This is a genomic window from Kutzneria sp. NPDC051319 (assembly GCF_040682195.1).
Lineage (GTDB): Bacteria > Actinomycetota > Actinomycetes > Mycobacteriales > Pseudonocardiaceae > Kutzneria.
In genome coordinates this window covers 1-54,337 of record NZ_JBFBAM010000009.1, presented here as the reverse complement: position 1 = coordinate 54,337, position 54,337 = coordinate 1, and the positions used below count along the sequence as shown (strand labels likewise).

General features: G+C 69.9%; 64 protein-coding genes and 2 tRNA genes (1 of these 66 cut by a window edge). 19 read left to right on the top strand and 47 right to left on the bottom strand.

Features of this window, described 5'->3' with window-relative positions; genetic code table 11:
- A protein-coding gene (gene tig / locus AB0M73_RS11310) for a trigger factor (protein WP_043718048.1) crosses the window boundary here: on the bottom strand, window positions 1–931 show its 5' portion. The gene continues 440 nt to the left of window position 1, outside the view; only the first 931 of its 1,371 coding nucleotides appear in the window; it begins with the start codon at window positions 929–931; the stop codon falls past the left edge of the window.
- Between the two features lie 367 nt (window positions 932–1,298).
- Window positions 1,299–1,372: transfer RNA gene (locus AB0M73_RS11305), tRNA-Pro, on the bottom strand.
- Between the two features lie 84 nt (window positions 1,373–1,456).
- Here AB0M73_RS11305 and AB0M73_RS11300 point away from each other — a divergent pair.
- Window positions 1,457–1,527, top strand: a tRNA-Gly gene (locus AB0M73_RS11300).
- A 120-nt stretch (window positions 1,528–1,647) separates the two neighbouring features.
- Here AB0M73_RS11300 and AB0M73_RS11295 read toward each other — a convergent pair.
- From AB0M73_RS11295 to AB0M73_RS11155, 29 genes are all read right to left on the bottom strand, one after another.
- Window positions 1,648–2,784 (bottom strand): tyrosine-type recombinase/integrase, encoded by a 1,137-nt coding sequence (locus AB0M73_RS11295; protein ID WP_363889880.1) that lies wholly within the window; start codon window positions 2,782–2,784, stop codon window positions 1,648–1,650.
- A gap of 95 nt (window positions 2,785–2,879) precedes the next feature.
- On the bottom strand, window positions 2,880–3,170 hold the full coding sequence (locus AB0M73_RS11290; RefSeq protein ID WP_363889879.1) for an excisionase family DNA-binding protein: 291 nt from the start codon (window positions 3,168–3,170) through the stop codon (window positions 2,880–2,882).
- A 228-nt stretch (window positions 3,171–3,398) separates the two neighbouring features.
- On the bottom strand, window positions 3,399–5,018 hold the full coding sequence (locus tag AB0M73_RS11285) for a hypothetical protein (RefSeq protein WP_363889876.1): 1,620 nt from the start codon (window positions 5,016–5,018) through the stop codon (window positions 3,399–3,401).
- Window positions 5,015–6,082, bottom strand: a complete 1,068-nt coding sequence (locus AB0M73_RS11280; protein WP_363889874.1) for a bifunctional DNA primase/polymerase — start codon at window positions 6,080–6,082, stop codon at window positions 5,015–5,017. The genes AB0M73_RS11285 and AB0M73_RS11280 overlap by 4 nt, the downstream gene beginning before the upstream one ends.
- Window positions 6,083–6,182: 100 nt before the next feature.
- Complete coding sequence (locus tag AB0M73_RS11275; protein WP_363889871.1) at window positions 6,183–6,926, bottom strand: hypothetical protein; 744 nt, start codon at window positions 6,924–6,926, stop codon at window positions 6,183–6,185.
- Window positions 6,927–7,235: 309 nt separating this feature from the next.
- Window positions 7,236–7,760: a hypothetical protein gene (locus AB0M73_RS11270; RefSeq protein ID WP_363889868.1), complete on the bottom strand. Its 525-nt coding sequence runs from the start codon at window positions 7,758–7,760 to the stop codon at window positions 7,236–7,238.
- A gap of 35 nt (window positions 7,761–7,795) precedes the next feature.
- Complete coding sequence (locus tag AB0M73_RS11265) at window positions 7,796–8,734, bottom strand: hypothetical protein (protein ID WP_363889866.1); 939 nt, start codon at window positions 8,732–8,734, stop codon at window positions 7,796–7,798.
- Window positions 8,735–8,772: 38 nt separating this feature from the next.
- On the bottom strand, window positions 8,773–8,994 hold the full coding sequence (locus AB0M73_RS11260; protein ID WP_363889864.1) for a hypothetical protein: 222 nt from the start codon (window positions 8,992–8,994) through the stop codon (window positions 8,773–8,775).
- Between the two features lie 97 nt (window positions 8,995–9,091).
- Window positions 9,092–9,280: a hypothetical protein gene (locus AB0M73_RS11255; protein WP_363889861.1), complete on the bottom strand. Its 189-nt coding sequence runs from the start codon at window positions 9,278–9,280 to the stop codon at window positions 9,092–9,094.
- Between the two features lie 35 nt (window positions 9,281–9,315).
- Complete coding sequence (locus AB0M73_RS11250; RefSeq protein WP_363889860.1) at window positions 9,316–9,468, bottom strand: hypothetical protein; 153 nt, start codon at window positions 9,466–9,468, stop codon at window positions 9,316–9,318.
- Between the two features lie 32 nt (window positions 9,469–9,500).
- Window positions 9,501–9,656: a hypothetical protein gene (locus AB0M73_RS11245; RefSeq protein WP_363889858.1), complete on the bottom strand. Its 156-nt coding sequence runs from the start codon at window positions 9,654–9,656 to the stop codon at window positions 9,501–9,503.
- 2 nt (window positions 9,657–9,658) lie between these two features.
- Window positions 9,659–9,805, bottom strand: coding sequence for a hypothetical protein (locus tag AB0M73_RS11240; RefSeq protein ID WP_363889856.1), 147 nt, complete (start codon window positions 9,803–9,805; stop codon window positions 9,659–9,661).
- 34 nt (window positions 9,806–9,839) lie between these two features.
- The gene (locus AB0M73_RS11235) at window positions 9,840–10,013 is read right to left on the bottom strand and encodes a hypothetical protein (protein ID WP_363889853.1); all 174 of its coding nucleotides are present in this window, start codon (window positions 10,011–10,013) and stop codon (window positions 9,840–9,842) included.
- Window positions 10,014–10,157: 144 nt separating this feature from the next.
- On the bottom strand, window positions 10,158–10,394 hold the full coding sequence (locus AB0M73_RS11230; RefSeq protein ID WP_363889851.1) for a hypothetical protein: 237 nt from the start codon (window positions 10,392–10,394) through the stop codon (window positions 10,158–10,160).
- 229 nt (window positions 10,395–10,623) lie between these two features.
- Window positions 10,624–12,912: a hypothetical protein gene (locus AB0M73_RS11225; protein ID WP_363889849.1), complete on the bottom strand. Its 2,289-nt coding sequence runs from the start codon at window positions 12,910–12,912 to the stop codon at window positions 10,624–10,626.
- 117 nt (window positions 12,913–13,029) lie between these two features.
- Entirely contained in the window at window positions 13,030–14,268 is a 1,239-nt protein-coding gene (locus AB0M73_RS11220; RefSeq protein WP_363889847.1) for a hypothetical protein, read from the bottom strand.
- 25 nt (window positions 14,269–14,293) lie between these two features.
- A complete protein-coding gene (locus AB0M73_RS11215) occupies window positions 14,294–14,797 on the bottom strand; it encodes a hypothetical protein (RefSeq protein ID WP_363889844.1) in 504 nt (167 codons plus the stop codon).
- Window positions 14,794–15,045, bottom strand: coding sequence for a hypothetical protein (locus AB0M73_RS11210; RefSeq protein ID WP_363889842.1), 252 nt, complete (start codon window positions 15,043–15,045; stop codon window positions 14,794–14,796). Before AB0M73_RS11210 ends, AB0M73_RS11215 begins: the two co-directional genes overlap by 4 nt.
- An 11-nt stretch (window positions 15,046–15,056) precedes the next feature.
- A complete protein-coding gene (locus AB0M73_RS11205) occupies window positions 15,057–15,218 on the bottom strand; it encodes a hypothetical protein (RefSeq protein WP_363889841.1) in 162 nt (53 codons plus the stop codon).
- Between the two features lie 4 nt (window positions 15,219–15,222).
- Window positions 15,223–15,417 carry a hypothetical protein gene (locus AB0M73_RS11200; protein ID WP_363889840.1) on the bottom strand — a complete coding sequence of 65 codons (195 nt, stop codon included), beginning with the start codon at window positions 15,415–15,417 and terminating at the stop codon, window positions 15,223–15,225.
- A complete protein-coding gene (locus AB0M73_RS11195) occupies window positions 15,414–15,662 on the bottom strand; it encodes a hypothetical protein (RefSeq protein ID WP_363889837.1) in 249 nt (82 codons plus the stop codon). Before AB0M73_RS11195 ends, AB0M73_RS11200 begins: the two co-directional genes overlap by 4 nt.
- Window positions 15,659–15,952 (bottom strand): hypothetical protein, encoded by a 294-nt coding sequence (locus AB0M73_RS11190; protein ID WP_363889835.1) that lies wholly within the window; start codon window positions 15,950–15,952, stop codon window positions 15,659–15,661. The genes AB0M73_RS11195 and AB0M73_RS11190 overlap by 4 nt, the downstream gene beginning before the upstream one ends.
- Complete coding sequence (locus tag AB0M73_RS11185) at window positions 15,949–16,209, bottom strand: hypothetical protein (protein ID WP_363889832.1); 261 nt, start codon at window positions 16,207–16,209, stop codon at window positions 15,949–15,951. Before AB0M73_RS11185 ends, AB0M73_RS11190 begins: the two co-directional genes overlap by 4 nt.
- 88 nt (window positions 16,210–16,297) lie before the next feature.
- Window positions 16,298–16,462 (bottom strand): hypothetical protein, encoded by a 165-nt coding sequence (locus tag AB0M73_RS11180; RefSeq protein ID WP_363889830.1) that lies wholly within the window; start codon window positions 16,460–16,462, stop codon window positions 16,298–16,300.
- A gap of 93 nt (window positions 16,463–16,555) precedes the next feature.
- Window positions 16,556–16,744 carry a hypothetical protein gene (locus tag AB0M73_RS11175; protein ID WP_363889828.1) on the bottom strand — a complete coding sequence of 63 codons (189 nt, stop codon included), beginning with the start codon at window positions 16,742–16,744 and terminating at the stop codon, window positions 16,556–16,558.
- Window positions 16,732–17,181, bottom strand: coding sequence for an RRQRL motif-containing zinc-binding protein (locus AB0M73_RS11170; protein ID WP_363889825.1), 450 nt, complete (start codon window positions 17,179–17,181; stop codon window positions 16,732–16,734). Before AB0M73_RS11170 ends, AB0M73_RS11175 begins: the two co-directional genes overlap by 13 nt.
- Complete coding sequence (locus tag AB0M73_RS11165) at window positions 17,181–18,041, bottom strand: DUF4097 family beta strand repeat-containing protein (protein ID WP_363889823.1); 861 nt, start codon at window positions 18,039–18,041, stop codon at window positions 17,181–17,183. The genes AB0M73_RS11170 and AB0M73_RS11165 overlap by 1 nt, the downstream gene beginning before the upstream one ends.
- Before the next feature lie 35 nt (window positions 18,042–18,076).
- Entirely contained in the window at window positions 18,077–18,535 is a 459-nt protein-coding gene (locus AB0M73_RS11160; protein ID WP_363889821.1) for a DUF3307 domain-containing protein, read from the bottom strand.
- A complete protein-coding gene (locus AB0M73_RS11155; protein WP_363889819.1) occupies window positions 18,535–18,777 on the bottom strand; it encodes a hypothetical protein in 243 nt (80 codons plus the stop codon). Before AB0M73_RS11155 ends, AB0M73_RS11160 begins: the two co-directional genes overlap by 1 nt.
- Before the next feature lie 11 nt (window positions 18,778–18,788).
- On the opposite strand from AB0M73_RS11155, the gene AB0M73_RS11150 reads away from it, so the two are divergent.
- Entirely contained in the window at window positions 18,789–18,977 is a 189-nt protein-coding gene (locus AB0M73_RS11150; RefSeq protein ID WP_363889816.1) for a hypothetical protein, read from the top strand.
- A gap of 656 nt (window positions 18,978–19,633) precedes the next feature.
- Complete coding sequence (locus AB0M73_RS11145; RefSeq protein ID WP_363889813.1) at window positions 19,634–20,029, top strand: winged helix-turn-helix domain-containing protein; 396 nt, start codon at window positions 19,634–19,636, stop codon at window positions 20,027–20,029.
- Here AB0M73_RS11145 and AB0M73_RS11140 read toward each other — a convergent pair.
- Complete coding sequence (locus AB0M73_RS11140; protein ID WP_363889810.1) at window positions 19,998–20,195, bottom strand: hypothetical protein; 198 nt, start codon at window positions 20,193–20,195, stop codon at window positions 19,998–20,000. The genes AB0M73_RS11145 and AB0M73_RS11140 overlap by 32 nt on opposite strands.
- Before the next feature lie 206 nt (window positions 20,196–20,401).
- On the opposite strand from AB0M73_RS11140, the gene AB0M73_RS11135 reads away from it, so the two are divergent.
- Both AB0M73_RS11135 and AB0M73_RS11130 read left to right on the top strand, forming a co-directional pair.
- On the top strand, window positions 20,402–21,562 hold the full coding sequence (locus AB0M73_RS11135) for a helix-turn-helix transcriptional regulator (RefSeq protein WP_363889807.1): 1,161 nt from the start codon (window positions 20,402–20,404) through the stop codon (window positions 21,560–21,562).
- A gap of 26 nt (window positions 21,563–21,588) precedes the next feature.
- On the top strand, window positions 21,589–22,299 hold the full coding sequence (locus AB0M73_RS11130; protein WP_363889804.1) for a creatininase family protein: 711 nt from the start codon (window positions 21,589–21,591) through the stop codon (window positions 22,297–22,299).
- Between the two features lie 55 nt (window positions 22,300–22,354).
- Here the strand turns inward: AB0M73_RS11130 and AB0M73_RS11125 are convergent, their stop codons facing one another.
- Complete coding sequence (locus AB0M73_RS11125) at window positions 22,355–22,681, bottom strand: hypothetical protein (protein WP_363889801.1); 327 nt, start codon at window positions 22,679–22,681, stop codon at window positions 22,355–22,357.
- A gap of 791 nt (window positions 22,682–23,472) precedes the next feature.
- On the opposite strand from AB0M73_RS11125, the gene AB0M73_RS11120 reads away from it, so the two are divergent.
- Window positions 23,473–23,844, top strand: a complete 372-nt coding sequence (locus tag AB0M73_RS11120; protein WP_363889798.1) for a hypothetical protein — start codon at window positions 23,473–23,475, stop codon at window positions 23,842–23,844.
- 25 nt (window positions 23,845–23,869) lie between these two features.
- Here AB0M73_RS11120 and AB0M73_RS11115 read toward each other — a convergent pair whose 3' ends face one another.
- Both AB0M73_RS11115 and trpS read right to left on the bottom strand, forming a co-directional pair.
- Window positions 23,870–24,577, bottom strand: a complete 708-nt coding sequence (locus AB0M73_RS11115) for a hypothetical protein (protein WP_363889796.1) — start codon at window positions 24,575–24,577, stop codon at window positions 23,870–23,872.
- A gap of 68 nt (window positions 24,578–24,645) precedes the next feature.
- Window positions 24,646–25,656, bottom strand: a complete 1,011-nt coding sequence (trpS, locus tag AB0M73_RS11110) for a tryptophan--tRNA ligase (RefSeq protein WP_363889794.1) — start codon at window positions 25,654–25,656, stop codon at window positions 24,646–24,648.
- A 189-nt stretch (window positions 25,657–25,845) separates the two neighbouring features.
- Here trpS and AB0M73_RS11105 point away from each other — a divergent pair, with 189 nt between their 5' ends.
- On the top strand, window positions 25,846–27,399 hold the full coding sequence (locus AB0M73_RS11105; RefSeq protein WP_363889791.1) for a PQQ-binding-like beta-propeller repeat protein: 1,554 nt from the start codon (window positions 25,846–25,848) through the stop codon (window positions 27,397–27,399).
- A gap of 453 nt (window positions 27,400–27,852) precedes the next feature.
- Here AB0M73_RS11105 and AB0M73_RS11100 read toward each other — a convergent pair whose 3' ends face one another.
- Genes AB0M73_RS11100 through AB0M73_RS11090 form a run of 3 tightly spaced genes read right to left on the bottom strand, consistent with a single transcriptional unit; the run spans window position 27,853 to window position 30,830 of the window.
- On the bottom strand, window positions 27,853–28,326 hold the full coding sequence (locus AB0M73_RS11100; protein ID WP_363889789.1) for a vitamin K epoxide reductase family protein: 474 nt from the start codon (window positions 28,324–28,326) through the stop codon (window positions 27,853–27,855).
- 18 nt (window positions 28,327–28,344) lie between these two features.
- Window positions 28,345–29,469, bottom strand: coding sequence for an amidohydrolase (locus tag AB0M73_RS11095; protein WP_363889787.1), 1,125 nt, complete (start codon window positions 29,467–29,469; stop codon window positions 28,345–28,347).
- Window positions 29,470–29,471: 2 nt separating this feature from the next.
- Window positions 29,472–30,830 (bottom strand): glutamine synthetase family protein, encoded by a 1,359-nt coding sequence (locus AB0M73_RS11090; protein WP_363889786.1) that lies wholly within the window; start codon window positions 30,828–30,830, stop codon window positions 29,472–29,474.
- A 101-nt stretch (window positions 30,831–30,931) separates the two neighbouring features.
- Here AB0M73_RS11090 and AB0M73_RS11085 point away from each other — a divergent pair, with 101 nt between their 5' ends.
- The gene (locus AB0M73_RS11085) at window positions 30,932–31,924 is read left to right on the top strand and encodes a hypothetical protein (protein WP_363889785.1); all 993 of its coding nucleotides are present in this window, start codon (window positions 30,932–30,934) and stop codon (window positions 31,922–31,924) included.
- 33 nt (window positions 31,925–31,957) lie between these two features.
- Here AB0M73_RS11085 and AB0M73_RS11080 read toward each other — a convergent pair whose 3' ends face one another.
- A complete protein-coding gene (locus tag AB0M73_RS11080; protein WP_363889783.1) occupies window positions 31,958–33,706 on the bottom strand; it encodes a proline--tRNA ligase in 1,749 nt (582 codons plus the stop codon).
- A gap of 120 nt (window positions 33,707–33,826) precedes the next feature.
- On the opposite strand from AB0M73_RS11080, the gene AB0M73_RS11075 reads away from it, so the two are divergent.
- Window positions 33,827–34,180, top strand: coding sequence for a VOC family protein (locus tag AB0M73_RS11075; protein ID WP_363889781.1), 354 nt, complete (start codon window positions 33,827–33,829; stop codon window positions 34,178–34,180).
- Between the two features lie 3 nt (window positions 34,181–34,183).
- Here AB0M73_RS11075 and AB0M73_RS11070 read toward each other — a convergent pair whose 3' ends face one another.
- The 5 genes from AB0M73_RS11070 to AB0M73_RS11050 form a co-directional block, all read right to left on the bottom strand.
- The gene (locus tag AB0M73_RS11070; protein ID WP_063753532.1) at window positions 34,184–35,134 is read right to left on the bottom strand and encodes a phosphotransferase; all 951 of its coding nucleotides are present in this window, start codon (window positions 35,132–35,134) and stop codon (window positions 34,184–34,186) included.
- Between the two features lie 66 nt (window positions 35,135–35,200).
- The gene (locus tag AB0M73_RS11065) at window positions 35,201–35,740 is read right to left on the bottom strand and encodes a flavoprotein (protein WP_363890275.1); all 540 of its coding nucleotides are present in this window, start codon (window positions 35,738–35,740) and stop codon (window positions 35,201–35,203) included.
- A gap of 34 nt (window positions 35,741–35,774) precedes the next feature.
- The gene (locus tag AB0M73_RS11060) at window positions 35,775–36,941 is read right to left on the bottom strand and encodes a S53 family peptidase (protein ID WP_363889777.1); all 1,167 of its coding nucleotides are present in this window, start codon (window positions 36,939–36,941) and stop codon (window positions 35,775–35,777) included.
- Window positions 36,942–36,956: 15 nt separating this feature from the next.
- A complete protein-coding gene (locus AB0M73_RS11055; RefSeq protein ID WP_363889775.1) occupies window positions 36,957–39,086 on the bottom strand; it encodes a hypothetical protein in 2,130 nt (709 codons plus the stop codon).
- A 281-nt stretch (window positions 39,087–39,367) separates the two neighbouring features.
- Window positions 39,368–39,826 (bottom strand): MarR family transcriptional regulator, encoded by a 459-nt coding sequence (locus AB0M73_RS11050; protein ID WP_363889772.1) that lies wholly within the window; start codon window positions 39,824–39,826, stop codon window positions 39,368–39,370.
- 161 nt (window positions 39,827–39,987) lie between these two features.
- Here AB0M73_RS11050 and AB0M73_RS11045 point away from each other — a divergent pair, with 161 nt between their 5' ends.
- On the top strand, window positions 39,988–43,122 hold the full coding sequence (locus AB0M73_RS11045) for an efflux RND transporter permease subunit (RefSeq protein ID WP_363889770.1): 3,135 nt from the start codon (window positions 39,988–39,990) through the stop codon (window positions 43,120–43,122).
- Window positions 43,123–43,179: 57 nt separating this feature from the next.
- Here the strand turns inward: AB0M73_RS11045 and AB0M73_RS11040 are convergent, their stop codons facing one another.
- Complete coding sequence (locus tag AB0M73_RS11040; protein ID WP_363889769.1) at window positions 43,180–43,551, bottom strand: nuclear transport factor 2 family protein; 372 nt, start codon at window positions 43,549–43,551, stop codon at window positions 43,180–43,182.
- A gap of 128 nt (window positions 43,552–43,679) precedes the next feature.
- On the opposite strand from AB0M73_RS11040, the gene AB0M73_RS11035 reads away from it, so the two are divergent.
- On the top strand, window positions 43,680–44,903 hold the full coding sequence (locus AB0M73_RS11035; RefSeq protein WP_363889767.1) for a GNAT family N-acetyltransferase: 1,224 nt from the start codon (window positions 43,680–43,682) through the stop codon (window positions 44,901–44,903).
- 358 nt (window positions 44,904–45,261) lie between these two features.
- Window positions 45,262–46,068, top strand: a complete 807-nt coding sequence (locus AB0M73_RS11030) for a hypothetical protein (protein ID WP_363890273.1) — start codon at window positions 45,262–45,264, stop codon at window positions 46,066–46,068.
- A gap of 201 nt (window positions 46,069–46,269) precedes the next feature.
- Here the strand turns inward: AB0M73_RS11030 and AB0M73_RS11025 are convergent, their stop codons facing one another.
- Together AB0M73_RS11025 and AB0M73_RS11020 are read right to left on the bottom strand one after the other, a co-directional pair.
- Window positions 46,270–47,076, bottom strand: a complete 807-nt coding sequence (locus AB0M73_RS11025; protein ID WP_363889765.1) for a zinc finger domain-containing protein — start codon at window positions 47,074–47,076, stop codon at window positions 46,270–46,272.
- Window positions 47,076–47,549: a ribose-5-phosphate isomerase gene (locus AB0M73_RS11020; protein ID WP_363890272.1), complete on the bottom strand. Its 474-nt coding sequence runs from the start codon at window positions 47,547–47,549 to the stop codon at window positions 47,076–47,078. Before AB0M73_RS11020 ends, AB0M73_RS11025 begins: the two co-directional genes overlap by 1 nt.
- A 78-nt stretch (window positions 47,550–47,627) precedes the next feature.
- Here AB0M73_RS11020 and AB0M73_RS11015 point away from each other — a divergent pair, with 78 nt between their 5' ends.
- From AB0M73_RS11015 to AB0M73_RS10985, 7 genes are all read left to right on the top strand, one after another.
- Complete coding sequence (locus AB0M73_RS11015; protein WP_363889763.1) at window positions 47,628–48,377, top strand: 2-phosphosulfolactate phosphatase; 750 nt, start codon at window positions 47,628–47,630, stop codon at window positions 48,375–48,377.
- Window positions 48,374–49,198 (top strand): MBL fold metallo-hydrolase, encoded by an 825-nt coding sequence (locus AB0M73_RS11010; protein ID WP_363889761.1) that lies wholly within the window; start codon window positions 48,374–48,376, stop codon window positions 49,196–49,198. Before AB0M73_RS11015 ends, AB0M73_RS11010 begins: the two co-directional genes overlap by 4 nt.
- Window positions 49,199–49,371: 173 nt before the next feature.
- Complete coding sequence (locus AB0M73_RS11005) at window positions 49,372–50,703, top strand: FAD-dependent oxidoreductase (protein WP_363889759.1); 1,332 nt, start codon at window positions 49,372–49,374, stop codon at window positions 50,701–50,703.
- A gap of 247 nt (window positions 50,704–50,950) precedes the next feature.
- Window positions 50,951–51,571 (top strand): ferric reductase-like transmembrane domain-containing protein, encoded by a 621-nt coding sequence (locus AB0M73_RS11000; RefSeq protein WP_232240834.1) that lies wholly within the window; start codon window positions 50,951–50,953, stop codon window positions 51,569–51,571.
- 79 nt (window positions 51,572–51,650) lie between these two features.
- Entirely contained in the window at window positions 51,651–51,881 is a 231-nt protein-coding gene (locus tag AB0M73_RS10995; protein WP_043718080.1) for a ferredoxin, read from the top strand.
- Window positions 51,878–53,233, top strand: coding sequence for an FAD/NAD(P)-binding oxidoreductase (locus tag AB0M73_RS10990; RefSeq protein ID WP_157494587.1), 1,356 nt, complete (start codon window positions 51,878–51,880; stop codon window positions 53,231–53,233). The genes AB0M73_RS10995 and AB0M73_RS10990 overlap by 4 nt, the downstream gene beginning before the upstream one ends.
- A 109-nt stretch (window positions 53,234–53,342) precedes the next feature.
- On the top strand, window positions 53,343–53,984 hold the full coding sequence (locus AB0M73_RS10985; protein ID WP_363889756.1) for a helix-turn-helix domain-containing protein: 642 nt from the start codon (window positions 53,343–53,345) through the stop codon (window positions 53,982–53,984).
- The last annotated feature ends 353 nt before the right edge of the window (window positions 53,985–54,337 follow it).

Sequence of the window (54,337 nt, the reverse complement as noted above, 5' to 3'; positions counted from 1 at the left end):
TGCGGGTCTCGACCTCGGCGGCGACGACGGCCTCGGGCAGCGGCACCTCGGTGACCTCGAGGAGGGCCTCGAGGACCTTGTCGCGGGCCTGCACGCCCTGCTGCATCTTGTTGACGCGGCCGAGGCGCTCGCGCAGGTCGGCCTTGAGCTCGTCGAGGGTGTCGAACTCGCTGGCCAGCTGGGCGAACTCGTCGTCGGCCTCGGGCAGCTCGCGCTTCTTGATGTTGTCGACCTTGACGCTGACCTCGGCGTCGCGGCCTTCGTACTCGCCGGCGACGAGCTGGGTGGTGAAGGTCTTGGTCTCGCCGGCCTCGGCGCCGATGAGGGCGTCGTCGATGCCTTCGACGAGCTGGCCGGAGCCGATCTCGTAGGACAGGCCGGTGGTGCGGGCCTCTTCGACCTCGTTGCCGTCGACGGAGGCGGACAGGTCGACGGTGACGAAGTCGCCGTTCTCGGCCGGGCGGTCGACGCCGGTCAGGGTGCCGAAGCGGGCGCGCAGCTCGTCGAGCTGCTTGTCCACGTCGTCGTCGGCGATCTCGATGTCGTCGACGCTGACGGCGAGCTCGCCGAAGGCCGGGATGGTGATGTCGGGGCGGATGTCGACCTCGGCGGTGAACGCCAGGTGGTCGCCGTCCTCGATCTTGGTGACCTCGATGTCGGGGCGGCCCAGCGCCCGGACCTCGCCGGCGTTCACGGCTTCCATGTACTTGGCCGGGATCGCCTCGTTGACCACCTCGTCCAGCACCGGGGCGCGCCCGATGCGCGACTCCAGCACGCGCGGCGGCACCTTGCCCTGGCGGAAGCCCGGAATGCGGACCTGGCCGGCGAGCTTGCGGTAGGCCCGGTCGAAGTTGGGCTTCAACTCGTCGAACGGCACCTCGACGTTGATCCGGACCCTGGTCGGGCTCAGCTGTTCGACGGTGCTCTTCAACGTGGTCTCCTCGTACGAGCAAATGCGTGCACAGTGCTCCCGACCGCACAGCGCCCCGGGATTGGATACCTAAGTCTAGGTCGACCAGGAAGAGCGAAGCTCCCGACCCCCACGCCAGCGACCAAGCACCGCGATCACCACGCACCCACCACACACAAGGCCGCACCACCACGGCACACGCACGCAACGACCACGCCCACGTACGCACCCACGAAGACAGCGTGTAGGCCGCAGGCCACACGCTGGGGGTCCAGGGGGCGGAGCCCCTTGGCTCGGGGCCTGGGGCGGGAGCCCCAGAAGACATCGCCGGCGATAACGGCGAACGGGACCGCCAAAGGCGGCCCCGTGAGCACACTTCACCCAATCGTCGGGGTGGCGGGATTTGAACCCACGGCCCCTCGCTCCCAAAGCGAGTGCGCTACCAAACTGCGCCACACCCCGTTCGCGCCGTGTTGTCGATGGCGCGTGCATGAGAGTAGCGCGACCCGCTAAGCTCCCGCATGCACCCGGTCGGTTGGGTGCGGTGCGGGTGTAGCTCAATGGCAGAGCTCCAGCCTTCCAAGCTGGCCATGCGGGTTCGATTCCCGTCACCCGCTCAAAACTACTCGGGCCCAGGTCACACGGGCATTCCCGCGTGCCTGGGCCCACCTTCGGCCGATGGCGAACCTGGGCTACGTGCCAGTTCCGTGCCAGATTGCACCGCCTGCCGCCCGGTTTTAGGCTGTCGCCTCCCCCTCGGCCTCCGCGATCCCCTTCCGGATCAGTGTGTCGAGCGCCACAGCGATCTCCACGTCCCGCTCGCTCGCAGCGTGCTGGTAGATCAGCGCTGCGCGGGTGCTGGACTGCCCCAGCCTCGACATGAGCTCACGGAGCGTGGCACCGGTCCGGGCCGTGAGCGTCGCACCGGCGTGCCGGAGATCGTGCAGGTGCAGCTCCGGGTTGACGCCAGCCGCAGCACGAGCCGGCTTCCACACCTTGGAGTTGAAGTTCTGGCGCCGCGGCGTGGCCCCCTTGGGCCCCCGAAAGAGGCGACCGTGGGGCTCCGGGTCAACGAAACCGCCCTTCCCATCCATTGCGAGGTGTGCTCGGATATCCGGCAAGATCAGCGACGGCAGGGCAACGGTGCGATTGCCCGCCTCTGACTTCGGCCCCTTCAGCACCTGCTCGCCGGTACCAAGTTGCGCCACTGCCCGTCTGACCAACAACACCGGCACGCCGTCGTCGATCAGGTCGTCCGGATCAACACCTGCCGCAACTTCCGCCGCCGTCGGTCGGCGGGGTGGAGGCAGCAGCAAGTCGGTCTTCCGCAGGGCTATCAGCTCGCCGAACCGCAGCTGGCCGAACGCGGCCAGCAACACGAGCAACCGGTAGCGGCGTGCAATCGCATGGGCAATCGCGAAAACCTCTACCACCGTGACCGTCGGTCGCTCGGGTGCGTGTTCCTGCCCAGCGCCCTTGATCCGACATGGGTTGCGTCGAATCAGCTCGTCGTCATCCACGGCGGTGTTCAGCACGGCACGCAGGAACCGATAGACCTTGGCTACGGTCGTCGCCCCGACCCGGTCCTTCAGCATGTCCATACGCCACCTTCGCACCATGGCGGGCGTCAGCTCGGACAACATCAGATCACCGATACGAGGCTTGATGTGGTTGCGAACGAACCCCTGGTATAGCTCGATCGTGCGGAGCTCAAGACCGCGCTCTGCGATCCACTGAAGACAGTAAGTGGTGATGGCGATCTTCCCGGCGTCCGGGTCGGTCCACTCGTCGCGACGTAGGTCCGTCTCAATGTCGCCCAGGAAGTCTTCGGCATCTCCCTTGGTATCGAACGTCTCCGGTGCCGGACGCAGCATGCCGTCAGGGTCGGGATACCTGGCCTGCCAACGCCCCGACGCGAGCTGACGAACGCTACCGAACCGCCGCTTTCGCCCACGGCTGTTACCGCCCATCAGGCAGCCCTCCCCCGCCTGTGCTCCGCGCGAACCGCGACCGTGCAGGATTCGATGTACCCAGCAAGGACACTTTCCGCGATCCGAACGTGCCGGCCGAACTTCGCGAACGCGATACGTCGCTCCTCAATCAGTCGCCGAACAAATCGCACCGTCGTCCCAAGCCGTTCGGCGGCCTGTTCGACGTTGAGGTACCGCTCTGGTGTCGCCCGTGGAGAGTCACGTACAACGCGGCGTTCAGGTGCAATGGTCGCGTCCGCAGACAACCTGTGATTGAGCTTTCGGGCCATCTCAAGGACTCCCCTCGTGCGCAGCGACGCCCGACGGCGCCGCGTGGTGGTCGTTCTCCCTCGCGTGCGCTGCCGGCGGGGGCAACGCGGGACAAACCCGCAAACCCGCAACCAGCCCGCTACAAGCCTGTGACCAGGCAAAACAGGGTGCGGGTTTCGGTGCGGGCAAACCCGCAGAAACCCGCACCCAAACCCGCAATCCGCCGCAAACCCGCAACCGCGGCCCCGTCAGTCCTCCCGGCGCTCGACCCAGAACACGCGGGCGTTGGCGTGGCTGTCCATCCCGGACCGCAGCACGTGCGTGCCGTGCCACCGGCCAACATGGCCGGTCAGCGTGCGGCCGAGGCTCTTCGCCGACGGCGGCCGGCCGAGGTCGTCGGTGAGGAACGCGCCTTCGAACGGGTCCACCGGCTGGCCGCCGACCAGGTCGATCTCGGCCTGCATTCGCAGGGCCCGCGCGGACAACGGCGTTGAGCCGTTGATCTCGTGCCAGCGGGCCAGGAACGCGACCCATTCCGCGTTCTCGTCGTCGGCTTCGCGGACCTCGGCGAGGTTGTCCAGGAAGCCGTCGATCCCGTGGTGCGCCAGCACACCGCCGGTGGCCTGCGCCCATGAGGTGAACTGCCTCATCGTGTGACCCGACCTCGGTGCGCCGGCCCCGATCCAGTCCATGACCAGGATCAGCAGGTGCCGCAGCACCGTCGTGCGGTTCTCCGGGACCTTGAGCCAGCTGTCCAGATGCGGGATGCCGAAGCCGGACTGGTCGCGCTGGTCGGGGTGCGGGTCGTTCGGGTCCAGCCTGACCAACACGGTGCGGGTGGCCATGTCTCCGCCCAACCGGATGTTGTTCCCGGTCGCCAACCACAACCGGTCGTTGGTCGCGCTGAAACCGGCGCCGCTGGATCCGAGCATGCGGGCGGACCATTCCGGCGAGGTGAGCAACTGCGCCAGCACGGCGGAGGCGACGATGCCGCCTTCGGCGATGTTGTCCCACAGCATGATCGGCGCGGGCGCGTGCAGGGCGCTGGTGATGGACTTTTCCAGCTCGGCGTCGTCGCCTTTGCGCCACACCAGTGTTTTCGATCCGTACAGGTAGCCGAGGATCTCCGCCAGCAGCGTCTTGCCGCTGGATTGGGTGGTGGCGGAGATCAGGCCGAACGGCGTCAAGCACCGCAGATAGGGCCGCAGGATCGGCGCGAGCAGCAGCCCTACGTGGTTGGCCTTGTCGGCGGTGTCGACGAACGGGAAGTCCCGCAGCAGCTGACCGAGTACGAACGCGCGGGCCTCGGTGACCTGCTCGGCGGTCGGTTCGGCCGGAATGGGTGGGACGCTGATTTTCGGCGCGTAGTACAGGCCGGTGGCGGGGTCGTAGCCGGTGGTCTGCAACAGGGTTCCGTCCGGTCGCAGCACCGGGGATCCGACGATTCCCAGCAGTGGCCGCACGCCGGGCCAGTAGCGGTGCGACAGGACCGCGGCCAGGGTCGTTTTCGTGGGTGAGTCCTCCGTCTTCTCGTCCTTGCGGACGCGGTAGCAGTAGGTGTGGTGTGCGAGCAGGAACGCCAGCGACGACGCCGTGAGCGGGTCGGCGGCGGTGGGCAACGGCTGGTCGGCGCTGCCGGCGCCCGGGGTGGTGTGTCCGGAGACGCGGGAGAGGTGGACCAGCTGGCCGCCGGTGACGAACACGTCGGGCAGCACCCCGCCGGTGGCGATGGCGGTGGTCAGCGCGCGGATCGCCTCGGCGTCGCTGCCCAGGTAGATCGCCGGCTTGTCCGCAGGCAGGCCGGCGTCGTCGCTGGTGTGCTGCTGGTCGACGTGGTCGGGGGCGGGTGGTTCGACGGTGCTGGTCACGCGGCGCTCCGGAGGTGCGGGAGACGGGGATGGCGGAAGCCGGACGCGATGGCGTAGCGGATCTCCCCGGCGGGCAGGGCGCAGGCGTGCGCGGCGGCCGACAGACCGTTTTCCACTTGGGCCCGGTCGATCCACCCAGCCTCGGTCATGCCGGCCAGACGGCTGGCACTGCGGAACAGCTTGCGGTTGCGGCCGTCACCGGCCGCCATGTCGGCGAGTTCGTCGCAGGCCGACCGCAGCGCGCCGGCGGCGTAGCGGCCTTCCCGGCCGCTGCCGGGCACGGGCCGGATCAGCGGCCTGGGCCCGGGCGCCGGCCGGACGAGGTCGGCCTGGCGGTCGTGACCGGTGCCGGCCAGCACCTCACACAGCCAGGCAGGCATCGGCGCGGCGTCCAGCGCGGTGGAGATCCGCTCGTACCGGCCGGCGGTGGTGACGCTGCCGGGGATGACCACGTAGCCGCCGTAGGCCTTGACGTCGACCTGCCAACCCAGGCAGAGCTTCGGCAGGGTGCCGTCGTCGCGGGGCTTGCCGCGGCTGCCTTTCCACCGGCCGGGCACCGCGCGGTAGAGCTGGTGCAGGCCGTCGCCGGCGGTGTGGGTGGTCAGGGTGTGGTCGGTGTCCAGGCCGGTGCCGTGCAGCGCGGCCAGCGTGGCGTAGACATCGATCCCGTCGGCGGGCGGCGGGGTCGCCTCGGGCCAGTCCAGGACGGTCAGCGGTTGGGTGGGCGGGGTGCCGCCGTGGTTGTCCATGTCGACGGCGATCAGGCCGGAGCGGTCGAGGTTGAGCGCCCACACGCCCGATTGCCAGCGTCGGCCCCAGCGGGTGATGACGTCGGGGTCGTTGGTGGCGGCCCACACGCCGTGGCACAGCGCCCCGTCGCCACGCGCCAGGCAGGCGCAGTCGGCGGCGGTATGGCCGTCGCCGTTCTTGCCGCAGGGGCGGCAGCCTCCGAGCGGGGTCTTGGTGCCGGGGTTGAGGGGCAGCACGTGCCACCCGTGGTGGGTCGCCATCCACAGCGCCACCGTCGCGGCGGCGCCCGGCACGGCGGGCGTGGGTGTGGGCATGGTCGATCGACCCCCAATCCGAGGAATCCTCGATAGGTGGCGGGTGAGGCGGTGGGGCGGGTCGGGCCGAGGGCGGGTGGTCACCTCGGCCCGACCCGGGTCAGGCGGCCGGCGTCGCCGGCGGGATGCCGGTCAGGGCGGCCATGGCGTGTCGAACGCGGTCGGGCCAGTCCCGGCCGGCGTAGTGGGCGACGTCCAGCAGCGGCAGGAACGGGCCCACCCGGCCGGCAGGGAGCAGGTCGGCGGGCACCGGCGGCGGGAACGTCTTGTCGTCGGCGTCGATCAGCCACTGCCACAGCGCCGGCCGCAGGTCGAGCCGGCCCGGTGCCGGGCCCGGGGCCGGTGGCGTGGCCGGGGTGGCCAGCCGGATGACCAGCGACCGCGCGGCCAGCTCGGAGGGCGGCTCCGCCTCGGTTGCCAGCGCGGCCATCAGGAACAGGTTCGCGGACCGGGCCCGGTGGGTGTGGTCGGCCACGAGCTGCATGGCCTTGCTGTCGCGGCACAGGATGCGGGCGCCGACGTCGTCGATGACCAGGGTGGTGGGCCAGTAGGCCAGCGCTGTGCGGATGGCGGCAGCGGTGTGTCGCTCGGACGGGACCGGGTAGTCGCTCAGCGAGGCGACGGCGTTGAGCAGCCTCGTCTTGCCGGCCTTGGCCGGGCCGGTGATCACGAGCAACGGCGTCTGGTCGCACGCCCATGGGGCCCAGGTGGCGGCGGTCCACAGGGTGACGGCGTCGGCCTGGTGGTCGGTCAGTGCGGGCACGCGCCGGGTGAGGTGCTGGCGGATCGTGTCCAGCGGCGGGTCGTGGATCGGGCGTGTCGGGTCCGGGTCGGTCGCGGTCACGTCATGGTCCTTTGGTCGGTTCGTGCTGGTCAGGTGGGGTGTCGGTCGGCGAAAGGAGGCCCTACTACCCCGCGCGGGGTAGTAGGGCCTCGGTTGATCGGTGCGACCCGGGAGCCGCCGGGTGCGGGTGTTGCGGGTTGGGTGCGGGTTTCAAACCCGCCGATTCCGCCAAACCCGCACCCAAACCCGCACCCCGTCTTCGCAGGTCAGGCCTCTTGTTCGGGGGTCGGTTGCGGGTTTGCGGGTTTCTTTTCAACCCTGAGGAGGGTTAGGGGTTGGTAGCGGGCTCCAGTGCCTCGCCGGTGGCGGTCAGGACATCGGCGATGCCGCTGCTGGCCCAGCGTCGCCGCCGCGGTCGTCGGGGTCCGTGGCGGTGTCGCGGAGCAGGTCGCTCACGGCGTGGCTGCGCAGCTCGTTGAGCGCGAAGTCGACCTCCTCCAACGCACGCAGCAGCTCCGCCGCCTGCCGTCCACGCAGCGTTCCGCGACGGCTGTAGTGGAAGGTGTCCTCGGTTGCGGTCAGCAGGTGCACCGCGAGCTGGACCGCGTCGGTGCGGGTGAGCCGGACGGGGTGCTGTCCGGTGCGGTCGGGCTTGTAGTTGGTGTCGACCTCCACCAGCTCGCGGGCGCCCGTGCTGTCGGCGTAGTCGATGTCCTCGCCGTCGGACACCGGGTCGGCGGTCTCCACGGTGATGACGGCGACGGACACGGTGTTGGGCCAGTCCTCCACATCGCCGGTGCTCCAGCCCCGCACGGCGGCGGTGAACGGCAGGCTCCGCGTGGCCGGCGGGGTCGCCGCGCCGTCGGCGTCGTCATGGTCGGTGGGTGTGCTCATCCACATCACTCCCGGATCGGTGTAGGGGCCGGTGGTCAGCGGGGGTCGAGCGCGGTGTCGGCGGGCATGCGGGTCGCGTCCAGCTGTCCCAGCACGGCGCAGCGCAGGTCGGCGTCCTGTTGCATGACCGGCGGCCGGCCGAACAACAGCGTGCCGACGGCGACCAGGAACACGCGGATGACGGCGTCGCTGCCCTTCTTGGTGCGGGGCGACTGGTAGAGCAGGTAGCGGGCGGTTTGCCACTCCCACAGCCGGGCGCGGTGGTCGTCCTCGTCGAGCGCGTTGGCCAGGCGCCGCAACGCCTCGGCGTGCAGGGTGTCCGCGTCGTCGTCGTGCGCCGACACGGCGAACAGCAGCTCGCCGCCGATCTCCATGCGGCTCACGTCGTGGCCTCGGCCCCCGACCCGGATCACGAGCTGGCGGGCGAGCGCGGCGGCGGGCTCGCCGCGCACCAACCGGTTGCCCATCACCCGGCGCCCGTCCGGCAGCAGGACCTCGTTGCGCAGCACATCCTCGCCGGGGGCTTCGGCGTCGAACCGCGCGTGCGCGGCCCGGCCGTAGCGGTCCATGATCCGGCTGGCCGGCGTCGCCGTCCCACCCCGGTAGGTGCGGGTGGCGGGGTCCCATTCGGCTCCGGCGCGCAGCCGGCCCAGGGTGCCGAGGCGGTCGAAGTTGGGGTCGCTGCGCAGCGGGGTGCGGAAGCGTTCGGCGTCCAGTTTGATGCCGATACCGAGCCGGCCGGGCGCGGTCAGCGCCAGCTGGTAGCGCCACTGGATCAGCTCGGCCAGGCTGCGCCGCAGCATCAGGACGCGCCCGTCCGGGTCGGCGGCGGGCAGCTGCTCGGCCAGCCGCTGCCGCAACGCCTCGGCCGCGTCGGCCTGGTGGTGAGCGAACTGGCGGACACGGGCCAGCTCAGCCGGGTCGGTCGAACGCAGGGCCAGGTCGGGCGTGGGGAAGTTGTCGTGCGTGATCACGGGGCTCCCTTCGCGATGGGGGAACGAACGCGGGCGGCTCACGCGTCGTGGATGGACTTGAAGCTGTTGGCCAGCGCCCGGGTGCAGGCACCCGGGTGGACGTTGGCCTTGCCGGCCCTGGCTCCGCCGATCGCCCTCTCGCAGACGACGCAGACCGCGCCGCCGGTGGTGGCGACGGCACGGTTGACGACGTCGCCGACGGCCTTGCGGCCCTTGGCGCGCATCGTGGGGGTCTTGCTGGATACGGTGAAAAAGCCCATGACGGGGCTCCTCTCGTGAAGGGGGGTTCGGTTGGGGTGGTGAGACCCGGTCCGGCGGGCTGTTCTTGGCGGAAGGGACCGCCGGACCGGGGCGGGATCAGCGGACGTCGCGCACCTGGCGGGCCGGGCCCGACAGGTAGCCGGCGCGGCCCGTCTTGACGTTGACCGCGTCGAACTGGCGGAAGCCGTCCGACCGCTTGGTGATGTTGGTGACGCGCCACCAGCCGCCGGTCTCGCCCTTGATGACGTCGCCGATGTCGATCTGGTCGTGCCGCTTGCTGGCCATGAGTGATCTCCCTCTGTGTGGGTGGTTGTGCTGGATCAGCCGGCCTGGTGGCCGTCGTCGTGGTGCTCGCGTGCTCGGACGCTGGCGGCGTGGCGGTCGCAGCCGCACCGCTCACCGGGTGCGGGGCCGTCGCCGAAGTGGCAGCGGCCGTCGATGCAGTCGCCGCACGTCTCGTCGATGTCGTCCATGTCGGGTGCGCCTTCCGCGCTGGTGGTGCGGGTCAACGGGCGTCGTGGCCGTCCCGGTGCGCGTCGGCCTCCATGCCCGCCTCGACGGTGTTGCGGCGGATACGGCCTTCCCATCCGCAGGTGCAGCGGGCCTGGACGCTGCCCGGGATGTCGCCGTCGTAGACCTCGGTCACGTGCTTGCCGGCCACGCTCACCACCCCGGGGGCATGACGACGACGTTGCCGGCGGCGTCGGTGATCGGCGCGGGCGGCTGCGGGTTCAGCGGTTCGGGGTCGCGGCCGTCGGTGGGGCGCGTCCACCACGTCCCGTAGGCCCATTGGCGCGGGTCGAGCGACAAGGTTGGTCTCCGATCGGTTGGTGTGGTCAGCCGGTCAGCGCGTGCCGTGACGCCGGTTGACCAAGGCGAAGTAGGCGGTGGTGCCGAACGGCGGGCACGAACACGGCGTGGTCTGGCACAGCACGCACGTCGGGCACGGGCTGTCGAGATCGGCGGCGATGACGCCGCCGAGGGCGGTCACGACGTCAGCGGCGGTGCGCTTGGCCATGGCGGGCTCCTGGTTGGTCGGGTCTCCTCAGGCCGGTCTCAATCCCGGCGACGCCTCACGGCGTTTCGACCAGTGCTCAGATGTCGAGGTCGGTACGGTCCGATGGACCGTGCCCCTCCGGTCGATGGCCGATGTGGTGACGGATCAGCGGTGGCGGTCGGTGTCGTCTCGCCGGTCCCGGTCTGCGGCGCGGTCCTGGCGGGTGCGCAGCCCCCGGCGGGCTTCCTCGAACTCGCGGGACAGCCAGTTCCACGCCCGGCGCCCGGTCCGCAGCCGAAACCCGATGCCGCGACAGCGCAGGCACGGTCGGACGCCGCCGAAACGAACGCGGATCCGGCCCATGCCCTCGCAGTGCTTGCACCGCCGGACCGGGAACACCATGCACAACAGCATGTAACCGACAGTGACAAGGATCGGAAGTAGCGTCAGCAGCCCGGAAAGATCAACACCGGGAGTGGCGGTAGCGGCCAACAGGACAGTCACAGTGCCTCCAGAAGGGTTTTGCCAGGTCGCAGGGGTGCCGCCGCTACCCGCTACATCGGGACATAGCCGCTGACCAGGGCGGTAGCGGCGGAGGTAGCGGCGGCGCTACCCCGTAGCGGGGCCGCCGCTACTTCTCGCCGGCCGCGCGGGCCGCGAGAACGGCGTCGAGGTGCTCGGTCTTGCAGCCCTTGCGGACCGCCCCACCCCGGTTAATGTTCACGCTCTGTACACGAAGAGCGCGGAGTTGCGCGGAGATCGCCTCGCCCGTGACGTCGGCGTAGTGCTCGGGCATCCGGTCGGCCAACCGCTCCGCCATCTCGTCCCAGTGCAGGCCCTTCTCGCCCGCGTTGACCACCGAACGGGCGTCGGCCAGCACGTCACGGACCTCCCGGTCGAGGTCTTCGCCGGCGGCGTGCCCGGTCAGCGTGCCCAGGGCCAGGCGGTGCTTGCGGGCGGCGAGCAGGATCTTCTCGGCGTCGGCGTGATCGGCCAGATACGTCCGCACCACCGGGGTCTCGTCGGTGGCGCCGTAGAGAATGCCCACGCCGCGGTAGCGGGTGCCGGTGGGCAGCGCGGAGGCGTCGTAGCCCTCGGCGTAGGCGTCGCCGCCCAACACCGCCTCGGACACGTTGCGGTTGCCGCACTTGAGGGCGAACCGCACGGCGTGGTTGTCGCGGTAGCGGTTGAACAGCCGCGACACGTCGCCGGCCCCGACACCGGACGGCTTCTGCGACGACGACAGCAGGATGACCCCGGCCGACGGGCCCACCGCCATGATGTAGGACAGCAGCCGGGCGACTTCCTTGTTGGTGTCCTGGTCGTCCAGCTCGAAGTAGACCTGGAACTCCTCCATCACCAGCATCCACACCCGCAGCTGCGGGTACTTGTGCGACAGCTCCCGGGTGAGCTTGCCCTCCGGGCACTCGGTGACCGGCAGCGCGGCGAGGAACTCGTTGACGCCCTGGATGTGGCGCTCGATCTCGCGGAGCGCCTCCAGCAGGTGCTCCACCGGGTCGGTGTCGCGGTTGTTGGCCACGGTCCCGAACACCATCCGGTGCGCGACCAACTTGAACTTGTCCCAGTCCGGGGAGTTCTTGCCGTCCACCACCGTCATCCGCACGTACGGGTCCAGGGCAGCGAACAGGGCCAACGCGCGGGCGGAGAACGTCTTGCCCTTGCGGGGCTGCGCCCCCACCAGGACGCTGATCCACATCAGGTCCAGCCGCACCGGCCGCCCGCGCTCATCCAGGCCGAACGGCGCGGCATTCCAGATGTCGCGCTGTTTGCCGTCGATCAGCGGCGAGCGTCCGGCCGGGATGGACAGCGGGTCCTGGTCGGTGACGAACAGGCAGTGGCGGCGGTGTGAGGAGTCATCAGGTGTGAGGAACACCTGGTTGATCGACACGTCCAGGCCGGATGCGATCGCTGACTTGGCCTTCATGACGTCGTCGAATCCCTTGCCGTACGGGAGATCGATGACCACCCGCGACCCCGTGCCGGACCCGTCGCGGGCCATGACCGACCCGAAACTGATCTTCTGCGCCGGCTTGTCCGGGTGGCCCAGGCCGGCCGCGTAGTAGGCGCGCAGCACGATGTCGGCGTTGATCCGGCGGTGCCGCCCGGACACCAGTGCCTTGGCCACGATCGGCCGGTCCGCAGGCCGGCCCAGACGGGCCAAACCGGTTGCGGCAGCGGCGATCCCGGCCGCGCACACCCACCCCGGCAGGTGCGCCCACGCCGTCGGCAGCACTACGGCCAGGCCGGCGACCTCGGCGAGCAGGACGCCGCCGCGCCAGAACCGCACCGTGCGGACCTCGCGGTGCAGCTGCATCCAGCCGGCGGGGTCGTCGGCGGCGGCGGTGTTCTGCCGCAGGGTGTGCTGTTCGGACACCCACCACCAGCGCAGTTGCCGCCCGGCCAGCCGGCCCAGGCCGACCGTGGCCCACCAGCTGGTCTTCGCCCCGTAGATCGGGGACCGGACCGCGTGGTAGGCCGCGATGTAGGCGGCGCGGTCGAGCTGGTGGCGTGCGGTGGAGCGGATGTTGGCCCAGCCGTGCAGCGACGACGGGATGACCGGGCGCCGGGTCTCCTTGCCGGCGACCACGACCGCGCCGCCCCGGGTGTCGACGACCGCCCCGCCCTCGGTGGGCTCGGCGTCCAGCTCGACGTCGAAGTGGCCGTCCTCGACCACCACAGCGGGGTCGGGGGTGTCTTGGACGGCGGTGACGCCGTGGTCGCACGTGCCGCAGCAGTGCACGCCGTCGTGCAGCTGCTGCAACTGGTCGCAGGTGGCCTGCGGGGTCTCGCACACCGCGCACGGGGCGGCGGTGTTCCGGTCGGCGCGCACGGGCAAGACCCGGACATTGTCGAAGTGCTGGTCGTCTGGGTCGGGCATGCCGACCGGAGTGGTGGACATCAGCTTGTCTCCTCCCCTTGCCGGGGGTCGGTGAAGTGAGCGGGTGGGGGCACAGCAGCAGCCGGCCCCCGCCGAAACGGGGGCCGGGCAAGACACAACAGCGGTGATGCGGTGGGGTTAGGACACGGCGTGCAGGCGGGTGTCCCCGCCGATCAGGGCCTCCTGGATGCGGTAGGCGCGAGCCTTGTCGCCCTTGCCGTCCAGCACGTGCCGGTAGATCGCATACCCGGACGGCTGCGCCGGAAGGGACCCGTCCGCGATGGCCTTGCGGGCGACCTCCACCATCACCTGGTCCGCCTCGGACAGGCCGGCGGCGTCCGGGGCCGGGCGGTCACGTCCGGGCCGGTTGATCGGGTCCTGGACGCGTCCGGACGCCTCAGCGGCCGACTCGTCGGACGCCGTGCCGGGCACGTCGGCGGACACCGTGTCGGACTGCCGCGCGGGCGGCGTCTCGGTGGCGTCCGGCCACGCGGCGGACGGGCCGGACGGACGGTCGGCCAGCAGCCGCGTCACGTCCTCAGCGAGGCTGTAGGCGGGGCCGGTGACCAGCCGCCGGGTCCACGGCGCCCACCACCGGCGGGCCAGCATGACCGCGCCGGCCGGGTAGCGCAGCGACACCGCCCCGTCCGGGTGCAGCACCGCGGTGGCGGAGCGGACCGCCGCCAACTCGTAGCGACGCACCCGGACCCGGGCCGCGCGAGCCAGGCGACGTCGGCCGCGCCCGGCCCACCAGGCTCGCACTGCGGCGAGCAGGTCGAGCCTGGCGTGGGAGACCTGGTGGACGGCGAACCCGGACACCGACACCAGCGCCATCACGACGCCGTGCCAGGACGCGCCCGGGTCCTGCGAGCCGTGCACGTAGTTCAGGCCCGCGCCGACGGCGGCGACCAGCCACGCGGCGGCCAGGGTCGCGCCGACCGGGTGCCCGGCGCGGCGACGGATCTCGGCCTGCGCCAACAGCGCCCAACTACTGCACTCGGTGAACAGCGCGAGCAGGAACCCCAGCCCGCTGCCGAAAATCGCGTTACCGGCCGAGGTTTGGCCTTCCCAGGCCAGGATGCCCGGGGCGACGATCACCGGCAGCCACAGCGTCAGCTGCCAGTGCCGCATGAGGAACTCCCCCAGCGCGGCCAGCGCGGCCCACCGCTCGGCCCGGCGCCGCGTCTTCTCGGCCAGGCGGGTCTGCCGGTCGCTCTCGCGTCGTTCGGCCGCGCTGGTCTTGGCCGCTTCCTTCGCGGCCAGCGTCGCAGCGAGCGCGGTCGCCTTGGCCGTGACCTTCACGGCCGCGGCGTTGGCGCGGGCGGTGGCCAGGTCGGCCCTGCCGGCCAGATACGGGTCAACATGAGTGGTGCTCATGAGCTGTTCACCTCCTTGTCGGTGCTCACCGGCTGGCGGCGTGGGCGTCCATGCACCGCTGCCACGCGGCGCGTTCCTGATCGGCGTGTTCCTGGTCGTCGGCCGACCAGGCCCAGCACGGTCCGTTGGCGTCGCCGCCGTTGAACGGCAGCGGCGCGGTGAGCGCGTCGTAGATCTCGGGATGCTGCTGGCGGACCGTGGGCAGGTGCGGCCCGGCCGGACAGGGCTGTCCAGTGCGCAGCCGGTACTCGGTGGCCGCGTCGACGACCACCCTGTACTCGGTGCCGTCGGTGGCGCGGCACTCGGCGTAGTGGGTGCCGGTGTTCGGGTTGTGCGCGTCACGGCTGTACTCGGTGCCGGTCACCGACGCGGTGACGGCGGCGGTGGTGGTGTCGGGGTGGTGCGTCGCGGCGCCGGCCGGGGCCGGTAGCGCGGCCGGGGTGGGCGTGCTGGCGTGGCCGCTGTGGCGGGCCGCGACGACCACGACCACCACGAGCAGAGCCCCGCCCAGGACCGTCCTCCCCTTCACGACTGCTCACCAGCCGTTCGGGGCTCCGTCGAGACGATGGGCTGCCAGGACTCGGCCTGCGACCGCGTCACCATGCCCAGGCCCGTGTGCTGGGTGAGGGCGTTGAGCGCGGTGGCCGCGGCAAGCGCGAGGGTGGCGTGCCCTGCGGCGACCGCCGCGAGGTACTGGCGGCGCTGCGCACCGCCGTAGGTGTCGACGGCCTCCGCGAGCAGCTCCTCCGCCGCGCGGTAGTGCTCCGGACCACTCATGTGCGGGATGCTCACTTCGTCCTCCGGTTCGCGGTGTGGCAGCGGGCGGTGTAGGTGCCGCAGTGCACGCGTTCGGTGCCGCCGGTGCCGGTGGTGACCAGCACGGTCATCTCCCGGCAGTGGGCGCAGCGCTTCCGGCTGCCGACGGGGTCGGGGATGGTGGTGAAGCTCATCGGGTCACCTCGACTCGGTCCGGGCCTGGGCGGCCTGCTCGCAGTCCCCGGCGCAGGCGAAGACCTGCGAGCCGGTGTGGGAGCGGCCGACCGGCCGACACGGGCGGCCGGCGACCAGGTAGTTGGTGCGGCAGATGACGCAGGCCAGGCCGTCGGCCTGCATCGGCGTCAGGTCCAGCCACACCACGGCGGCGGTCACGGCGTGCTCCACGCGGCCATGTCGCGAGTGCGATAGCCGGTCGGCGTTGGCGGGGCCTGCATGGTGCCGGCGGCCACGACCGCGGTCGCGCCGACCTCGCCGGCGGCGACCAACTGCTCCCCGATGTCGGTGATCAGCGCCGTGACCAGCGTCAGGATCCGCGCCAGGTGGGTGAGCACCGCGATCAGCACGAACGCGAACTTGGCCCCGGGCGTCAGGGTCTTGAGGATCTCTCGGGCGTTCATCGGCTGGTCCCTTCCTGCTCGTGTCGGTCGGCGATGCGCTCCAGGTGCTTGGCGCGGTCGCGTTGGGCGTCGGCGGCCTCGTTGACCGCGTGCCACAACAGGCCACCGGTCGGGAGGCTGTCGCGGGCGGCGGCGTAGACCTCGGCCGTCACGCGACGGGCGGCGGCGACCTGCCGGCACCAGGCCGGGTAGTCGCTGTCGTCGTCGCCGATGGCGGCAAGCGCGGTGGCCCGGGCGGCGGTGAACGCGGCCTCCAGGTCGCCGTGGATCGTGACCGTGGTAGTGCTCACGCCGCGGCTCCCTGCTGGATGACCGCGTAGTTGCCGCTGGCGTTGAAGCAGGTCTGGGCCGGCTCGACGCTGCCCGGCAGCGGCTGCGTGTAGGAGCCCAGGCAGGTCGGCCGGTTCGGGCCGAAGCCGCGCACGGGGTGTTGCGGCAGGACGCCGTCGGTGGTGAGCGTGTAGTGCACCTCGCGGCAGGCGGGGCAGGTGCCCCACCACAGGCCGTCGGACCGGGCAGTGGTGGGCGTGACGAGGATGCGAGACACTGTGATGTCCCTTCTGGTCGTAGATCAGGTGGGTGTGTGAACCCGGTCCGGCGGTCGCTTCTTGCGGGAGGGCTGCCGGACCGGGGCGTCAGCGGAGCTTGCGCGCGTCCATCTCGGCGGACCAGTCGTAGCCCTTCGGGATCCGCACGGGGTTGTCGTCGAGGGCGGCGTGCGCTCGGTAGCACTTCACGCAGACCGTCATCCTCCGGTAGGCGTGGGTGGCGTTCGCTCCGCAGTTGCACTTGGCGGGCATGGTTTTTCCTCCGATGTCGGTTGTCGTGGCCAGCTGCGGTCGGTGGCCGCGGTGACGAGACGATCTCCAGCGATCCGGGCCGGCAGGCCGCGCCTAGGCGGTGACGACGGTGACCAGCTGGGCGCTGTCGACCGCGCCGCTCTCGCCGTTGGACAGCTCCAACCACGTCAGCCGCACGGCGGCCGGATAGGTGTCGGTCACCGCGACGGTGTCGCCGTTGGTCAACCGGATGCGGTCGCCCGTGGCGAGCTCGCTCGCCGGGCGGGGCGTCATGCTGCCCATGGATCGGCTCCGTTCTCGTTGCTGGCGTTGGTGTTCTCGCCGGCCTCCGTGCAGGGCACGCACATGCCCAAGGAGGGCGGGATGATGTAGCCGCGATCCCGGCCGCAGACCGGACAGCAGCGCCGTGCCGTGTTGGCCTTGGCGATCGAGCGCCACCGGTTCGGCGTCATCGGCAGCATCGGCTTCGCCCGGGCGATCAGGTACAGCGGCGCGAACCACTGGCCGCCTTTGCTGCTGTAGCCGTAGAGCACGGCCACCGGGTCATGGCCGCCCGGCCGCAGGCCGAGTTTCTTGAGCTGCCGGACAGTCGCTAGCAGCGTCTTGGGCGCCCATCCCCTGGGCAACAGGGGCAAACCGCCCTCGGTGCCGTGGGTGAACTCCGGGTACTGCGACCAGGCCACCGTCATCTGGATGACGGGCCGGACCTTGTTGCCCATCACCGCGTCCGAGGCACGCTGACGTATCCGCTCATGCTCCGGGTGCTGGTGGTGACCTGCGCGCCCCGCACGGCGTCGACCACGATGTCGCCCGACATCGTGGATGCCCCGACGTGCCCGTCGTGGTAGGCGGTGACCCGCACGTCGCCGGACATGGTGGAGATCTCGGCCTGGGTGCCCGTGGTCGCGACCAGGTCCACGCTCCCCGACATCGTCTGGACCCGCGCGGCAGCGGTGTAGTCGAGCGCGACGCGACCCGACATCGTCTTCACGTTGGCGGTGGTGACGCTGGCGGCGCGCACGTCCCCGGAGCTGGTGGACGCGGCCAGCGCGCCGATGCTGTCCGCCGTGAGGCTTCCGGAGGTGGAGGTCAACACCACGCTGTGCAGGTGGCCGGTGATGTGCAGGTCGGCGTCGTCGGTGTGGACGATCAGCGGCGACCCGATCGGCAGCCGGACATCAGCGCGGACCTGGCCGGCGTCGAGGATCGTCGTGCTGCCGGTGATCCGGGCGCCGGACACATAGACGTCACCGTCGCCGGTGATCACCAGGCCGGTCACGTTGCCCCTGATGACGTTGTTGGTCTGGCTGACCCGCACACCGCCGCGACTCGACTGCACCACCGTGCGGCCGGTGATCCCGCTGGCCGTCGGGCGGGGCACGGTGAGCGTGAGGTCTCGCTCGCCGTGGCGGACCGTGCTGCGGGTGATAAGGCCGGCGGCGACGTCGTCGCCGTCGAACTGCGGCGTGAGGGTGATCTCGGCGGTGTCGCGGTCCTCGACGATCACGCGGACCCAGCCGGGGCCGAGGTTCAGGGTCAGCTCAACCGCGCCGGGCGTGGTGTGGGTGATGGTGCGCATGCGGGTGACTCCCAACGAGTGGAGGTGAGAAGGGCTCAGATCAGAGCGGTGAGAAGGGCTGCGACCAGTAGCCAGAACGCATGCCACGCCTGGTCCAGGGTGTATGCGCCGGTGCCGACGCTAGGGTTGTCGTCGTGGCCCGGACGGGGCGCACCGAAGTGGTAGTAATCGCCATGGGCGATCAGCTCGGCCAGGGCCAGCAGCGGCGTGCGCCGGTCGGCGATGTAGTGGGTCACCGCGGACACCAGCTGACCGACGATGAACCCGGTCCAGCTGACCTCGACCAGGTGTAGCCCGGCGAGCAGGCCGACCATGCCGGCGGTGGCGGCGGTGTAGGTGGCGACGTGGCGGGCGCAGGCCATGCGGCCGGCCCAGCCGTCCGAGCCCTTCGTGCATGCCTGGTGGTGGGTCTGAAACCAGTGGTCGGCGACGTTGTGCGTGACCAGCAACGCGACCAGCAGCACGGCGAAGGTGAGCGCGGCGGCGATGTTCATCAGGCGGCCTCGTGCTCGGTCGAGTCGGGCAGGTGCGTGATGTAGGTCCGCAGGACCCGCACCGCGGCGTCCAGGGACCGGTTGGTGGTTCGGCGGTCCCGGTGCGTGTCGGACAGCGAGTCCAGCTCACCGGCCGGCAGCGCCTCCGCGACCAGGGCCTCGATCTCGTCCGCGGTGAAGCCGTCTGGGTCCCACCAAGCGGCGTCGTCAAGCGGGGCCAGGGCGTCGTAGACGTCGAACATGGGAGCTCCAGGTGCTGGTTGGTGAAGGCGTGTGGTCAGGCGGCCTGGAAGAGGAGCCGCCGCAGTCCGGGACGCCGCCGAACACCGGGGCCCGGTGGGAAGTGGGGGCCGGCGTCGGGGTGGTCGTCGTGGCGGGCCGCGGCGCCGGAGCGGCCGGCGCGGTGGCGACGCGGGCGGCGATACGCCCCTGTGGGACGTAGCCGGTGTGGTGAAGACCTACGAAGAGGCGGAGGGGTCGTGATCTCCCGCGGGGACCACCGGATCCCGCAGGAAGCGGGCTGGTGGTCGACCGGCAGACAACGACCTGTGACTGATTGGGCAGCTCCTGACCTGGGGCGCATATCCGCAGGTCAAGCACGCGCAAACCGCATCTTGGGCGGTGGCTGCGAAGTGGTGGCGCGTTCTTGTGCCGCAGGCGGGGGCAGTGCGTGGTCCGGGCCAGGTCTCCGCTCGCCTCCCCCACGTGCTGCGTGGGGTGTTGTGGAGGGTCGTCGCTGATGCGCTCGCCGGGTCGTGATGGTTCTCGGGTCTCTCCGCAGGTGACTGCCTGCGGGTGTGTCGCGTCATTTCGGGCCGACACTGGACCGGACCACGTTGCCGGGGCCGCCTGTAAATCCACTATGGAGTTGTGTGAAGCGAGGAAGCCGGCTCCGGGCGTGCGTCACCCACAAATGCCTTGCTGGGCTTGGCTTCCGGAGATCCAGCGACCTGGGCGATGCCCGGTACTTCGTTGTGCCGGGCGCCGGCCAGAACGCTGGTTTGTGTCGGTACAGTTTGTGTTGTATCAGCACAGTAGGGCGCTGTTGTGCCGCCTGTCAAGACCCTGTGTTGACACAGATTTCGGTAGACTTCGGAAGTGACCAAGAGCAGCGATGACCCCAGCGATCAGGACGGGCTTGCGCCTAGCCGCCGTGTTGCAGACAGGCTCCGCCGGGCCATTGAGCGTGGAGATCACGATCCCGGAGACCGGCTCCCGCCTTACCGGGAGCTAGCCGCGTCCGAGGGCGTCGCGGTGGGAACGATCCGCGAAGCCATGCGCCTTCTGTCCGCCGAAGGCATCGTCGAGCTTCGAGACCGCAGTGGCGCCTACGTGCTTGCGCCCGGCCCGGCGAGTACAGCGGATCACCTGCGTGACCTACGCGCCCACCTCGAAGGAATCCAGGCTCAAACCGCAGCGGCGATGCACGCCCTTGACCAGGTCGAGCAGGCAAGCCGGCGAGCTAGCGCGATACCGCGCTTCCGAACTGACTGAACGAGTCGAGCACGTGACCGAGCCAAGCGAACACGCCGTGCGCCGCATGTGCAGCCCCGACAGGGTTGGTGATCACCAAGCCGAGGACAACCAACATGACCACGGTGCCCAGCACCTTCCCTCCCGCACCCCGGCCAGTGCTGGGCATCATCGGCATCTGCTTCATGTCAGGCTCCCTGTGTCTAGTCCACCGACCCGAGGTGCCCTACCCGCTGGCTGCCTGGTGTCGTGTTGCTGCAACTAGATTCGGGCACCCTGACCAGCGCGAACAGATATCGTCGGGGGCGGGGTTATCGCGCTGGGGGGATAACCCCTACCCGCCCGATACCCCGTCGGGCACGCTGCCAAGGACGACGTTCGGAGGGGTTGACCATGAACCGGTTGGCTGAGCTGAGGCAGGCCCACGGCTGGTCGCAGCAGAAGCTGTACCTGGAGATGGCCAAGCAAGCCCAGATCGACGGGCAGGCTCTCCCCGCATGGACAAGCATGAAGCCACGAATCAGTTTCTGGGAGAACGGGAAGGTCGTGCCCGAAGCGCCCCGGCAGCGATTGCTTGCTACCGTATTGCAAATCGAAGTACACGAACTAGGTTTCGACGAAACTGTCACGCCGCCAACCGCCGCCACGACTGGCAGTACCGTTCCATCCGCCGCCATTACCCCGGAGCTTGTACGACACCTAGGCAGCATGTTCAGCTCGTTCGCCGAGACTGACCGCATGATCGGGCCACGCATGGTTCTCGACGTCGTCCGAGCCCAGTGTCAAATGATTGAGACGTTGTGCGTATCGGCACGCCAGCCGGTACGTGACGAACTCCTCAAGGTTGGCGCTCACTACTTCGAGCTAGGCGGATGGCTTGCGCAGGATTCCGGGGATTTTGAGACTGCCGGGAGTCTGTCCAGCAAAGCACTCGACATGGCGTACCAAAGCGGTGACACATGGATGATTTCATACACATTCATGCGTCGAAGCAATATCGCAACCGATAACGGTAACGCAGCGGACGGTCTCAGCCTTGCACATGCAGCACTTCGCGACGGAGTCCACCTGGGGCCCAAACTGGCCGCGCTTTCACTCCGGCAACTGGCGAACGCCCAATCCCTCCTCGGTGACGAAAAAGCATGCTCACGTGCGATAGACGAAGCACTGGAAATTGTCGACGAGACCGGCGACCCTGAACCGTTCGCAAATTACTGCACGTCCCAATATGTACAGATGGAGGGAGCCAGCGCATGGCTTCGATTGGGCCGGCCCGATCGCGCCGCGACACTGCTCACATCGGCTCTTGACACCTGGCCATCCGGAGACCAGCGAGACCGAGGAATCGGCGTAGCGCGACTGGCGACTGCACACACACTCGCAGGCGATATCGACGCAGCGTGCGAAGCGGGGCGGGACGCCCTGTCAATCGCGAACACAGCACCATCGGCACGTGCAATCAGCGAGCTCTCCCGCCTACGCAATCGCCTGACACCATGGCGTCGCATTCGAGAGGTCGCCGAACTAACCGATCAGATCCGCACCTTGACGTAGCCCACCAGCCGTGAGAGCGGGGAGTCATGCACCTGTTGCCAACTGCGACAGCAATTGACGAAGTCGATCGTGCCGCAGACGTCGCCGTCCTACCCATCGGAAGCTTTGAGCAGCACGGGAGTCACCTTCCACTAGCCACAGACACGATCGTGGCACATGCGATCGGCAAATGCATTGCGGACGCGTACGAGTTGCTGCTACTTCCACCCATCACAATCTCATGCTCACATGAACACTCCGGCCTACATGCCGGCACGGTGAGCATCAGCGCGAAGACGCTCTATGACGTGGTGTTCGATATTGCACGTTCACTTGAACACGCAGGAATCCAAAAGATGGCGCTTATCTCCGGACACGGCGGCAATTACGTACTGTCGAACATCACTCAGGAGGCGAATACCAAGGAGCGCCGCATCCTCCTCTATCCATCGAACACCGCCTGGGATCAAGCCCACCGGGACGCGGGCCTCCTAACGAGCGGTCACGATGACATGCACGGCGGAGAACGCGAGACAAGTATCTTGCTGCATGTGGCCCCAGAACTGGTGAACGACAGTTTCCACACCGCCGACCATGACGCTCCGGCACGTCCGGACCTACTCACCATCGGAATGGCAGGCTATACAGCCAGCGGCATCATCGGACACCCGTCGCTGGCAACAGCAACCAAGGGCGCAACACTGCTCGGCAGTCTGACAGATTCGTTTGCCGACAGACTAGCCGTGCTGCGGGGTTAGCCGAAACTTGCGCGAGGCGGCCGGCCGTGGTCGTCTATCCACGGCCAGCCGCTTCTCAGAACCAGCCGGATTCGCGCTTGATATCGTCAGGGCGTACTTGCTCCGTATAGCCATTTTCGAAGCGAACGACGATGGAGTCAGACAACAGGCCACGCTCCATATTGACGATCTCGCCCGCCGTGCCTGCCGGCACAGCCCCTCCCAGGATGCCGCCGACATTGCGGCGAGCTGTAACGAATTCGCCTTCGCGATAGTCCTCAAAGCTAGCCGAAAGCCCCGTGTCGACTTCCGATCCGACGCCCGGGTCGGTCGCCCTGTCTGAGCCACGCTGACCCGGGCGAAACGGAACGAATGCCGCCATCTCGTCAGGATCGGCCTGCACGTCCTCCCACCTGTGATGGTCACCCGATTCCGGCCTCGACATGCCGCTCCCCTTTCGGGCTCGATGGGACTACCGACCCAAGTGTCACCCAGACGTCCGCCTTCGTCACCGCATTGAGAGAACCTGCGTGGAGCGCGGGGGTGCCCTGACGGATCCGCCATGGGTGCGGACACCCCCGCGTGACCTGCTCAGACTTCCCCTCTTCGCAGGTCAAGAGGCATACTAGAACATGTGGTCGACTCGATTGGGCGGCGGGACCAACGCCATGAGCACGGGGTGCACCTCCGGCCGGCGCGCGCGGTGTGGATCGACCTAGCTGTGGTCTTCCCACTGCGCAGCCGACCGGCCCGCTCGATTCCGGGCGGTCTCGATCTCCAGGCACGCGTTCCAGGCACGCTCAGCACGTGGCACCTGACCACCGTTGGCGGGTGGGTCGGGTACTGCACCTTCAGCGTCACGTGCGGGGACCAGGTCATCGCGACATCGCAATGGATCCCCGCGGAAGCGCTGGAGGAACGCGCTGACGGGCCCAGCCGTCGCAAGTAGCGCGGGCGCCGGCATCGCGAGCCCGTGCCAGACCCGTGCCAGGTCAGCCGGGCGACGACGGGGAACAGCGGGGACCCACGGTGCGTCGACCCAGAACGCCCTGGTAGAAGCATCGCCAGGTCGCCCGTCATCTGGATTACTTGACTTCCAAGCTGGCCATGCGGGTTCGATTCCCGTCACCCGCTCTTCTTTTGCCTCTTCCAGGCGCCGTTGATGTGTCGAGCGCCACAGGTCATGCTGGCTGGGTGCCTACTGTTCCGGTCTCGCCGCGGCCGTTGTCTGTTTCCGAGCGTGCCGTGCTGGAGCACATCTTGTCGTGTGGGTTCGACGGGGCCGCGGAGTTGCGGAGTCAGTTGGACCGCACGGAGGTCGTGGCCCGATGGTCGGCCGCGTCGGCGAGTGTTGATCTGCGGGTTCGGGAGCCGGTGCGGCACGCGGCGTTGTCGTCGAGGCTGGTGCCGGTCGGCGCTCAGGTCGTGGACGAGTCCGGGGAGTTCGTCGGCGAGCTCTTGGTGTGGACGGACGAGGGCGCCACTTTGTCCGGCTTGGAGTACGCGTGGGTCACGGACGTGATGCCGACTTCGCTGCCGCCGGTGGACCGGATCCGGCTCATCTGAGCCCCGATTGTGTTCCGCGCCACAGTCATCGCGTGGTGAGGACGAGGGCGGTGGCGTCGTCGCGGTAGCCGTCCTCGGTTTCGCGGGCGGCGGCGACGATGGCGTCGGCCAGCGCGTTGGGGTCGTCCTGGTGTTCGCGGACGAGGGCTTCGAGCTCGTCGTGGGGGACGGAGTCGAGGCCGTCGCTGACGAGGAGCACGAGTTCGTCGGGCGGCACGGAGGAGACGGCGACGTTGGTGACGGTGGCGCTGGAGAGGGTGACGCGGACCCAGGCGTCGTGCAGGGGCGCGAGGTCGGCGACGCCGTTGCCGCGGAGGTAGGCGCCCATGGTGTGGGGGTCGGTCCGCAGGTGCAGGCGGGTGCCGTCCCAGCCGTAGGCGTGGGAGTCGCCGACCCACGCGAGGTGGGTGGGCCGTCCGGGCACGGCGAGGGCGAGCACGATGACGCCGTCGGGCATGTGGGGGTTGATGCCGGGGTCTTCGACGAGCGCGGCCGCGGCGAGCACGCCCGCGAGGGCGCCTTTGGTGGCGCCGACGCGCACGGCGCTCTCCGCTAACAGCCGCATGGTGGCGGCGCCGCCGGGGTCGTTGCCGATGCCGTCGACGATGGCGGCCACGGCGACACCTGTCGACGCCTGGAACAGCGCGGCGGCGTCCATGTTGTAGTCACGGACGCCACGGCGGGTGGCGGTGGCCGCGCGCCGGCCGTGGGTCAGGTCGTGCGCAGTGCTCAACCTCAAGCCTCGTTTCCGTCGACAATGCCGGCGGCGCACCGGGTTCCGGTGCGCCGCCGGTGAATGGCTCAGCGCAGGCCGACGAGCTCCATGGCCCGGTGGAGGGTGGCGTCGGCGATCGCGGCGGCCTTCTCGGCGCCGTCGGCGAGCACCTGGTCGAGGTAGCCGGGGTCGCCGCTGATCTCGTTGAACTGGGACTGGATGGGCGCGATCTTGTCGAGGACGAGCTCGGCGAGGTCCTTCTTGAGGGTGCCGTAGCCGTTGCCGTCGAAGCGGTCCAACGTCGCCTCGCGGGTGGCGCCGGACAGGGCCTCGTGCAGCACGAGCAGGTTGTTGACGCCGGGCGAGAGGTTCTCGCGGTCGACGGCCGTGCCCGTGTCGGTGACGGCCCGCATGATGGCCTTGCGGATCTTCTTGGGGTCGTCGAGCAGGCCGATGGCGTGGCCCTCGTGGGTCTCGGCCTTGCTCTTGCTCATCTTGGCCGTGGGGTCGTCGAGGCCCATGATGCGGGCGCCGCTCTTGCGGATCAGCGCGGCCGGCACCCGGAAACACTCACCGAACATGGAATTGAACCGGTTGGCGATGTCCCGGGAGAGTTCGACGTGCTGACGCTGGTCGTCGCCGACGGGAACGAATTGCGCCTGATAGAGAAGAATGTCCGCGGCCATCAGCGCCGGATAGGTGAACAGCCCGGCGCTCGGGTTCGCGCCCTGCGACTTGGACTTGTACTGGGTCATCCGCTCCAGCCAGCTGACCGGGGTGACGCAGTCGAAGATCCAGGCGAGGCTGGCGTGCGCGGGCACCCTGGACTGCAGGAACAGCACGGACTTGGCGGGGTCGAGGCCGCAGGCCAGGTAGAGGGCGACGATCTCGCGGATGCGGCGGCGCAGGTCTTCGGCCCTGATCGCCTCGGGAATGGTGAGGGCGTGCAGGTCGGCGATGAAGAAGAAGTTCTCGTAGGAGTCCTGCTCCTCGGCCCAGACGCTGAGCGCACCGATGTAGTTGCCGATGGTCAGGTTGCCGGTCGCGGTGATACCGGACAGCACCCTTGGCTTCGCCTGCGCTACGGCGTCCGTCATCTCAATTCCTCTATTCAACGGCACATTTACGTGCGAATTCTACCCTCCGGTGGCCGCGCGAATCCGGCGACCTACGAAAGTAGGCCCGACGAGTACTTAGGTCGCTCCGGCCCGCGACTTCGTCCGCTGGTGGTCGATCACCCGGCGCGCTGGGATGGACACCGACAGCTGACCTGGGGAGGGAGTTGCATGTCACGACGGTTCTTGGCGGCCGGCCTCGCCGCGCTCTGCGCGCTGACGCTGACCGCGGGCACGAGCTCGGCCGGCGCCGCATCCGGGGATTGGCCGACGTGGACGAAGGATCTGAGCGGTTCGCGCTTCAACGGCAGCGAGCACCGCATCACCCCGACGACGGTCGGGAACCTGAAGCTGAAGTGGGCGTTCAGTTATCCGACGGCGGGCGCGCCCGGCCCGCACAGCCAGCCCGCGGTGGCCGACGGCGCGCTGTACTTCGGCGGCGAGGACGGCCGGTTCTACTCGCTGGACGCGAAATCCGGCGCCAAGCGGTGGACCTACCAGCTGCCGCCGAACGACGCGGTGCAGGACGGCGCGTCGGTGGCGGCCGGTCGCGTGTACTTCGGCGACGTGACCGGCACCGTGCGAGCGCTCGACCAGCGCACCGGACACCTGCTGTGGCAGTACCAGGTCGACGCCACACCGCTGTCGGTGGTGACGAGTTCGCCGATCTTCTTCGAGGGCCACATCTTCGTCGGCACGTCCAGCGGCCAGAACACGGGCGACCAGAGCACGGCCTGCTGCACGTTCCGAGGCCACGTCGACTCGATCGACGCCGCCACGGGCAGGCTTTCGTGGCGCTACTACACGGTTCCGCCGCCGCAGCAGGTCGGCACGTGGCCGAGCGGTGCGGCGCGCTACGAGCCGTCCGGCGCCGGCGTGTGGAGCTCGCCGGTGGTGGATGCGCGCACGCACACGCTGTACGTCGGCACCGGCCAGAACTACACCGGCCACGGCGGCGACTTCGACACGCTGCTGGCGCTCAACACGTCCAACGGCCACGTGCGGTGGAAGCAGCAGGTGACCCCCGACGACACCTGGCGGTCGCTGTGCAACGACCCGCAGTCGGCCGACGGCTACTGCCCGGTGCCACAGGGCACGGCGCTGGACTGGGACCTCGGCGCAACACCCAATCTGTTCACGGTCAACGGCCGTGAAATGGTCGGCATCGGCCAGAAAGCCGGCTACTACCACGTGTTCGACGCGCACACGGGCCAGGTGGTGTGGCGGCGGCTGCTGTCCACGCCGATGCCCAACGGCGGACTGTCCGGCATCCAGTGGGGCACCAGCTTCGACGGCCAGCGCCTGTACGTGGCGACGATGATGGGCGACCCCGGCACGCTCTACGCCCTCGATCCCGCCACCGGCAAGGAACTCTGGCACACCCCGAATCCCGCGGACGGCTGCACCACCGGCGGCGCGGCGCAGTACCCGGACCTGTGCACGCCGTCGTTCATTCCGGCGGTGACCACGTCGCCCGGCCTCGTCTACGAGGGCAGTGCCGACGGCAAGATGCGGGTGTTCGACAGCCGGACCGGCCAGGTGCGGTGGACCTACGACACCGTCCGGGACTTCGACGGCGTGAACGGCATCCCCGGGCGCGGCGGCGCCATCTCCGGTGGCGGCGGCGTGATCGTGGCCAACGGCATGGTCTATGTGCAGACCGGCTACTGGATGGCGCCCTACCCGAGTGATCGCGGCCACGTGCTGCTCGCATTCGGGCTGTAGACCGCCGGCCCAGTTTCGGGGTGGGCTGGTAGTGCACCACCAGCCCACCCGTCGCAAACACGCTCGTGTTCTCGCACGAGGAGCAGGACTTGGCGCTCCGGCTCCGCTTTCGTTACTGGCCAACGTTTCTGCTACGGCTGCTCGCTGAACTCCCACCGGATCACCGCGTCGCCGCGGTGCTGCGTCCCGCACCGGGTCCGGCCCTGGCCGGCCGACTGCGTCCGCGCCGGCCTGATCCTCATCCCACCACTGGAGGGCCGGCGGGCCGCGCTGGTCGTCGCCGGCACCACTGTGTCCACAATGGGAATCAGGACGTTCCACTGCTGTCCGGTGCCGACCCGCGTCCGGGAACCGGCATCAGACCAGGCGTCGCCGCAGCAGCCGAACGAAATGACCGTGCCCGAGACACGACCCGACACCACGTCTCCGGACGCTACCGATGATCAACAGCGGCTAGGCCGGCCTTGAGCGGTATTCACCCACCACGACGAGTGCGAACAGGGCCAAGGTAATGACGTGCACGCTGGTGCACCACTCGCAGATCTTGCCGATGACGGCCAGCTCGACGGCGACCAGGTACACCACGAACAGCAGGCCGACGCCGACGCCGGCCAGGCGCAGCCAGCGGACGGCGGGCAGCTCGGAGCGCCAGGCCCACGGGGAGCACAGCACGGTCATGGGCACGAAGTAGACGAGTCCGAGCACGGCCACGGGGATGCCGAGAATGACCGACTGCGGGCTGGAGGTGACCTGCGCGCAGTTGACCACCGAGTTGGCCTGGCAGACCAGGGTGGCGTTGTCGGTGTAGTGGCTGATCGTCATGTAGATCGCCACAGCGAGGCCGGCCAGCGACAGCACCAGCGTGCTGACGACCAGCCACCTCGGGTAGACGCTCGTCGACTCCGACGCCTGGGTGCCTGCGGACATGGTCGCAGGATACGTGGATCAGCCGGGCGGGGTCAGGCCGTACGCACGGCAACAGTTGCCCGCGGCAAAGTTGAACGCGAAACGTTCACCGTCGGCCGCGGTCATCACGTCGTCGGCCAGCCAGCCGTCGATCAGCCGGCCGAGCGCCCGCCGCCACAGGGTGGCGCCGAGATGGTGCAGTTCGGGCAGGCCGTAGCCGTCGGACGAAAAACACACCGAGGCGAACGGTGCGAGTTCCAGGAGTTCGGCCAGAACGGCGCCGGCCCGGTCACCCACATAGGGGACGGCGAGGCCGACGTCGACGAGAACATGCGGGAACACGTGCGCGAGATAACCGGCGTTGCGGTGGAACGGCCAGGTGTGCAGCAGCGCGATGGTGGCGCCGGTCGACTTCGTGGCGTGCAGGAAGTCGCCGAGCAGCGCCGGGTCGGCGCGGTGCAGCCGGACGTCGTCGTCGCCGAATCCGGTGTGCAGCTGAAGGGGGACGTGGAGCTCGGCGCTCAGCCGGGCGCCGAGGTGCACGAGCCAGGCCAGCAGGATCGGGTCGTCCAACCGCGTGCCGCCCCACCGCAGCCACGCGCTCGCGGCGGCGGCGACCTCGACGTCGGTCGGCGGCTCGGCCGGCAGATCGAGTCCGGTCCGGTAGGCGACGACGCTCTTCAGCCCGACGGCGCCGGCCTCGATCGCGGCGCGAATCTCGACTTCGACGACATTGAGCAAGTCGACGACATCGGGCTGGCCGGCGGCGACGCGCTCGGCGACGGACTCCAGACGAAGCACCTCGTACGTGGCGCCGTGAGCGATGTCGGCGAAATCGGTTGGTTCGGTCAACGGCGTGCCGGGCTCCGACAGACCGGTGTCCAGCACCCACGCCCCGACGCCGACGGAGCCGAGCAGTTGGGAGCTGACCCGACGCCAACCCCATTCGGCGCGGCGTTCCAGATAGTCGTCGGCCGAGCAGTGTGCCGGCAGTCCGAGCTGCGGCGCGCACCACCGGCGGACGGCCAGTCCGAGCAACGAGTCGAAGGAGTTCGTCGCAATCGAGGATTCCGTCAGCAATGCACTGAACCGTGCGCAGTCGAGATCCTCGGCGACAACGCCGTGGCAGTGCTGGTCGACGAGAACGAGGTCGTCGGTCACCATCGCTACCACCGCCAGCGGGTGAGCGCGGCCAACTCGGCCGGCGAAGTCTCGGCGAACCGTTCGGCTTCACCGCGGCGGACGGCGAGCACGCTGTCGTGCAGCACCTCCCCCATCGCGGCGACCAGCACCTTCGACGCCGCGAAAGCGTTTACGGCGGCCGCGGGCGACTCCGGCAACCTCTGCACCCCGGCAGCAATGCGTTGACTTTCGTCGAGTGCGGCCGGATCGCCGCCGATGGGCGGCGGCAGCCGCAGCCCCTCGTCGACGCCGGCGAGACCGGCGGCGATGACCGAGCCGACGACGAGATACGGATTGGCGGTCGAGTCGAAGCACTTCACCTCGGCATTGGCCGCCGTCGCGCCGAGGCCGGTCACGCCGGTGATGAACCGGATCGCCGACTCCCTGGTCTCCCGCCCCCACGCCTGCCACACGCCCGCCCACCGGGACGGCGCCGCGCGCAGGAAGCTGGCGGGATTTCCGGCGCCGACCGCGATGAGCGCCGGCAGTTCACGCAGCACGCCGGCGAGGAACGCCTCGCCGACCGGCGGCAGTCCGAACGGTCCGCTGCCGCCGCTGAACTGGTCCACAACGGACAGATGAAGGTGCGCGCCGCTGCCGACGGTGTCGGGTGTGAGCGCCGGGGCGAAGCTCGCCCGCCACCCGTGCAGGTGACTGATTCGCCGGATGGAGTGACGGACCAGCAGGACGTCGTCGGCCGCGCCGACCGGGTCGTTGTGGTCGACCGACACCTCCAGCTGGCCGTCGGCGTACTCGGGGTGGAACTGCTCGACGCCGAGGTCCTGCGCTCGCATTACAGCCATAAGCTCACGGCTGTAATCCGCGATCTGCTCCAGCCGGATCGAGCTGTAGGCCGGGCCGTGGAAGACGGGATCGCCGGCCTCGGTCAGCAGCGACCACTCCGTCTCGAACGCCATCCGCAGCGTCAGTCCACGCTCGGCGGCCGCCGCCACCTGTGCCGCCGCGAACGCCCGTTGGCACGCCTCGAACCGTTCGCCCTCCTGACGGAACTTGTCCACCGGTGCCCATGCCCAGCCCAGCTGCCCGGCCAGCGGCACGATCCGGGCCAGATCCGGCACGAGTCGGAGGTCGCCGTCGGGCCCGCCGAGAAATCGGCCCTTCACCATGAAGTCGTCGAAACAGAAGGTCTCGAAGCACGGCGACGCCCCGACGCCGTGCCGGGCGGCGGCCGCCAGCTTGGGCAACGGCACCGTCTTCACTCGGGCGATGCCGGCGTTGTCCACGAAGGACAGCGCGACCACCTCGACGTCCTGGGCCCGCAGCCGCTCCACGAGCGGGTCGACCTCGGGGACATCCGCCGGAATGGTCTCGCTGGTCGCCATGCACGAGTAGTACCCCGGACCGCCGCGCAGGCAACACCCCCACCGGGTTATTGCCGCAGGTCGTCTGACAGAAGACCGCCCAAGCGGTAGCGTTTGCGGCCGTGACGTGGCCAAGCGGTGGTGGATCGGGCTACGGGGACAACCAGGCCGGTGGGCCGGACTCCTCGGGGCCGCAGGGAGTTCCCGGGTATCAGCAGCAGCAGCCGCCGTACGGCCAGCAGGCGCAGTACCCCGGCTACACCTACGGTCAGCCGCAGTATCCGGGCCAGCCGCCGCAGCAGCAGCCCCAGTACCAGCAGCCGTACCAGCAGTCCAACTACGGCGGCTTCGGCATGTACCAGCAGCCGCCGCAGGGTCCGCCGCCGCGCAACCGCCGCACGCTGACCATCGTGTTGACGCTGGTGGGCGTGCTGGTGCTGGCCGGCGTCGTGACGACTGTCGTGCTGCTGACCCGCAACGGGCAGCCGCAGGCCGGCGATCGCACGCAGACCTCGGCGCCGCCGACCACGTCCGGCCTCAAACCGTTGGATCCGCGGGTGCCGGGCTGGCAGGTCGCGGTGTCCAACCGTCGCAACGTCGCCTATGACGTGCCGAAGGCGCAGTGGACGAAGGACGACCCGGACGAGATCGCCGGCATGGGCCCGTCCGACGGCGACTTCGTCACCGGCACCGGCGCGGCCTACTACCTGAAGGGCTACTGCGCCGGTCAGGCCGGCTCGGTGCGCGCGGGCACGGCCGTCACCGCGAACGACACCGAGGGCCCCGAGCAGTCCGCCCCGGACACGGCCAAGCACTGGGCGACCGTCGCCTACAAGGCGGACTCGGGCCAGGCGCCGGACGTGAAGCTGGATCCGTCCAAGCAGATCAAGATCTCCGACGGCAAGGTGTCGGCCACGCTGTCGGTCGCCGAGGTCACGCCGCCGAAGGCCACCAACACCTGCACGCCGCCGAGCGCGAAGGTCTACACCGCGGCGGTGAAGACCTCCGACACCGGCTCGGTGATCCTGGTGCTGTTCGCCGACCAGGGCGTGCCCAACGCCCTCACCGACGACGACGCCATGAAGATCATGTCGTCGATGCGGCCCAGCGGCTGATCACCGCCGGGCCGCTGACAACTCAACGACGGCTCAGCCCCGGACCAGCTTGACCAGGTGCGCGACGGCCTCGTCCACGGGGACGTCGCCGCGCTCGCCGGTGGCGCGGTCCTTGACCTCGACCTTGCCGTCGGCGAGGCCGCGGCCGACGACCAGGATGGTCGGCACGCCGATCAGCTCGGCGTCGGCGAACTTCACGCCGGGCGACGCCTTCCGGTCGTCGAGCAGCACCTCGATGCCGGCGGCCGACAGCTCGGCGGCCAGCTTCTCCGCGCCCTCGCGCACCGTGTCGTCCTTGCCGGCCATGACCACGTGCACGTCGGCCGGCGCGACGATGCGGGGCCACACCAGGCCGCGGTCGTCGAAGTACTGCTCGGCGATCACGGCGACCAGACGCGAGACGCCGACGCCGTAGGAGCCCATGGTGATCCGGATGGGCTTGCTGTCCGGGCCCAGCGCGTCCAGCCCGAAGGCGTCGGCGTACTTGCGGCCCAGCTGGAACACGTGGCCGATCTCGATGCCGCGCGCCGACACCAGGGTGCCCTTGCCGTCGGGCGAGGTGTCGCCCTCGCGCACATCGGCCACGTCGATGGTGCCGGTGGGCACGAAGTCGCGGCCGACGACCAGGTCCATCACGTGGTGGCCGTCCTGGTCCGCGCCGGTGATCCAGGCGGTGCCGGTGACCACGCGGGGGTCGACCAGGTAGCGCACGCCGTTGTCCAGCAGCGCCTTCGGCCCGATGTAACCCTTGACCAGGAAGGGGTTCGCGGCGAAGTCGGCCTCGTCGAGCATCACGGCCTCGGCCGGCTCCAGCGCCGCCTCCAGCCGCTTCTGGTCCACCTCGCGGTCGCCGGGCACGCCGATGGCCAGCAGCTCCCACTTGTCCTCGCCGGGACGGCGGGTCTTGAGCAGCACGTTCTTCAGCGTGTCGGCGGCGGTGAACTCGCGGCCGAGACCGGCGTTGTTGAAGAACTCGACCAGCGTGGCGATGGTCGGCGTGTCGGGCGTGGCGTGCACCTTCGCCTCGGGCTTGCCGTCGATCGGCTGCGCCGGGGGCGCGGGCGTGACGACCGCCTCGACGTTGGCCGCGTAGTCCGACTCGGTGCTGCGGACGAAGGTGTCCTCGCCGGTCGGCGCGACGGCGAGGAACTCCTCGGACGCCGAGCCGCCCATGGCGCCGGAGGTGGCCTTCACCACCACGTACTCGAGGCCGAGGCGGTCGAAGATCTTCACGTACGCGTCGCGGTGCGCCTGGTAGGACCGGGCCAGGCCCTCGTCGTCCAGGTCGAAGGAGTACGAGTCCTTCATGACGAACTCGCGGCCGCGCAGGATGCCGGCGCGGGGCCGCGCCTCGTCCCGGTATTTGGTCTGGATCTGGTACAGCGCGACCGGGTAGTCCTTGTAGGAGCTGTACTCGCCCTTCACGGTGAGCGTGAACAGCTCCTCGTGGGTGGGGCCGAGCATGTAGTCCGCGCCCTTGCGGTCCTTGAGGCGGAACACGTTGGGGCCGTATTCGGTCCACCGGTTGGTGACCTCGTAGGGCTCGCGGGGCAGCAGCGCGGGGAAGTGGATCTCCTGCGCGCCGATCGCGTTCATCTCCTCGCGGACGACGGCCTCGATACGGCGCAGCGTCCGCAGGCCCAGCGGCAGCCACGAGTAGCCGCCCGGTGCGACGCGACGGACGTAACCGGCGCGGACCAGCAGCTTGTGGCTGGGCACCTCGGCGTCCGCCGGGTCCTCGCGCAGGGTGCGCAGGAACAACGACGACATCCTCGTGATCACGGCTGAGACTCCTCGTGCGGGGTCGATGAAAGTACAGAGCGTAGAGAACGCAGGGGCAGGCTTTCCACCCGGTTGCCGGGAACGGCCGGAATCGCCCCGACCGCCGATTACCGTCTGCGCATGGCACTGAGGATCCGCATGATCACCATTGACTGCCTCGACACCCGCACGCTGGCGCAGTTCTGGGTCGCGGCGCTCGGCGCCGAGATCATTCACGAGGTCGACGAGGGCGACATGCTGGTGCTGTCCTCGGAGGGCAATGTCGACGTGGGGCTGCAGCGCGTCGACGAGCCACGTGCCGGCAAGAACAGACTCCACCTCGACCTGGGCGCCCCGGACCGCCCGGCCGAGGTGGCCCGACTGGTCGGACTCGGCGCGACGGTCGTCGAGGAGTTCAAGTACCCGGGCATGGCCTGGAGCGTCTTACAGGACCCCGAGGGCAACGAGTTCTGCGTGGGCTCCCGCAACGGGTGACGCCTACCAGCGGGTCCGGTGCACGATCCAGGTCAGCGCGGCGGCGGCCGCCCGCGCCTGGTACGGCCGCAGGCCGACGCAGCCGGTCGGTTCCGGCAGCCGGCTGGACAGCTCCCACCGTCCGGCCAACGCGGCCGCGAAGCCGGTGATGGCCCAGGCCGGCACCTTCGCCAGCACAGGACGGCCGAGCACCAGCCGCTCGGCGTCGGCCGGCGCGTGGCCGGCCATGATCAGCTGCGGCACCATCGTCACGGTGTCCAGCCAGGCCGCGCCCTTGGACGGGTAGGACCAGTCGACCAGCAGCACGCGGCCGTCCTCGACCCGGCGGATCATGTTGTCCACCCGCAACTCGTTGTGCAGCAAGGTGTCGCCTTCGGCCCACGGCTGCCACGCCGTCTCCATCGCGGCCAGCGAATCCAGGTTCGCCTGCGCCCACGGTTCGAGGTCGCCGGCCGCCGCCGACCTCAGCGACGTCCACCCGCACAGCATCGGGGCCAGGTCGTCCAGGACGCTCGGCACGTCGTCGAGCGGGCACGGCGTCAGCGTCCGCGACGCGCTGCCCAGCGCCGACAGGACCGCGGCGAGATCCCCCGACCCCGGTCGGAGATTCGGTTCGCCGCCGTCGATGTCCGTGAGAACGAGCGCCACCCACTGTCCCTCGACGACGTGCAGCAGTCGAGGCGAGGGCACGTTCTCCGGCAGTCGCGAGACGACCGAGGCCTCAGAGCGGTAGGCGCCGGCCAGCGGATGGTCGGCCGGCAGCGCCTTGACGAACACCCGGCGGCCGTCGGCGAGCAGCAGACGGGACGCGAGGCCGAGGGTGAAGCCGCCGGCCTGGCTGAGCGCGCGCACCACCGGCGCGCCGATCTTGGCCTCGATGACCTCGCGCACCCGGCCCGGCACGTCGGCCCAGGTCGGTCGGGTGTGGCGGGAGCCGTCCACGATGGCCGTCACGCGGGCCGCCCCCAGCAGGTCACCTGATCATCTTACGGTGACCGTGTCCGGGGTCACCCGCTCGGCTCACGGCCGGGTCGAGTTCACCGCGTCCAGCACCGCCCGCCACGGGATCGGGTGCCACTCCCCCGATCGAGGCTCCTTCAACGGCCAGACCTCCTCGCCGTCGACCAGGCGCACACCGCCGGCCTTCAACGCGGCGACGTGCCCCGGCCAGGCCGGATGCCGGACGTGGGCGGCGTTGACGCACGGGAAGACGACCACCTCGACGCCGTCGGTGCCGATCGCCTCGGAGACCTGCGTGAGCGCCTGGTTGTCGCCGAAGCCGAAGGCGAGCTTGGCCACGGTGTTGGCGGTGGCCGGCGCGACGACGTAGGTGTCGACCGGCGGATGCGGCTTCCGCTCGCCGGGCAGCCGCGATTCGACGCGAAGGGGAAGGCCGGTGGCTTCCTCGATCTCGGCGACGAGGCCGGCGTCGCGGAACCACCGGCCGGCGGTCGGCGTCAGCGTGACACCGACCCGCCAGCCGGCGTCCAGCGCGGGACGGACGAGCCCCTCGAACAGGCCCTCGACGCCGCCCGCGCCGGACGCGACCACACCGAGCATGGGAGATTCAGCCACCCGGCCAGGCTAGATCGGGCTAGAACGCCCCGATTCCGTTGGGTGAGCCGACGCCGGTCGGGGCGTCGTAACCCTGCAGGCCGGTGCAGAGGTAGTCGTCACCGCAGTAGCCGTTCGAGCCGCCGACCACGTCGAACAGCTTGTCGGCGTGCGTGTACAGCGAGGACGCGTCGGTCAGCCGGCTGCCGTCGCCGGCCAGGCCGATGACGCCCGCGATGAACGGCGAGGACGCGCTGGTCCCGCCGACCGTGACCCAGCCGGCCTGCGTGCCCAGCCCGTACGTGTCGTACACGGCCAGCCCCGGATCCGAGTCGGCGACCGCCGCCACGTCGGCGACGGTCCGCATCCCGCAGTTGGCGTCGTGCTGCCACGCCGGCTTGGGGACCCACGCCGAGCAGCCGCTGCCCGCCCGCGACCAGGCTGTCTCGGTCCAACCGCGGGCGTTGTCGGCCTTCTCCAACGTGGTGCCGCCGACGGCGATGACGTTGGCCAGCGACGCCGGGAACGACGCCGGTTGGAAGCCGTAGTCGCCGCTGGAGGCCAGAATCGCGACGCCGGCGTGCTGGAAGTGCTTGGCGTCGACGTCCATGCCGTTGTACTCGTCGGAGCCGTAGCTGTTGGAGACGGCGCTCGCGCCGGAGGTCGCCGCTGTGTCCTCCGCCGCGCCGAGGTCGGCCGTCAGGGGCGTGTTCGCCTCGACCAGGAGGATGTGGCAGTCGGGGCAGGCCGCCGACACCATGTCCAGGTCGAGGGAGATCTCCACGCCCCAGTTCGCGTTGCCCTCAGGCAGCGGCGAGGCCGCCCCGCGCTGGTTCACCTTCTTGAAGCAGCCGTTGGCCGTCGTGCACGCCGGCAGCCCGAACTGCTGCCGGTACTGGCCGAGATCGGCCTCGGCGCTGGGATTGTCGAAGGCGTCGACGATCGCGATCGTCTGCCCCGCGCCGCCGGTCGACGGCAGTTTGTACGCATCCCTCAGATCCGCCGGCCCGTAGCCCTCGGGCGTCGCGTTGACGCCGGAGGAATGCGCGGTGCGGTAGAGGGCGAAGCAGTGCGCCGTCGGCGCGGTGGAGACCGCCGTCGCCGGGCACGCCGTGTGCGTCGTCGTGTCGGGTGCCGCGCCGGCGATGGCCGGCAGTCCGAGCGTCAGCAGCGCACCGGCCAGCACGGCCACGCGAATTCGGTTCATCGTGAGTCCCCCTGGTCAGCTCTGTACGCCCGGCACGGAGAACGCGCTGGTGACGGACTGGGTCAGCGAGTTGCCCGCGACATCGGTCGCGCTGACCCGCAGCGAGACGTCGCCACCCGTCGTGGACGCCGGGTTGGTCCACTGCGCCCGGTAGCGGCCGCCGCCGAGGTCGGCCAGGAACGTCGGCGTCCATGTCGCGCCGCCGTCGAAGGACACCTGGATGCCGGCCTTCTGGAACGGCAGGTCGGTCCCGCCCGGGGCGTGCCCGAACGCGACGACGACCTGGTCCGGTCCGGCCGCGGCGTTGCCGTCGAGGCCGGCCTTGAGCTGGTAGGACGCCGTGACCAGGGGCAACGCCGAACAGTCGGTCGCCTTGCCGGTGACCGGGTCGCACGCCCAGCCGGCCGGCACGGTCTGCGCGCCCGAGTGCGCCGAGCCGAACGTCCACTCGCTGTGGCTGACCGTGGACTGGTGGAACCACGGCGCGGTCCGCGTCTGGTCGTAGACGATCTTGTAGTCGGCCTGCGCCGCCGGGGCCGTGGCTTCGCCGCCAGTGACGTCCTTGCCGTCGATCAGCGCCTTGCCGCCCGAAAGCAGCTGGAAATGCGAGGTCGAGACGGTGCCCGTGGTCGGCGCGTCGAGGTAGAGGGTGTGGCCGTCGCTGTCCAGTACCGGCGTCAGCGCGACCCGGATCGTGTCGTCACGCCGGCAGGCCGAGCAGAACCACGAGGTCGTGCCCGCCGACGGCACGGTCAGGCCCGGGGCCAACGGGCCGCGATGCCACTCGACCGGCGTTGTCGTCTTCGCCGCGTAGTTCAGGAAGCCGCCCGCGGTGAAGCCGCCGCCGGTGGCCATGCCAGCCAGCACCGCGTCGTCGTAGAGGAGACCGGGGCCGCCGAGCACGTATTCGGTGCGCTGCAACGGGGCCGTCAACGGGGAAAACTGGCCGAAGCCGAAGACCTCGTACGGCAGGAAGATGATCCGCGACGCGCCTTCCAACCGGCCGGGCTTGTCGCTGTAGTAGCTCTCCTTCAGCGTCGCCAACTGGTCCGCGGTCACCTTGTAGTGCTGGTTCGCGCCCAGCGCCCCGTCATTGTCGATCTTCAGGTCGTAGCTGTAGGGGCTGGCCGTGCCGGCCGGGGACTCGCTGTGCGTCTGCACGTTGAAGTGGAAGCCGCCGACCTTCGTCGGCGCCGACGGCGCGACATAGGCCTTGCCGTTGCCGACCGCGAAGGCGTAGCCCTGCGACCCCATGGTCTGGGCGCTGCGGAAGTACTCCAGCGTCTCCGAGGTGAGGTTCGACGGCTTCGGCGTGCTGACCGAGATCTCCGACGTCGCCTTGCTGCCGTCGATGGTGACCGTCTGGTCGCCTGTGACGGCGAAGTCCTGCGCCACCACCCGCACCGACGTCACCTGGCCGGCCGCGTCGAACGTCGGGAACCACGCCACCACGCCGTAGTCGCCCGACGGCACGCTCACCCGCGCCTCGCCCGCCGTGCTGTAGGGGAAGGCGTTGAAGTTGCGGCTGTCGTTCGTGTTGATGACGCCGAGGGACGCGTCCACCGGCGTGTTCGCGCCGTTGACGGTCAGGATCCGGACCGTGTGCATCGGGAAGTTCGGGTGCACCTGCTGCGGCGCCCCGGGCGCGGCTAACCGAACCTGGTTCGCCGTGCCGAACAGCGGGCCGCGGGTGGCGAAGTGGTTCTTGGCGTCCCGTCCGGCCTGCGCCGCCAGCGCAGCCCCGAACGCCGCCCCCGACTTCGCCGTCACCTTGCCCGCCAACACTCCTGGCGCACTGCCGTCCACCTGCACCGGCACCTGGTCCGTGACGCCGTCCCGAATCAGCGCCGACACGTCGAACAGCGACCGGTCCAGGGAACTGCCCAGGTACGGCAGGGCTGTCGCCGGCACCACGTAGAGATCGCCGTCGATGCGTTGGTTCACGAAGTCGCCCGCCGAGCCGGGCCTCGGCAGCACCGTCGCCGTCTGCAGGCCGCCGACGTCCTGCACCACCACTCGGTCGCCCGTCACCAGCGTCACCGTGTGTGTGGTGTCCGCGCTGGTCACCGGCGCCGCCTCCGCCGCCGGAGTCAGGCCCGCCACCACCACCGCCGCGACACCCAGCACCGCCGGTGTTCTCCGCAACCACGCAGATCGACGACCACCGTCCGTATGCCGCATAGGTTTCCCCTCCGTCGCCCTGGACCGGGTCGACGCCCGCGAACGGGCATCACGACGGTTCGTACACGGTCAACCACATCCCGTTGCGTGACCGAGGTCTCCTTCCACTCGGACAGACCAGCGATGACAGCCGTGTCAGATCCGAACGGACGCCGCGACTGGGCCGCTCGCAGCAGAAAGCCTGTGAACTCGGTTCACAACCGTTTTGCCGAAACCGAGCGATTCACACATCTCGTGCCGACACGTCACTGTGAGCCGGACTCCGGGAACTCCTCGTCGGCGATCTCGGCCATGCGACGGACAAGCGTGTCGAGCAGACGAAGTTCGTCCACTTCGAGACGCGAGAGCAGACGGCGGTACTGCGCGCTGCCGGCGTCCATGACTCCGCCGACGAGCTTGCGCCCCTCGGCGGTGAGCTCCAGCAGACGCACGCGACGATCGGTGGGGTCCTCGCGGCGGGAGACGAGACCCTGGGCGGCGAGCCGGTCGACGATACCGGTGACGGTGGCCAGGCTCACGCCCATCTCGGCGGTCAGCACGTGCCCGGGCAGCGGACCGCGTCGAGCCAGCGTGAGCAGGACCTTGAGTTGCCGCATGGTCAGGTTGAGCGACATCAGGGGGTTGGTCCGCGCGGCGCCGAAGAGCCGGCCCATCGACCGCTGTGCCGCGGTGATGCTGGCGATGAGCTGGTCCTTGTCCTCCATGAACGGTTACCGATCACCCTTCGTCACGCCGCTGTGACGGCCCGGGAGCAGTTCCAGCGATCCCCTCGAACCTGAGAGAAGTATCAGCGACCAGGCCGGTCGCACTGTTAGCCTTGGGCCAAATATTAGGACAAGGCTAACCAATTCCGCAGAGAGCTGCCATGACCTTCCTGACCAGACTCAGCCTCGCCAACCGCAGCCTGGTGGCCCTGGTGGCGCTCATCGCCCTGGGCTTCGGCGCGTGGGCGATCCCGTCACTGCAGAGACAGCTGCTGCCGTCGCTGTCCTTCCCGGCCGCGGTGGTGGTCGCACAGTACCCGGGGGCCTCCCCGGAGATCGTCCAGGACCAGGTCACCAAGCCGATCGAGGACGCGCTGCGCAGCGTGCCCGGTCAGACCCAGCTGACCTCGACCTCCAGCCAGGGCTCGTCCTCGGTGACGGTGCAGTTCGACTTCGGCACGAACCTCGACAACTCGGTCAACAAGATGTCGCAGGCGGTCAACCAGATCGCCGCGCAGCTGCCGGCCAACGTCAAGCCGAACGTGATCGTCGGCAACACCGACGACCTGCCGGTGATCGTGCTCGCCGCCTCCTCCGACGCCGACCAGCAGCAGCTGGCCGCGAAGCTGACCAGCACGGTGCTGCCGGAGCTCCAGGGCATCACCGGCGTCCGGGACGCCAACGTGACCGGCGCGCGGGACAAGGTCGTCACCATCACGCTCGACAACGCCAAGCTCGCCACGGCCGGCCTGAGCGCCACCGCGGTGACGACGGCCTTGCGCGCCAACGGAACCCCGACGCCGGCCGGCACGCTGAGCCCGGGCAATCAGACTCTGACCGTCCAGATCGGACAGCGACTGTCCTCCGTGGACGATGTGCGCAACCTCTACCTGGCGCCGACGACGCCGTCCGTGCCGGGCCGTCCCGCGCCGCAGCCGGTCAAGCTGGGCGACGTCGCCCAGGTGACCGAAGATCTCGCGCCGGCGACCTCGATCACCCGGACCAACGGCAAGGAGAGCCTGGGCGTCTCGGTCACCAAGACCCCAGACGGCAACGCCGTCGAGATCTCCCAGCAGGTCCGCGACAAGATCTCCCAGCTGCAGACCGACCTCGGCCAGAACGCCAAGCTGACGGTGATCCAGGACCAGGCGCCCGCCGTCAACCAGGCGGTCGAGGGCCTGACCCAGGAGGGCCTGCTCGGCCTGGCCTTCGCGGTGCTGGTGATCCTGATCTTCCTGCTCTCGGTGCGCTCCACTCTGGTCACGGCGGTGTCCATCCCGCTGTCGGTGCTCATCGCGCTGATCGTGTTGTGGACCACCAAGACCTCGCTCAACCTGCTCACCCTCGGCGGCCTGACCATCGCCATCGGACGGGTCGTGGACGACTCGATCGTGGTGCTGGAGAACATCAAACGCCATCTCAGCTACGGCGAGGACAAGAAACGCGCCGTGCTGGACGGCACCCGTGAGGTCGCGGGCGCGGTCACCGCGTCGACGCTGACCACGGTCGCCGTGTTCGCGCCGATCGCCGTGGTCGGCGGCCTCGTCGGCGAGCTGTTCGCGCCGTTCGGCCTGACGGTCACGGTGGCGCTGCTGGCGTCGCTGCTGGTCGCGCTGACCATCGTGCCGGTGCTGGCGTACTGGTTCCTCAAGCCCGCCAAGGAAGGCACCGATCCGGACGAGGCGGTCCGCAAGGAGCTGCGCAGCCCGCTGCAGCGGATCTACGTCCCGGTCATCCGGTTCGCCACCCGCCGCCGCTGGACGACCGTGCTGATCGCGGTCCTGGTGCTGTTCGGCACGCTGGCGATGGGCGCGGGCCTGAAGACCAACTTCCTGGACGGCTCGGGCGAGAACACCGTCAACGTCTCGCAGACGCTGCCGGTCGGCAGCAGCCTGGCCACCACGGACGCGGCGGCCAAGCGCGTGGAGACGGCGATCCAGGGCGTCGACGGCATCGACACCTACCAGGTCACGGTGGGCTCGGGCGGCGGCTTCCTCGGCTTCGGCGGCAACAGCGGCACGTCCAAGGCCAGCTATGCCATCACCATCAAGGACGGCGCCGATCTCGACACCGTGCAGAACGCGTTGCGGGACAAGCTGGACGCGCTGCCGGACGCCGGCAAGATCACGGTCGGCGCCCAGGGCGGCGGCGGTTTCAGCGGCAGCGGCCTGCAGGTCGTGGTGAACGCCGCGGACGAGAACGTGCTGCGCACCGCCTCGGACGCCGTGCAGAAGACCATGTCCGGCATCTCGGGCGTCACCGACGTCACGAGCGACCTGGTCAACAGCGCCCCGGAGGTGCAGGTCTCGGTCGACCGCCAGCTGGCGGCCAAGCAGGGCCTGAGCGACTCGACGATCGGCCAGGCCGTGCAGGCCCAGCTGGCCGGCAGCCAGATCGGGCAGCTGAGCCTGAACGGCACGTCGGAGAACGTGGTGCTGCGCACCGGAACCGCGCCGGCCGACCTGGACGCGCTCAAGGCGCTGCCGCTGCCGGGCCTGACCGGCGTGGTCCGGCTCGACTCGGTGGCCACGGTCCAGCAGACCAACGGCCCGACGCAGATCAAGCGCATCGCCGGGGCGCGCAGCGCCACCGTCAGCGGCACGGCCGACAGCGCCAACACCGGCACGATCAGCACCGAGCTGAGCCAGAAGCTGAAGGACACCAAGCTGCCGGCCGGCGCCAGCTACAGCATCGGCGGCGTCTCCCAGCAGCAGAGCGACGCGTTCGGCAACCTCGGCATCGCGCTCGCGGTCGCCGTCGCCCTGGTCTTCCTGATCATGGTCGCGGTGTTCCGCAGCCTGATGCAGCCGCTGGTGCTGCTGGTGTCGATCCCGTTCGCCGCCACCGGCGCCATCGCGGCGCTGCTGATCAGCGGCATCCCGCTCGGCCTTCCGTCGCTGATCGGCGTGCTGATGCTGATCGGCATCGTGGTGACGAACGCGATCGTGCTGATGGACCTGATCAACAAATATCGCCAGGACGGCATGAGCATCGCCGACGCGGTGGTGGAGGGCGGTCGTAGACGGCTGCGCCCGATCCTGATGACCGCCGCCGCGACGATCTTCGCGCTGCTGCCGATGGCCCTGGGCCTGACGCAGAGCGGGGCGTTCATCTCCCGTCCGCTCGCGGTGGTGGTGATCGGCGGCCTGGTCAGCTCGACGCTGCTCACGCTGCTGCTGGTGCCGACGCTCTACACCATGGTGGAGAACACCAAGGAGCGGTTCCGCAACCGCCGCGAGGCCAAGCGGAGCAAGGCCGTCGACGCCGAGCAGCCGGAGCTGGTCGACGCCAAGTAGGACCACGACAACGGCTGTGGGCCACGGGATTCCCGTGGCCCACAGCCGTTTCCCGTGTCATGAGGCCGTGGGCACCTTGTCGAAGAAGCCGCTGATCGCCTCCACCTGTCCGTCCCCGGTCAGCGTCAGCACGTCGGTGCCGATCACCACGGACTCGCCGCCGCCGTCGGGCACGAGCTCCCAGCTGAACCGCAACACGTCGTGATGGTTGTCCGCCTCCCCGATCGGGCGGATCCGATGGCCCGGGAACCGCTCGTGCACGCCGCCGATGACCGCCGCCAGCCCGTCAGGCCCGGTCACATCGGCGATCGGGTCGACGAACCGACACTCGCCGGTGAGCAGCTCGGCCGCGGCCTTGGCCCGCAGTGCGCCATCGGGCTGGTTCCAGATCTCCACGTAGCGCCGCACGACCGCGTTGGTCTCCGTCATCTCGACCGTTCCTTTCCTTGTCCCGCTTCGGTTTCCCAATCCTGACAGCGGGCGGAGCCCTGGTCGATTACCTCGGGCGTCATGGAAATCGACTCGCGCCCACCGGCGAACCGGCGTACGAAGTCGCTATGTCCGCATCGCCGCTGGTGACCCGCATACTCACCGCCGAGGAGATCCCGGCGTTCATCGGCACGGTCTTCCGCGCCTTCCTGGAGGACCCGGTCCCCGAGGACGTCGCCGCCGAGATCGACCTGGTCGAGCCGCACCGCACGCACGGCGCCTTCGACGGCGACGAGCTGGTCGGCGGCGCCACGATGCTCAGCAAACGCATGACGCTGCCCGGCACCGGCCCGCACCCGGTCGCCGCGATCTCCTGCGTCGCCGTCGCGCCCGACCACCGGCGTCGAGGCGCGATGGGCCAGTTGATCCGGGCGCAGCTGCATTCCCAGCACGGAACCGGTGACGCCTTCGCCGCGCTGTACGCCTCCGAGGGCGACATCTACGGCCGGTTCGGCTACGGGCTCGCCGGTCACCGCGCCTTCTTCGCCGTGCCGAGGGGCGCCGAATTCCAGTCCACTGTGGACATCAGCGACGGCCGTATCCGTGAGGTGGACAAGGAAACCGCCCTGCCGCTGATGCACCATCTGCACAGCAAGGTCGCGCCGACGCGCGCCGGCTGGGTCGACCGCACCAAGGCCTCGTGGCAGGCCTTCCTGGCCCAGAACGAGGCCGAGCTGCGCAACGAGAACGCCACGAAATGGCGCTACGCCATCCATCCCGAGGGCTATGCCGTCTATCAGGTCAGGAAGAAGTGGGAGACCCGCAAGCCCGAGCACGAGGTCTACGCCCGCGAGATCCTCGGCACCACACCGCAGGCGTACGCGGCGTTGTGGCGCTACCTGCTCGACCTCGACCTGACCACGACCGTCCGAGCCGAGGCCGCCGCGGACGACCCGATCATCCACATGCTCAAGGACGCCACCGACAACGCCCGGCAGGTCAGCGACGGCCTGTGGGCGCGGATCATCGACATCGACCGGGCGCTGCCGCTGCGCGCGTACTCCGCGCCGGTCGACGTCGTGCTGGCGGTCGAGGACACCCTGTGTCCCTGGAACGCCGGCAGCTGGCGGCTCGTCGCCGAGGCCGACGGCCCCGCGACGGCCACCCGCACCGACGCCGAGCCAGATCTGGCGCTGGACGTCCGTGAACTGGGCGCGGTGTTCCTCGGTGGCACGACCGTGCAGCAACTCGTTGCCGCGCAACGCATCCATGAACTCACGCCGGGCAAGGCCCGGGCCGCCTCAAGGGCCTTCGCCGGCGACGCCCAGCCGCACTGCCCCGAGGTCTTCTGACCACCAGCCGGATGATCGACAGCGAACCGACAGGAAGGAGCCGGAACTCCCGCCGCGCGCGGGCTCGTTGCCGTGACGTAGCCACTTGGTCAAGGAGGAACGGCATGGGCTTCTACCTCGTCGCAGTGGTCACGGTCGGCATGCTCGGCGCCTACTGGGCCGGGCGATCGCCGGGCGCGACCAAGAAGTAGCTGTCCGTCGGGTCACACCGGTCGCCCGGCCCGCCAGGAACCCAGCCGGTAGCTTTCCCGTTGTCCGTTTGCGACGGATTCACCCTCGTTGGAGCCCGGGAGGCACAGTGACCGCGTTGCTCGTCGTGATCCTGCTGGTGGTGATCATCGGCGTAGCCGTAGTCGTGATGCGTCAGCGCGCGGCGAACGGCCAGCGCCTCGATGACGCCAAGGCGGACGCCCGCCGCTGGGTGGAGCGCCTCGGCGGCCAGGTGCTCAACCTGACCGGCACCAACGACGCCGCCAAGCAGGCGCTGGCCGACGCCGGCGAGCGCTACAACGCCGCCGGCTCGCAGATGGAACAGGCGCGCACCACCGAGCAGTGCCGGCTCGTCACCCAGACCGCGCAGGAAGGCCTGTACTACGTGCGGGCCGCCCGCTCGGCCATGGGCCTCGACCCCGGCCCCGAGCTGCCCGACCTCAACGGCCAGAGCCGCGCCGGCAAGGTCGACGGCGATCGCCGGGTCGAAGTGGAGGGCCACGAGTACGAGGCCTCGGCGCAGCCCGGCACGGGCACTCCGCACTACTACCCCGGCGGCTACGTCGCCGGCCGGCCGGTCCCGCAAGGCTGGTACAGCGAGCCGTGGTGGAAGCCCGCGCTCGTCGCCGGCGCCTGGGGCATCGGCGCCGGGCTGCTGTTCAACGCCATGTTCTCCGGCATGCACAGCATCCCGTACGCGGCAGGTGGCTGGGATGCCGGCGGCGGCTGGGACGGCGGCGGTTTCGACGGCGGCCAAGGCTTCGGCGACTTCGGCGGCGACCAGGGTCAGCAGGCCAGTTGGGACGGCGGCGACCAAGGCGGCGGCGACCAGGGTGGCGGCGACTGGGGCGGCGGCGACCAGGGCGGCTGGGACGGCGGCGGCGGCGGCGATTGGGGCGGTGGTGACTGGGGTGGCGGCGGCGACTGGGGCGGTGGCGGCGGCGACAACTGGTGACCGCGACCGCTGACCAAGGTCGCTGACATAGAGCGCGCAGTGCCGGTGCCCGGGAGCAACTGCCCCGGGCGCCATTGCGTCTCGGGCCTCGCAGTCCCCCAGACGCCGCAGCTTCTCGGGCCCCGCTGATTCTCGGGCCCTACCGCACTCGCGCCGCTGCCCATGCCGGCCATGGGCCTCGGGCGACCCGCACCCCCGCGATCAGGCCGGCTGACAGGTAGGACACCAATAAAGGTTGCGGCCACCCAGGTCCTTGGTGAGCACCGGAGCTCCACAGACCAGGCAGGGCTGACCGGCGCGGCGGTAGACGTACACCTCGCCGCCGTGCCGGTCCTGTCGTGGTGCCCGGCCCGTCACCTCCGGGTCGTGCTCCGGAAGGACGGTGTCGATCCGGCCGACCTTGACGCCGTACTTCATCAGCTCGACCAGATCGGCCCAGATCGAGTCCCACTGCTCGCGGTCGAGCTGCCTGCCGGCCAGCATCGGGTCGATGCCGTGCCGGAACAGCACCTCGGCGCGATAGACATTGCCGACGCCGGCCAACACGGCCTGGTCGAGCAGCAACGCGGCGATCGACACCCGCGACTTCGAGATCCGCCGCCACGACCGCTCCGGATCGGCGTCCCGACGCAGCGGGTCCGGCCCGAGCCGGGCGAACAACGCGTCGACTTCGTCGTCCGTGAGCAGTTCGCACGCAGTCGGGCCGCGCAGATCCGTGCCATGGGTTTCGCCGAGCATGCGCATCCGGACCATGCCGGTGACCGCCGGCTCCGGCCGCGGAAACTCGGTGAACGTCCCGTACAGGCCGAGATGGACGTGCACGGTCGCGTCCGGCCCGTACCGGTGCAGTAGGTGCTTTCCGACGGCCTCGGCCCTCACCAGCACGCGCCCGTCGACCGACTCCGCGCCACCGAACTTGCCCTGTGGACTGCTGACCTGCACCTTCTCCCCGGCGTACCGGCGCTGATGGAGCCGGGCGAGTCGGTGCAGCGTGTGACCTTCCGGCATCAGGCGGTCGGCAACTCCGGCGCGACGCCGGTCCGCTCGTACTCGGCCACGATGTCGATGCGGCGCTGGTGGCGCTCGGCGCCGGAGAACGGCGTGGCCAGGAACGCCTCGACGATCGCGGTGGCCTCCTCGACGCTGTGCATGCGTGCGCCGATCCCCACGACCTGGGCGTTGTTGTGTTCGCGGGACAGCTTCGCCGTCTCGGTGTTCCACGCCAGCGCCGCCCGCGCGCCCGGCACCTTGTTCGCGGCGATCTGCTCGCCGTTGCCCGAGCCGCCGATCACGACGCCGAGGCTGCCCTCGTCGGCGACCACCCGGCTGGCGGTGGCGATGCAGAAGGCCGGGTAGTCGTCCTCGGGGTCATAGGCGGCGGGGCCGACGTCGACCACGTCGTGTCCGCTGGCCGCGAGGTGCTTGACCAGGTGGGACTTCAGCTCGTAGCCGGCATGGTCGGAACCCAGGTAGACGCGCACGGTCAGAGTCTGCCATTCGGTGGGCGGCGGGGAGCAATTCAGCTGCCGGTACGTGAGGTGCACGCCACACTCCGTCGGGTGAACAACGACGTCTTCCGGCAGGACGGATACCGACTGCGGCTGGAGTGGGGTGCGGACGGCGTCGCGGCGCTGGCGTCCAGTTGCGCGGTTCTGGTCGTCGTCGACGTGCTGTCCTTCACGACCGCGGTCGACGTCGCGCTGAACCGCGGCGGCCGGGTGGTTCCCGTGCGAAGAGGAGATATGCGCGCGATGTCCTCCGCTCGGTCGGCCGGCGCGATCGTCGCCGGCGACCAGAAGTGGACGCTCCGTCCGTCATCGTTGCTCGACCTGCCGGCCGACACACTGCTCGCGCTGCCGTCACCCAATGGGGCGGCGTTGTGCGTGCAGGCGGCAGCCGCCGGCGTGACTGTGTTCGCCGCTTGTCTGCGCAACGCCGAGTCAGTTGCGCGCGAAGTCGACAAGTTCGCCGGCGAACGGCCGATCGGCATCGTGCCGGCCGGCGAGCGCTGGGGCGTCACTACCGGCCCGCTGCGTCCCGGCATCGAGGATCTGCTCGGCGCGGGCGCCGTCGCCGCCGCACTGCTGGCGACGAACTCCAGTAGTGCGTCGCCCGAGACCAGGTTGGCGGCGAGCTGCTTTTCGCACGAAGTCGAGAATGTCGTCGAACTTCTCCACGGCTGCGCATCCGGCCGTGAGCTGACGGCCGCCGGGCACGTCGGCGACGTCGAGCTGGCCGCGGCGGTCGGCAGCAGTTCGTGCGCACCGGTGCTCCGCGGCGGAGTGCTGACCAACAAACTGTCCACATGAGCGCGCGCTGGATCGAGGTCGCCGACGGAGTGCACGTCCGCCGGCACGAGGAGCTGGACCTGTCACTCGGCTTGGTCGTCGGCGAGGACGCCTGCCTCGTGGTGGACACCGGCGGTGACGAGGTTCAGGGCGGCGAGTGGGCGGCGGCAGTCCGCGCCGTGACGCCGCTGCCGTGGACCGTTGTCCTCACGCACTCGCACTTCGACCACGCCTTCGGCACGCAGGCGTTCCTGCCCTGTCCGGTGCTCGCGCATCCGAACTGTGTCGACGAACTCGTCATCGACAGTGCCGAAGACAAGGAGAAGTGGTCAGCGCACTACACCGCGCAGAACCGACCGGACATCGCCGAGGCCATCCGCGCCACCCGGATCGTGTTGCCGGACACGGTGGTGTCAGCGCCGACGACGGTCGACCTCGGCGGCCGAGTCGTCGAGATCGCACAGTTCGGCCGTGGGCACACCGACAACGACTTGGTGCTGCGCGTGCCGGACGCCGATGTGGTGTTCGCCGGCGATCTGGTCGAGAACGGCGCCCCGCCGGCGTTCGAGGGCTCGTTCCCGGCGTCCTGGCCGACGGCGCTGGCCGGACTGCTCGAACTGACCGGTCCGGACACGGTCGTCGTGCCGGGACACGGCGACCCGGTCGACGCGGCGTTCGTCGACGCGCAGCGGGCCGACATCGCCGCCGTCGTCGAGCTCGCGCGGGCCCTCGCCGCCGGTTCGGTCACGCTGGCAGAGGTGCTCCGTGACTCACCGTTCCCGGCCGATGCCACCCATGGGGCCATCGGGAGATTGACGGGGCGTAACCGTTCCGGCCGGTAACAGGTCCCTTCACCGAAGGCATTGCCCCGAACAGTCGATAGCCACCACGCCCCTGACCGACAAACTGTTACCTAACGGCTATCGGAGCGCGATCCGATGTGCCGGTTTGCTGGATCACACGTGCGGTCGGGGCCGGCGTGGCGGACACCACGCGGTGAGCGAGGACGTAGTCGGTGAACCGACGAGATCGCATCGTCGTAGTAGGGGCTGGAGCGGCGGGCTTGAGAGCCGCTGAACGGCTGCGTGAACTCAGGTTCGAGGGTGAGGTGGTGATGGTCGGCAACGAGCCACACCGTCCTTATCACCGTCCTGAGCTGTCGAAGCAGCTGCTGACCGGGAAAGTGCAGGCCGACCAGTTGACGCTGGCCGCCTACACCGAGGTCGACGCGCGCTGGCGGCTGAACACCGCGGCTCGCGGCGTCGACACCGGCAAGCGCGTGCTCGCGCTGCCCGGCGGCGAACAGCTCGCCTACGACGGTCTGGTGATTGCCACCGGAATGGAGTCCCGGCACCTGCCGGGCGCTCCCGTCAACGACCCGCGCGTGCACCAGCTGCGCACCCTCGACGACGCGACGCGGCTTCGCGAGGCGCTGTCCGCGGACAAGGAGTCCGTCGTCGTGATCGGCGGCGGCTTCACCGGCTGCGAGGTCGCGGCCAGCATCCGCGCCCTCAAGCGGCGGGTGACGATCGTGACCGACGGGCCGGCGCTGATGGCCGGCGCGCTGCCGCCCGAGGTGTGCGACGGTGTCACCCGTTTGCACCAGAGCAAGGGTGTCGGTGTGGTCCTCGGCGTCGAGGTGCTGCACTGGCTGCCGGCGGACAACGGCATCGCGGTCCACCTGTCCGACGGGCAGGTGCTGGTCACCGGGCATGTCGTCATCGCGGTCGGCGGCCTGCCGGCGGTGTCGTGGCTGCGCGGCTCCAAGATCCCGCACCACGAGCGTGATGGCGTGTACTGCGAGGCGACCTGCCATGTCGTCGGCGCCGCCGACGTGGTGGCGGCCGGTGACGTGGCGTGCTGGCCGAACCTGCGGTTCGACGACGTGCCCAGGCGGGTCGAGCACTGGCTCAACGCGGTCGAGATGGGCCGGGCGGCGGCGGAGAACCTGCTGCTGGGACCGTCGCGGGCGCCGGCGTTCGCGCCGATGCCGCGGTTCTGGACCGAGCAGCACCGGATGAGGGTGCAGGTCGCGGGCCAGCCGCAGCTGGGCGGCGAGCACGGGCGACTCGGCCCGGGCAGCCTCGCGTCGGCACGGAAGGACGGACTGGTCGGGCTGACCACCGTCGACCGGCCGCGGGAGTTCCACCGCCTGGTGGCCGGGCTCACCACCCGCCGACCGGGTCCGGCGGCACGGAAAAAAGGATTTCAGGAACCGGTTCCATCCGGTTGGGAATCGGTCAACCGGGCAGGAGAAACCATGCGTCCGCCACCGAAGTCAACACCCTTGGTGTCGAACTACCTGCCCGCCGGTGTGACGCTCACACCAACTTCTACAAGGACATAGACAACCGAATTCGTTAGTTCCGCTAACCAGAAACGCTGCACCACCCTGACCGCTACTCCGTTCGGCCGCACGGATTACTCCCCCGGACGTCTGGAGGCAGCTGTCACCGCAGACAAACTGTTTAACCATGACCAACAATAAGTGACAATCGGACATCCGACCCGGAGCATGGTCGCGACCACACGGCCCACCCCGCTGCTCCGATCGGACCACCCCGAGCATCACGGCCGTCCGGGAGGCGTCTGAGGTGTCGACGCAGTTGATAACGTTGACGCAGTTGATTGTTTCGCCGACAGTGCACTCCGCGCACGATTCTGGCGTGCGACAGGTAGCCGCGCTTTCGGCCCGGTTGGCCTATGCGTTGATGTGCCTGACCCTGGTCTGGGGGATTTTCACCGCGACCGGATGGGTCACCAAGCTGACAGGACGGCAGGCCGTTCGTAGCAGCCACATGGTTATGGCGACCTTCACGCTCGCCTTCGGCGGGCTGCATGCGGCATGCTTCCTTTTCCTCACCGATTCCGACGAGATCTTCAGTTGGATCAACCTCACCATCCCGATCTTGGACGGCGGCCAGCTGCGCTGGGCGTTCGGCATCCTCGGGCTCGAGGTGATGACCGCGATCCTGATCTCGACGGGGCTGGTCAAGTTCTTCGTGTACAGGAGGTGGTTGCGCTTCCACCAGATGGCCTACATAGCGGTGGGCATCACCATCGTGCACTCCTGGCTCGGCGCGGTCGCCAACGGTCACCTGTCCATCGTCTGGCTCGGCGGACTGACCCTGATGATTCCGACCGTCGTGCTGGCCGTGCTCCGCTTCGTCCCCAGCAAGAACCTCGTCGGAGCAGGAGTGCTCAGCGGCGGTTAGCGGGATCCCCCCGAACGTCCCGCCCCGTCCGCCACGCGGTTACCCCGAACCCGCCTCTTGAGAAAGGACTGCTGGCCCGATGAGTCCTCGTCGCGCTCTGCACGGCAGCTCCCTGACCATCAGCGTGAACAACGGTCGCTGTCACCTCTACGGCACCTGTCAGTACGAGGCCCCGAGCCTGTTCGAACTGACCGAGGACGAGCGGCTGCGCTACGTCACCGAGGTGATCCCCGAGTACGCCGACCAGGCCCGCGCCGCCGCGATGGCCTGCCCGATGCGTGCGATCCAGCTGTCCGGGGAGCAACTGTGAGCGGCAGGATGGAACGAATCGTCATCGTCGGCGCCGGGCTGACCGCGCTGCGCGCCGCCGAGCGGCTGCGCGAGCTGAAGTTCGACGGCGAGATCGTGATCGTCGGCGACGAGCCGCACAAGCCGTACCACCGGCCGGCGCTGTCCAAGCAGCTGGTGACGGGCAAGCTGGCCACCAAGGACCTGTTCTTCCCCGCGTACCACGACATCGACGCAATCTGGCGGACCAGGACCCGGGCGCACAAGCTGGACCACGGGCGGCACGTCGTGCACCTGCCCGGCGGCGAGGAGCTCAAATACGACGGCCTGATGATTGCCACCGGGGTCGAGGCCAGACACCTGGCCGGCGCACCCCGACACGACCCGCGCGTGCACGCCCTGCGCACGCTCGACGACGCCATGGCGATCAAGGAGACGCTCACCCGCTCCAAGGGTCGCGTCGTGGTGATCGGCACCGGCTTCACCGGCTGCGAGTTCGCCTCCAGCTGCCGTGAGATGAACCGGGACGTCACCATCATCGGCCGGTCCAAGACGCTGTTCGGCAAGGCGCTCGGCCCCGAGCTCGGCGCGGCCATCGGCGATCTGCACCGCCGCCACGGCGTCGACCTGGCGCTCGGCGTGGACATCCGGCACTGGGCGACCGGCCCCGAGGGCGTCGCGATCGTGCTGTCCAACGAGCGGCTCATCACCGCCGCCTGCGTGATCCTCGCGGTCGGCAGCATGCCGTCCACGGACTGGCTGGCCGGCTCCGGCCTCGTGCTGGAGGACGGCGTGCTGTGCGAGCCGACCTGCCATGTGGTCGGCGCCTCCGACGTCGTCGCCGCCGGTGACGTCGCCCGCTGGCCCAACCTGCGGTTCGACGGCGTGCCGCGGCGTGTCGAGCACTGGCTCAACGCCATCGAGATGGGCCGGGCCGCCGCCGAGAGCCTGCTGGCCGGCAAGTCGCGGGCCAAGCCGTTCACGCCGCTGCCCCGGTTCTGGTCCGAGCAGCACCACGTGCGCATCCAGGCCGCCGGCATCCCGGCCATCGGCCAGCAGACGATGTACCTGAGCACGCGGCCCAACGGCGCCGAGCGGTCCATCACCGGCTACATCCGCGCCGGCAAGCCGGTCGGCATCGTCGGACTCAACCAGCCGCGCACGATGATCCACCTGACCAGGCAGCTCGACCAGAAGCTGCGCCCGATGGTGCCCAGCGAGCGCGTCCGCAACGCGCCGCGGCGCACGCCGGCGGAGAACCCGACCACCGCGAACGCCGAGACGCTCAGCGAGCGCAGCCCGAGCGAGAGCAAGATCGACGTCAGCGAGCTGTCGGCCCGGCTCAAGGCCCCGGCCATGCGCAACGGCCGCTGACCCGGTCGAACGGTCACGGTTGTGGCCCCTCCCGGCCTGGGAGGGGCCACAACCTTGTGTGCGCCGGGTAGCCTTCGAACACATTTCTGCCGGTGGAGGGCGCGCGGCGATGACGGGACAGTTGCGGGCGGACGCGAAGCGCAATCGCGACCAGATCCTGGCCGCCGCCCGTGAGCTGCTGGTCAACCAGGGCGTCGGCGTCCCCATGGAGGAGATCGCCCGCCACGCCGGCGTCGGCGTCGGCACGCTCTACCGGCGGTTCCCCGACCGGGTCGCGCTGCTGCGGGCCCTGTCCGTGCACACCGTCGAGCACATGACCGAACTCGCCCGCACCGCCCTGCGCACCGAGCCCGACGCCTGGTCCGCGCTGAGCCGGTTCGTCCGCGAATCCGTCGCCCTGCGTCTCGGCGCGCTGCGCTCCATCGTCGATCCGCAGCTGCATTCCGCTCTCCACCAGAGCGACGAGGTCCGCTCCGCCCGCCGCGACCTGCTGCGCATCGTCGAGCAGATGATCATCACCGCCCAGGCCGACGGGTCCATGCGCACCGACGTCGGCGTGGTCGACGTCGCCATGCTCGTGTCGCTGCACCTCAAGCGGCCGTTCGACGTGCCCGGCACCATGCCCGAGGAGTTGGACGCCCGCCTCACCCAGCTCATGCTCGACGGACTCCGCCCCGCTTCGGCGACCGTCCTGCCCGGCAAGCCCACCACCCTCGCCGACGTCGACTGGCACGCCGACCGCGAGCTCTGACCACCTCCGCGCCCTCACTCGAGAAGTCCGACGGACTTGAGAAGTTCGCACACGATCGAGGAGTCCGCACGCGGTCGAGCCGGCCGCCGGCGACCAGAACTTCGGCGAAGTAGAGCAGCTCGCGCTCGATCGGGCAGTTCGCGCGCAATCGAGCGAGTCGCGCGCAGTCGAGAAGTTCGTACGCAGTCGAGGAGCCCGTGCACAGTCGAGCAAGTCGCACGAACTTGAGAGGTTCGTGCGCAGCCCAGCAACTCGTGCGCAGTCGGGCAGCTCGTACGTGGTCGAGAAGTTCGTATGCGGTCGAGAAGTTCGGCGAAAAGGTCGGGCGCGGCCGCCGCGAGGAGTGCGGCGGC

Coding starts and splice junctions, on each gene's coding strand:
- AB0M73_RS11220 (WP_363889847.1), bottom strand. CDS start 14,268: ATGAGCACCACTCATGTTGACCCGTATCTGGCCGGCAGGGCCGACCTG.
- AB0M73_RS11095 (WP_363889787.1), bottom strand. CDS start 29,469: ATGGTGACCGACGACCTCGTTCTCGTCGACCAGCACTGCCACGGCGTT.
- AB0M73_RS11040 (WP_363889769.1), bottom strand. CDS start 43,551: ATGACGGAGACCAACGCGGTCGTGCGGCGCTACGTGGAGATCTGGAAC.
- AB0M73_RS11065 (WP_363890275.1), bottom strand. CDS start 35,740: ATGCTCGGTGTGGTCGCGTCCGGCGCGGGCGGCGTCGAGGGCCTGTTC.
- AB0M73_RS11030 (WP_363890273.1), top strand. CDS start 45,262: ATGCGTCAGCGCGCGGCGAACGGCCAGCGCCTCGATGACGCCAAGGCG.
- AB0M73_RS11025 (WP_363889765.1), bottom strand. CDS start 47,076: ATGCCGGAAGGTCACACGCTGCACCGACTCGCCCGGCTCCATCAGCGC.
- AB0M73_RS11100 (WP_363889789.1), bottom strand. CDS start 28,326: ATGTCCGCAGGCACCCAGGCGTCGGAGTCGACGAGCGTCTACCCGAGG.
- AB0M73_RS11255 (WP_363889861.1), bottom strand. CDS start 9,280: ATGGCCAGCAAGCGGCACGACCAGATCGACATCGGCGACGTCATCAAG.
- AB0M73_RS11105 (WP_363889791.1), top strand. CDS start 25,846: ATGTCACGACGGTTCTTGGCGGCCGGCCTCGCCGCGCTCTGCGCGCTG.
- AB0M73_RS11035 (WP_363889767.1), top strand. CDS start 43,680: ATGTCCGCATCGCCGCTGGTGACCCGCATACTCACCGCCGAGGAGATC.
- AB0M73_RS11180 (WP_363889830.1), bottom strand. CDS start 16,462: ATGCCCGCCAAGTGCAACTGCGGAGCGAACGCCACCCACGCCTACCGG.
- trpS (WP_363889794.1), bottom strand. CDS start 25,656: ATGACGGACGCCGTAGCGCAGGCGAAGCCAAGGGTGCTGTCCGGTATC.
- AB0M73_RS11280 (WP_363889874.1), bottom strand. CDS start 6,082: ATGCCCACACCCACGCCCGCCGTGCCGGGCGCCGCCGCGACGGTGGCG.
- AB0M73_RS11235 (WP_363889853.1), bottom strand. CDS start 10,013: ATGGCCAAGCGCACCGCCGCTGACGTCGTGACCGCCCTCGGCGGCGTC.
- AB0M73_RS11205 (WP_363889841.1), bottom strand. CDS start 15,218: ATGAGCTTCACCACCATCCCCGACCCCGTCGGCAGCCGGAAGCGCTGC.
- AB0M73_RS10985 (WP_363889756.1), top strand. CDS start 53,343: ATGACGGGACAGTTGCGGGCGGACGCGAAGCGCAATCGCGACCAGATC.
- AB0M73_RS11090 (WP_363889786.1), bottom strand. CDS start 30,830: ATGGCGACCAGCGAGACCATTCCGGCGGATGTCCCCGAGGTCGACCCG.
- AB0M73_RS11270 (WP_363889868.1), bottom strand. CDS start 7,760: ATGAGCACACCCACCGACCATGACGACGCCGACGGCGCGGCGACCCCG.
- AB0M73_RS11290 (WP_363889879.1), bottom strand. CDS start 3,170: ATGGCCCGAAAGCTCAATCACAGGTTGTCTGCGGACGCGACCATTGCA.
- AB0M73_RS11170 (WP_363889825.1), bottom strand. CDS start 17,181: ATGGGCAACAAGGTCCGGCCCGTCATCCAGATGACGGTGGCCTGGTCG.
- AB0M73_RS11010 (WP_363889761.1), top strand. CDS start 48,374: ATGAGCGCGCGCTGGATCGAGGTCGCCGACGGAGTGCACGTCCGCCGG.
- AB0M73_RS10995 (WP_043718080.1), top strand. CDS start 51,651: ATGAGTCCTCGTCGCGCTCTGCACGGCAGCTCCCTGACCATCAGCGTG.
- AB0M73_RS11210 (WP_363889842.1), bottom strand. CDS start 15,045: ATGAGTGGTCCGGAGCACTACCGCGCGGCGGAGGAGCTGCTCGCGGAG.
- AB0M73_RS11135 (WP_363889807.1), top strand. CDS start 20,402: ATGAACCGGTTGGCTGAGCTGAGGCAGGCCCACGGCTGGTCGCAGCAG.
- AB0M73_RS11160 (WP_363889821.1), bottom strand. CDS start 18,535: ATGAACATCGCCGCCGCGCTCACCTTCGCCGTGCTGCTGGTCGCGTTG.
- AB0M73_RS11230 (WP_363889851.1), bottom strand. CDS start 10,394: ATGGTGTTCCCGGTCCGGCGGTGCAAGCACTGCGAGGGCATGGGCCGG.
- AB0M73_RS11050 (WP_363889772.1), bottom strand. CDS start 39,826: ATGGAGGACAAGGACCAGCTCATCGCCAGCATCACCGCGGCACAGCGG.
- AB0M73_RS11260 (WP_363889864.1), bottom strand. CDS start 8,994: ATGGGCTTTTTCACCGTATCCAGCAAGACCCCCACGATGCGCGCCAAG.
- AB0M73_RS11295 (WP_363889880.1), bottom strand. CDS start 2,784: ATGCTGCGTCCGGCACCGGAGACGTTCGATACCAAGGGAGATGCCGAA.
- AB0M73_RS11195 (WP_363889837.1), bottom strand. CDS start 15,662: ATGAACGCCCGAGAGATCCTCAAGACCCTGACGCCCGGGGCCAAGTTC.
- AB0M73_RS11075 (WP_363889781.1), top strand. CDS start 33,827: ATGGCACTGAGGATCCGCATGATCACCATTGACTGCCTCGACACCCGC.
- AB0M73_RS11165 (WP_363889823.1), bottom strand. CDS start 18,041: ATGCGCACCATCACCCACACCACGCCCGGCGCGGTTGAGCTGACCCTG.
- AB0M73_RS11140 (WP_363889810.1), bottom strand. CDS start 20,195: ATGAAGCAGATGCCGATGATGCCCAGCACTGGCCGGGGTGCGGGAGGG.
- AB0M73_RS11250 (WP_363889860.1), bottom strand. CDS start 9,468: ATGGACGACATCGACGAGACGTGCGGCGACTGCATCGACGGCCGCTGC.
- AB0M73_RS11175 (WP_363889828.1), bottom strand. CDS start 16,744: ATGGGCAGCATGACGCCCCGCCCGGCGAGCGAGCTCGCCACGGGCGAC.
- AB0M73_RS11225 (WP_363889849.1), bottom strand. CDS start 12,912: ATGTCCACCACTCCGGTCGGCATGCCCGACCCAGACGACCAGCACTTC.
- AB0M73_RS11155 (WP_363889819.1), bottom strand. CDS start 18,777: ATGTTCGACGTCTACGACGCCCTGGCCCCGCTTGACGACGCCGCTTGG.
- AB0M73_RS11060 (WP_363889777.1), bottom strand. CDS start 36,941: ATGAACCGAATTCGCGTGGCCGTGCTGGCCGGTGCGCTGCTGACGCTC.
- AB0M73_RS11130 (WP_363889804.1), top strand. CDS start 21,589: ATGCACCTGTTGCCAACTGCGACAGCAATTGACGAAGTCGATCGTGCC.
- AB0M73_RS11045 (WP_363889770.1), top strand. CDS start 39,988: ATGACCTTCCTGACCAGACTCAGCCTCGCCAACCGCAGCCTGGTGGCC.